The following is a 56,684-nucleotide window of genomic DNA, read 5'->3' as shown; positions in this document are numbered from 1 at the left end:
CGCGCCCTGTCCTAATTCTAAGATGCCGGAGGGGTCCCCTGCGCACCCAGATTCCGTATTTTCCCTCCCCGGAGTTCCAGAACCTTGCTTGCCCGCTCCGCATACGCCGGATTGTGAGTTACATAAAGAGTCGTTAATCTGCGCCTCTCGTGTACCTCCTCGATCAATTCCATGATCATCTTACCCGTCCGCTCGTCCAGGTTGCCCGTCGGTTCATCGGCCAAAAGCAGCCTCGGACCCGCCACCAGCGCCCGCGCCAAAACTACTCTCTGCTGCTCTCCGCCCGAGAGCTCGCCAGCCAGGTGATGGCCCCGCGCCGCCAGTCCCACCTCGCCCAACAGCCCCTGCGCCTGCTCCGCCGCACCCTTCCGCTCGCCCCTAATCAACAGCGGCATCATCACGTTTTCCAGCGCCGTGAACTCCGGCAGCAGCGTATTCATCTGCCATACGAACCCAATTGCCCGGTTCCGCAGGTTCGCCAGCCCGCCTTCATCCAGGCCTTCCGTAGCCTGCCCACCCACCAGGATGGTGCCCTCGCTGGGCGCGTCCAACAGCCCTAACAGGTGCAGCAGCGTGGACTTACCCGTCCCGCTCTCGCCCGTCAGCGCCACCCGCTCGCCCACCTCCAGCCGCAAATCCAGTCCCGCGAACACCGTCAGTTCCGCCGGACCGCTGTGGTACCGCTTGCCCAGCCCGCGCGCCTCCAAAGGCGGCGGGTTCTCACCGTGCTTTGCCATTTGTCACTTTAAATTCTATCGGATAGCCGTGCTAGGCGGCCATTTTCCGCTTGCGCAGCTCATCCAGCACCACCGCCAGGATGATCACCGCCCCGATAATCGCCTGTTGCAGGTAGGGCGAGATCCCCAGCAGGTCGCTGCCGTTCGACAACAGTCCCATGATATAGGCGCCGATCAGCGTGCCGACCACTGACCCCTCGCCACCCCTCAGCGAGCCGCCGCCAATCACCACCGCCGCAATCGCCTGCAGCTCATAGCCTTGCCCCGCCGTCGGCTGCCCTGTCATCAGCCGCGAAGTCTCGATCATGCCCGCCAGGCCCGTCAGCAGCCCGCCCGCCGCATAAATGGCCGTCACATGGAAGGCAACCGGGATCCCGGCGTAAAACGCAGCATCCGGATTCGACCCGATCGCGAATCCATACCGGCCCATCCGCGTGTGCTCCAGCAGCACGTGTACGCCGGCCGCGCACCCGAACAGCACATACAACACAAATGGAATGTGCAGGATCGCTCCCTCACCCAGGAACGCAAACTCTTTCGGCATATTCTGGATGGGCAGGCCGCCCGAGATGATCAGGCCCAACCCCCGGTAGATCCCCAGCGTGCCCAGCGTGACAATGAACGGGTTGATCTTCAGTTTGGTCACCAGCAGGCCGTTCACCGTGCCGCAGGCCAGCCCCGCCAGCACCCCCACCGCGATCCCCACCAGGATCGGCAGGCCCTGCGCCATCGTCATCGCGCCCAGCAGCCCGCACAGGGCCATAATCGAACCCACGCTGAGATCAATGCCGCCCGCGACAATGATCATCGTCATCCCCAGCGCCATGATGTTGATCACCGCGGTCTGGCGGATCACCGCTGCCAGATTCACAGCCGTCAGGAAATGCGGAGTCGCCGCCGACAGCCCGGCAAACAGCAGAATCAGCGAAATGAACGGCAACAAGCGTTGGATCATGCAACACGCTCCGGCTCGCCGCCACCCAGCGCGGCATGGCGCAGAATCTCCTCCTGGGTCGTCTGGCCGGGCAGTTCGGCTGCGATCCGGCCCTGCCGCATCACCAGGATGCGGTCCGCCACCTGCAACAGCTCCGGCAGCTCCGAGCTCACCATCAGCACCGCCGCTCCGCCGCGCGCCAGTTCGTCGATCAGCCGGAAGACCTCGATCTTGGCCCCGATGTCGATGCCGCGCGTCGGCTCGTCAAAGAGAATGATGTTCGCGCCCCGCGTCATCCAGCGCGCAATTACGACTTTCTGCTGGTTGCCGCCGCTCAGTTTGCCTGCCGGCTGGCTGGAGGCTGCGGACTTCAGATTCAACCGGGCCGACTGCCCATCCACGAGAGCCTGCGCCCGCGCCCGATTCAGGAACCCGAATGTCGATACCCGCTCCAGCGAAGCCATCAGCATGTTCTGCGCCACCGGCAACCCTACCGCTAAGCCGTACTTCTGGCGATCCTCCGGAATCAGGGCCATGCCCGCCCGCACGGCATCGCGCGGCGAGCGGATCCGCACCACCTGCCCCTGCACACTCACTGTCCCGGCATCGAGGGGATCTACGCCAAAGATCGCCCGGCACAGTTCCGTCCGGCCTGCGCCGATCAACCCAGCCAAGCCCACCACCTCACCGGCCCGCACCTGCAGCGAAACGTCGTACAGCACCCCGCGCCGCGACAGGCCCTCCACCCGCAGCATCTCCCGGCCCGCGGCCACCGGCTGCCGCTGATACACCGCCTCCAGCGGCCGCCCCACCATGTGCCGGATCAGCTCCGCCGTGGTCGTCTCCTGCATCTCGCCCGTGAACACGGTCGCCCCGTCCCGCAGCACGGTGACGCGATCGCCCAACTCCCTCAACTCATCCATGCGGTGCGTGATGTAGATGATGCTGGTGCCGCGGGCGCGCAGCCCGCGCACAATGCGGAATACTTCCTTCGACTCCGAGTTCGGCAGCGACGATGTCGGCTCATCGAAAATCAGCAGCGAGGACCCGTGCGCGATGGCCCGCAGGATCTCCACCAGTTGCCGGCCCGCCGGGCTCAACCGCTGCACCAGCCACTCGGCCTGCAGCGGAAAGTGATGCTCCTCGATCAGCCGCCGCGCATCCTCCAGCGCCTTCCGCCGGTGGATCAAGCCGAACGCCGCCGGCCGTTCCCGGCCCAGGTAGATGTTTTCGGCGACCGTCAGGTGCGGCGCCAGCAGGCACTCCTGATGAACCATCGCCACCCCGGCCCGCTGCGACTCCGCCGGACTCGCAAAGTCCACCAGCCGGCCCTGCCACTCCAGCGTCCCGGCATCCGGCCGTTGCATGCCGGCCAGAATCTTCATCAGCGTGGATTTGCCCGCGCCGTTCTCCCCCAGCAGCAGATGCACTTCGCCGCGCCGCACCTCGAGGTGCCCGTCCCTCAGGGCCACGACGCCCCCAAACCTCTTTTGCATCCCTCTGACCTGGAGAACCATCTCGGTAGTGCCGCTCACGCGAACTACACAGCTTATCAGCCATGCCCGAATTCGTTCACACGTCCCTCATCCAAACCTCCGTCGAACGGCTCTTCGCCTTTCACGAGGCGCCCGATGCCCTGCAGCGCCTCATGCCGCCCTGGCCGCCGGCCGAGGTGGTTTCGCGCGAAGGGGGACTCTCCGTCGGCGCGCGCGTCGAACTGCGAATGAAACTGGGGCCGTTCCGTCTCCGCTGGGTGGCGCGCCATGTAGAGTACGTGCGCAACCACCTCTTCGCGGACATACAGGAGCAGGGGCCGTTCCGCCGCTGGAGCCATCGCCACGAGTTTTCTCAGGAAGGTTCCGCCGCCCGCCTCACCGACCGCGTGGAATTCTCCCTGCCCGGGGGCCGCCTGGCGGATCTCATCGGAGCCGCCCTCGCCCGCCAGCAACTCCGCCGCCTCTTCACTTACCGCCACGCGGTCACGAAACAGGCGTGTGAAGAGTAAGGCTTACTCTCCAGGCTCGTCATCGAACGAATCGGCCGCGTTCTCAAACTTCGTGTAGTTGTGCAGGAACACCAGCGGCACCTTGCCTGTCGGGCCGTTACGTTGCTTGGCCAGGATCAGCTCCGCTACGCCGCGCAGGTCTTCGCGGTCTTTCTGGTAGACTTCCGGCCGGAAAATGAACGCCACCATGTCCGCGTCCTGCTCAATCGAACCCGATTCACGCAGGTCGGCCAGCTGCGGGCGGTGATCGCCGATGCGCTGTTCCGGAGCGCGGCTCAACTGCGACAGCACCAGGAACGGCACTTCCAGGTCCTTCGACATCAGCTTCATGCCGCGCGACAATGCGCCCACTTCCTGCACACGGTTTGAGTTGCGGCCCAGCGACGGAGCCGGCATCAGCTGCAGGTAGTCCACCACCACCAGGCCCAGGTCATTTGACGCCCGCAGCTTGCGCAGCTTGGCGTTGATGTCCATCAGCGTGGTGCTCGACGTATCGTCGATGAAGATCGGCGCTTCGTAAAGATCAGCCGCCGCCATGCCCAGCCGGGCGCGCTCTTCACGATCGAGATAGCCCGACCGGAACCGCTGCTGGTCCACCCGGCCCAGCGAACAGATGAGTCGGGTCAGCAGCGACTGCTTCGACATTTCCATCGAGAAGACGGCCACCGCCTTCGGATTCTTCTTGTTCGTGGCCACGTGCAGCGCCACATTCAAAGCCAGTGCCGTCTTGCCCATCGCAGGCCGCGCCGCCAGGATGATCAACTCACCCGGGCGCATCCCCCCGGTCATTTCATCGAATTTGATGAAGCCTGTGCTGACACCCTGCACCCGCCGGCCGGGGTCCAAGAACGCGTTGACGCCGCCCTCTTCGCTGTCGAACACCTGTTGAGCGCTCAGCAGCGAATCCTTCGCCCGCGCTTCGCCCAGCTTCAGCAGCCCTTCCTCGGCGTGGGAAAGGATCAGCGCCGGATCGTCCTCCGCCAGCATGCAGCGCTGGATCGTCTCCTGCGCTGAATAGATCATCTGCCGCAACAGGCTCTTGTCGCGGACAATCGCGATGTAGCTCTCAATGTGGAAGATTTCCGGCAGGCCCTCGTCCAGCGACGAAAGGTAAGTGAGGCCGTCCACCGCTTCCAGTTCGGCGTGCCGCATCAGCTCATTCGCCACCGTGACGCGGTCAATGCGCTCTTCCCGATTGTTCAAGTCCATCATTCGCTGGAAGATGCGGCGGTGTTTATCCAGCGAGAAGTCGTCCGGCGACAGGCTGGCCGCCGCCGTGATGAACGTGTTGCTGTTGATCAGGATCGAGCCCAGAACCATTCGTTCGGCGTACACATTGGACGGTAGGCCCCGCTCGAAGGACTGGTCGGTTTTCGAAGGCTGTGACATCGTGGAACTTTCCCAATGTCGCAATCCGCAGCCGCGCTTTCAACTAGTATTTCAGGCGCCCTTATGTTCCAACGGCTCAGCCTGTGGACACGCTGTGAAGATTGCGCGCGGCTTGCCGCCCGCAAATAAATTCTGACTGGAGTGTTCCCTTGCCCGGGCACGCAGGTCTAATCCGGGCAAGGGGTCTCACCTTCGGTTCCTTCGTTACTAAAAGGTACGTACCGCTCAGTGGGATCGAACGGGACCGGTGTTCCTGGAACGGCGCCGGTCCCGTTTTCGTTTCTGCCTTAGTGCAGCTCCACCTTGTTGGCTTCCAGCGTCGTGCCCAGCACCTGCTGCAGCCGCGCAACTGCCTTATTCCTCAATAGGAACGAGCCCACCAGCCGGCGCCTCGTATCCAGCAGTTCGTTCTGCCTGGTCAGCACCAGGAAGTTCGTACTCTCACCTGTCTGGAACAGCCGGATCTCGCTATCCATCTTCTCCGCTGCGGCCTTTTCCGCGGCGCGCGCCGCTTCCATCCGCTGTCGGGCCGTCTCCAGCGCCTGCAGCGAATTGCGAACCTGGGCCGTAATGCCCTGTTCCAGCTGCATCCGCGTCAGCTTCAGCCGCTTCTCCGTGATCGCCGTCTGCTCGAACTGCGCCTCCGCCGTCCGATTGCGGGGCGACCATTCGATCGTTAGCCCGGCCTGTACCGACTGGTAATTGCCGCTGAACAGATTCGACAACCCCTGGCCATAGCCGCCCACAAACGACGGTGGCACCGACCCGCCCACATTGATGGCAGGCAAGGCCGGCAATCCCGCAATGGTCGAAAGATCGTTCACCCGCCCAAAGAGGGGTCCGAATGCCGCCGCGAATCCACCACTCGACGTCGCCGGCACCGTACCCGCTAAACCCGAATTGATGTAATTCGCGTTCAGGTTCACCTGCGGCTTCGTACCACTGCGAGCCAGATCCTTCTGGACGTCGTTCTGCTGCGTACGCAGTTCCAGCGACCGCAACTCCGTCCGCTTCTCCAGCGCAATGGTCATGGCCTGCTTGAGATCGTCAATAGGCATCTCCAGCGTCGTGCGCTCCGACGGCATCAACCGCTCGTTCCACAACGGATCGTTGCGGTCCGGCGTGACGATCGTCTTGAGATCGTTCTCCGTCGCCGTCACCATGCCGATCGCCGTGACGTAGTTGTCGATGCGCCGTTGCAGTTCCGCCTCCGACGCCGCCAGTTCCACCGGAGCCAGCGTGCCCGCCGAAATCTGCCGCTGATTGCGCTCATGCTGGTCGCGCGCCAACCTGACGCCATCGGCCGCCACCACGGCATCTTCTATCGAAGCCGCCAGATCCCAGTACGCCGCCTGCGTCCGCGCGATCACGTCGATCACCCGCGTCTCAAAGTCCGTCTCCGACTGCAGCTTCTGCTTCGTCCGGATCTTCAGCACCGCCCGGTCGTTGTCCAGGTCCCGGTACCGCCACAGCGGCATCGAGAATCCGGCCGTCAGCCGCGACGTGAAGTTCGGATTCAGCGAAACGAACGGGTTGTTCGTGCTCTGCCGCTGGTTGTCGAAATCCACATGGAACGACAGGCCCTGCCACGGAGTCTTCTGCTTCACCGACAGGTTATTGGTCAGGTAGTGTTCACTCACCTTGCCGTTCGCCGCGGCCAGGCTGCTGGCGGCCGGCGAGTTATTCGCCTGCAGTGACGGCGAGAATAGCACCACGGAGTCAAACGCCCCGCGAGCGCCCTTCAAACCCGAGACCGAAGTCGCTACCGTGGTGCGCTCCAGCTCGATTTCCAGGTTGTTCTTCAATGCCAGCTGCACCGCATCCTGCAAGGACAAACCATGCTGGTTGCCGCTGACGCCGACACGCTCAGCCTTCGAAACTTCCTCCAGGATCTTCGTCATCTCTGCGTTTTGCGGGAATGTCAGATCCTGCGCCTTCTGCTGCGCCACCAGCGGAGCCGCGCCCACCAGCAGCAGGACCAACAGCATCGCCGTCACCGGCTGGATCACTTCCTTGCGCCGCGAGCGGCGTTTGAAGAATTCGCCCAGGTCGTCAAACAGCGTGTACGCCACCGGCGTCACCACCAGTGTCAGGATCAGCGCCATGGCCTGGCCGCCGATCACGACGATCGCCACCGTCCGGCGCGTACCGGCGCCGGCGCCCGAACCGAACGCCAGCGGCAGCATGCCCGCAATCAGCGCCGCAGTGGTCATCAGAATCGGCCGCAACCGGTCGTCGCAACCGCGGAACACCGCTTCCAGCCTCGGTACACCCTCTCGCCGCAGCCCCTTGATGTGGTCCACCTGCAGAATCGAGTTCTTCTTCACAATGCCGAACAGCACCAGGATGCCCAGCGATGTATACACCACCGAGAAGTTCTCGCCCGCCAGGAACAGGCTCAACAGCGCGAACGGAATGGACAGCGGCAGGCTGAGCAGAATCGTAATCGGATCCACAAAGCTCTCGTAGTTCGCCGCCAGAATCATGTACATGAACACGATGGACAGCAGGAAGGCGAACAGGAAGTTCGTCACCGCCTTGCCCAATTCCTTCGACCGGCCCACCGCTCCGTGCCGGTACTCCGGCGGCAGGTTCATCTTCACCATCTCCTCACTCACCGTGTTCAGCAGGTCGCTCAACGCCAGGCCCTTGTTCAAACTGCCCTGGATCAGCACGCGCCGCTGGCGGTTCCAGCGGTCGATCGACGTCGGGCCCGTGCCCAGCTCCATCGACGCCACGTTCGAGATCGGAACATTGCCCAGCGTCGCCGACGGCACGAACAGCCGCTCCAGCGCCTGTTGCGAGTTGCGGAACGGCTTCGAGACGCGCAACAGCACGTCGTAACGGTCGTCCCCTTCGCGATACGTCGTCACCTGGTCGTCGCCGCCCACCAGCACGCGCATCGCGTTCGCCACCTGGGCCACGTTCACATTCAGGTCGGCAGCCTTGTCACGATTAATCTGCACCCGTACTTCCGGCTTGCCCGATTCGTAAGTGAGCTCCAAATCGGCCATGCCCTGAATCGTGTTCAGCTTCGTCATCAGCCGCTTGGCATACTGCTCCAGCTTGTTCAGGTCCGGACCCTGGATCGAGTACATGAAATCGCGGTCCGCGCCGCCCGAAATCAGCGACGGCAACTGCACGCCCACAATCAGGTCTTTGTACTTCTTCAGCTTCTCGCGCGTGGTGTCCATCAGCATCCGCTGGCTTTCCTTGCGCTTGCTCGTGTCCACCAGTTCGACAATGATGGATCCGCGGTCCACCTGCCGGCGCTGATCCGCGCCCACCGTCGTCAGCAGGTCCCGCACGCCCGGCAGCGTCCGGATGTCTTTCTCGATCTGCGCCATCACCTGCGTGGTGCCTTCCAGCGAACTGCCCACCGGCATGCGCACCGAAACTTCAAACTCGCTCTGGTCCTCAACCGGCAGGAAGTCGACACCCATGCGGCTCATCATCGGGCCCGTCGAAATCACCACCAGAACCGAAACGATCACAATCACCCAGCGGTGGTTCAGTGACCACGCCAGCAGCGTGTGGTACGGCACCGACATGTACTTGTGGAAGAAGCCCGCCTTCGTGTCGTGGGCTTTCTTGCCCAGCCGCAGGAAGCGCGAACACAACATCGGCGTCAGCGTAAAGCTCACCAGCAGCGAAATGCCGATGGCGAATGCCGCCGTATACCCGAAGCTCGACATGAACCGGCCGACAATGCCCGGCATCAGCGCGATGGGGATGAAGATGATGATCAGGCTCAACGTCGTGGCCATCACCGCCAGGCCAATCTCCCGCGTGCCGTGGACCGCAGCCTCCATCGCCGTCATGTTCTTCTCTTCCATGTGGCGGAAGATATTCTCCAGCACCACAATGGCGTCATCGATCACGATACCCACCACCAGCGTCAACGCCAGCATCGTGATCTGGTTCAGCGTGAAGCCCATGTAGTTCAACAGCGAAAACGTGGAAATAATCGAGGTCGGAATCGAGATGGCCGCGATCAGCGTCGAACGCCAGTTGCGGATGAACAGCATCACAATGATTCCGGCGAATACGCCGCCCAACACCAGGTGCTCCTGCACCGCTTCAAACGCGGCTTCAATGAACCCCGACTGGTCTCGGGCGTAAGTGATCTTGAAGTCCGGTGGCAGCGACTTCTTCAACTGCTCGATGCGCGTCTTCACCGCCGCAATCACGTCCAACGAGTTCGTGCCCGACTGCTTGCGTACCGCCAGCACCACCGCGCTCTCGCCATTCAGCCGCGCCAACGACCGCGGCTCTTCAAACCCATCCACCACCTGCGCGATATCGGCGACCCGAATCGGCGCGCCGTTGAGATTGCCCACGACGATCCGCTCAAAATCCACCGGCCGCTCCACGCGGCCCATCGTGCGCAGCGAAAGCTCCCGGTTTCCTTCGTCGATGCGTCCACCCGGGATTTCAATATTCTGCGCCGCCAGCGCCGCCCGCACCTGCTCGATGTTCAGGTTGTACGAGTACAGCTTCTCGCCGTCCACCACCACCTGGATCTGCCGCTTGCGCTCGCCCACGAAACGCACCTGGCCCACGCCGCTGATCGATTCGATGTTCTTCTTCAGCCCATCGTCCGCCAGCTTCGTGATCTCCCGCAGGTCGCGGTTGGCCGATACCACTACGTTCAATACCGGTGCCGCGTCCGTCGCGATCTTCTCCACCACCGGAGGCTTCGCGTCCTTCGGCAACTGGCCCAGCACCGTGTTGATCTTGTCGCGCACTTCCTGCGCCGCGATCTCCGGATCCTTCTCCAGCAGGAACGCGATCGAAATGATCGATACACCTTCCGCGGACGTCGAGTTCAATTCGTCGATGCCGCTGATGGTGTTCACCACCTCTTCCATCGGCTTCGTGACCTGGGTTTCCACCTCTTCCGGCGAAGCGCCGGCCAGCGTCGTCGTGATGTTGACGAACGGAAACTCCACCTTGGGGAAATAGTCCACGCCCAACTGCCGGTAGCTGGCCATGCCCACCACCATCAATGCCAGAATCAGCATGGTGGCAAACACCGGGCGCTTGATGCAGATCTCTGCTAGTCTTTGCATGCTCGTGCGCCTCCGGCTAGTTCTGTCCGGTTACCCGTACCGGGGCGCCGTTCGTCAACATCGGCACATTCGAAACGGCCACCGTCGCACCCGCCGCGATCGTGCCTTCCGGCATCTCCACCATTCCGTTCGTGCCCAGGATCTGCGGAATCTTGTGCTCCACCGCCTTGCCGTTCTCCACCGCGAAGAACTTGTTCAGCCCCGCCACGGTGTAGACCGCTTCCTTCGGCACCGCCACCACCGGAAATGCCTTGTTCGTCACCAGCCGCACCTGCACGAACGAGCCCGGCTTCAGCCGCGCATCGCCGTTCAGCAGCCGCGCCTCCGCCGTCAACGTCCTCGAACGGTTGTCCAGCGCCGGATTCAGCTCCCGCACCACCGCCTTGAACGTCGCGTTCGGCACCGCCTCCGTCGTGAACTCCAGCGTCGTCCCGACACGGATCTCCGAGACCGCCGACTCCGGGATCTCCGCCCGCAGCCGCAGCGGCGTCGCCTTCACCACCGTGTAAATCGCCACATTTTCCTTGATGTACTGCCCCGGCGACACATGCTTCATCTGCACAATGCCGTCAAACGGAGCCACCACCGTCGCGTCCCGCAGGCGCTTCTCGGCCAGCTTTACATCGGCCCGTAGCGAGCGGATCGCCGCCAACTGGGTCCGCAGCTCGTCCTGCGTCGCTTCCAAAGCAGCCCATCGGGCCCGATACGCCTTTTCCAGCTCAGTAAAACGCTCTGTGCTGATGTCGCCCGTCTTCACCAGCTTGGCCGCGTTCTCATACTTCGATTTCGCGTCTTCCATCTGCGCCTTCGCCTGCCGGGTCTGCGGCGTCGTGTCTGGAATCTCGTCCTTCGTCGGATCGATGCCCACCCGCGCCATCGCCTGCGCCAGCGAACCGCGCGCGCGCTCCACCTGCAATGCCAACTCCTGCGTGTCCAGCTCAGCTAGGATCTGGCCTTTCTTCACCGATTGGCCGAAATCATAGTTCAGCTTCGTAATCCGTCCCGGTACCTCTGAGCTCACCGTCGTCGTCTCATCCGGCTGCAGGGAACCCGTCGCCATGATGGCGCGCTCCACGGTCTGGGCCACGGCTGTGGCGGTCTTGATCGAAATCGGATCAGGTGCCGTCGTAGCTTGGGCTGCTTGCGGTTCTTTCTTGCCGCAGCCGGCGGCTAACAGGACTGAAAGGAAGAGAACGGCCAGGGAAAAGGCACGCGACATATACTACAGGTCTCCTTCCGCACGGGGGCGGATGCCATTTAAAAAAAGATCAACGAACTCACGAACGATTTCGTTCCGCGGACGATCCGGCAGCGGGCAGCGAAATACCGTCGAAACCAACCCATAGTGGGCAATCGGTCCCACAAACGCGAACGCAAGAGTCTGCGGATCAAAGCCCCGGAAGGCGCCATCCTTGATGCGCCGCTCCATGTAGGACGCAACAAAGGCCTTGAACTGCGTCGTGGCCCGCTCGTGCCACAATTCCGCCAGTTCATGACCCTCCAACCCGCTGAACAGCAGCAGCCGGATCTGCGCCGGGTCGTCCAGGTACCATCCCAGAATCATCTCGCCCAGCGACTGCAGCAGGCCCACATCGTCCTGCTCGTCATCCACCTTCCGCACACTGAGATCGAAAGTCTTCGACGCTTCCGCCACCATATGGTCCACAATCGCCGTGTATAACTCCCGCTTCGTCGCGAAATGCTGATAGAGCACCGGCTCACTTACCCCAACGGCCGATGCCAGCTCGCGCGTCGTCGTGCCCCGGAATCCGCGCTGCGCAAACAGTTCCACGGCCGTCCGCAAAATGGCGGCCCGCCGCTCGCCGCTGCGCAATCGCTGCTTCCCGGCTACTGGAGTTTCGAAATTAGCGTCCGCTAACATAGCGACTACTAAGATAGCAGGCGCTAGCTTGGTCAGGCAACGCGACAAAGATCACTTCATCAGCAGCGCAACCTTTTTCCGTATTTTCCCGTCTCCCCTATTATGGTAAGCGTATGAAAATAGATAAGTTAATACTGATTGGATTGCTTGCCTCGCTCCCCTCCGCAATCCTCCTTGCGCAGGTGCCGGATTCCGTCATCGATAGCTCGTCAAAGCTCTATGACTCCAGTGTTCTCCATCAATTCGACCTGACCATGAGTCCGGAGGATTGGGCGCTCCTCAAGCAGAACTACACCGAAGACACCAACTACAGGGCCAGCATGAGCTGGAGCGGCATCACCGTTCCTGATGTCGCTGTCCGCAGCCGCGGCGCCACCAGCCGTTCCGGTGTGAAGCCGTCGCTGAAGATCTCAATCGATAAATATGTGGATGGCGCCAGGTTTCTTCTCCAGAAATCCCTGGTGCTGCTCAACATGATCCAGGACCCGCCCATGCTGCGCGACTACCTCAGCATGCAGATGTTCCGCCGGGCCGGCGTACCCGCACCTCGCAGCGCCTATGCCCGGGTCAATGTCAACGGAGAATTCCAGGGGCTGTACCTCCTCGTCGAGGACATCGACACGCCCTTCCTGGCTCGGAATTTCTACACCAATACGGGCTGGTTGTACGAATACAATCTGAACAACATCTATCACTTCGAGGATCTCGGAGACGATCCGGCCGCCTACTCGCCCGATCCCTTCGAGCTCAAAACCAATAAGAAGACGCCCAATACCGCCGAGCTGATCAGCTTCATCAAGGCTGTCAACTCCACCACGCCCGAGACCTTCGTCGACGAGATCGCCGGCCACCTCGATATCAACCGCCTGCTGCGCCACCTCGCCGTGGAGACCTATCTCGGTGAGATCGACGGCATCGCCGGCGTCGTCGGATCCAATAACTTCTATCTTTACCAGGCCGGCGCCGGTGCTCCCTTCGAATTCATTCCCTGGGACAAAAGCGCCGCGCTCAACTACTGGGACGAAGGCATCTGGGAGCGCCTGGATGAGAACGTCATCCTGCACACCGCCCTCCAGGTGCCGGAGCTGAAACAGCGCTACCTGTTCCATCTCAGTGAAGTGAATCGCCTGGCCGGCGGCAAGGACGGCTGGCTCGACCGCCTGGCGGCCAAAGCCATTGCCCTCACCCGGACCTCCGCCGCCGCCGATCAGTTCAAACCCACCACCCAGGCGGAGTATGATGAGGCCTTGGATTGGACGCTGTACACCATCCGCAACCGCTTCACCTTCCTCCAGGAGGCGCTCGCCGCCGAGGGCCTCAAGAATGAACCGGCTGATTCGCCCGTGTCGGCCACAACCGCCCGGACCCTCACCCGATGACACACCACGGGCGCCGCCTGTTCTTCAAGGCCCTGCTGGCCGGGGTCGCCGGCGCCCGTCTCCTCCGTTCCGCCCCCGCTCCTTCCACCGCTCGACTCCAGTTCCTGCCGGGCGGCGGAGCCTCCCTCCTGTGGGTCCTCACTGAGCCCGGCTCCGGGCTCCTCTCGTGGCAGGCCGGCGATGGCGAATGGGCCCAATTCGAAATCGGCGTACGCCCCCTGCCGCCCCAGGTCACCGGGCTCGACTCCGAACTGGAACTGCTCATCGCCCGCCTGCCAGACCTGCCGCCCGAAGCTAACATCCAGTACCGTCTCGAGTGGAATGGAGCCCCCGCCGGCTCCGGCACGTTTCGCACGCCCGGCCCGCATGGCCCCACCGCCACCTTCCTCGCTCTCGGCGACTCCGGCTCGCAACTGCCCGTGCAGTTCGCCATTGCCGCCGCGATGGAGCAGGAAACCGACGCCGATTTCGTCCTCCACGTTGGAGATATGGGCTACCCCGCGGGCAGCTTCACTGACCTCCGCGAGGCCTACCTGAAACCCTATGCCGCCCAGATGGCGCGCATTCCCTTCTACTCTTGCCCCGGCAATCACGAGTACTACACCGACGTCCTGCGGCCTTACATGAAGCTCCGCCTGGGGCCGGAAGACCAGTGGAGCTACTACTCCGTCCAGCATGGCCCGGTCCACATCATTTCCGTTGATTCGAACGATCCCGTATTGCCCGACCCCGAGGTCAATCGCATGCTGCCCTGGCTCGAGCAGCAGTTGCGCGACAGCACGTCCTTCTGGCGCGTCGTGCTCTTTCACCATCCGGCCTATACCGCCGGCCTGCACCGCGACGATCCCTTTGTCGCCATTGCCCGCGAACGCCTCGCCTCCCTTTGCGAGCGCTACGCCGTGCCCCTCGTCCTCAACGGCCACGAGCACTTCTACCAGCGCACCTGCCCCGTGAAAGACGGACAGTCGGCGAAGGACGGTGCCGGCACCACCTACATCATCACCGGCGGCGGCGGAGCCCCGCTCTACCCGTTCTATGTCCACCCGCTGACGGCCTACGGCGCTTCCGCCTTCGAATACTTGAAGGTGCACATCGATGGGCTGCGCATGGTAGTCAAGGCCTACGACCAGAATCGCGTCGAACTGGATAGTGTCGAAATCGCGCCCGCCCCGGCCCTCCGCGACGTCGTGAATGCGGCCGACCAGCGGCCTGCCCTCGCCCCTGGTTCCCTCGCCGTCCTGCGCGGCTTCCATCTCCTGCCGGGCCGCCCGGTCCGCCTGCGCTGCGATGGTCAACCGCAGGACGTGATCGATTCCAGCGCGGTTACCGCTCAGTTCCAGATCCCTTACACCGCCTCCAGCGTGGTGCGCATCCAGGTGGAGACGCCCAACGGCCTGGCGGAAATGGAAGCCGCCATCGCCCCGTTGGCGCCGGCCCTCTTTCCACCCGATCCGAACCTCGTGCTCGCGCCCGGGGCCTCTTCCAGTCTTCTGGCCACCGGCCTCGGTGTGATGGCCGGCGACAGGCACGCCGCCCCGGCAGCCCTCGCCATGGCCTGCAGTCTCCTGCCTGTGATCCCCCAGCCCACGGCGCTGCCAGGCGTGTTCCGCCTGGACTACACCATGCCCGTGGATGCACCCGAAGGTAGCGTCGAAATCCGGCTCAACGCCGGTGAGGAGTGGAGCGGCCCCGTCTTTGTGACGGTGGCGATCAGTCCCGCACAATCAGCTTGAACAGCCGCTGGTGAATCTCATAGCGGGATTCGTGGACGAACTCCAGTATCTCCAGCAGCTCTTCAAAGGTCGCTTCGTCGTTCTGGCGCAGTTGCTCAGGATTCCGGAACAGCACCACCCACCCCATGTGCGAATCGTTGGGCAGCCGCAGCAGGTACTGTCGTAAACCTGACAGATCCGCGCTCACTGGCGCGGGTGCGGACGCATTTGCCGAGAATCGCTCCAGCAGCGACGCCAGGTCCGCGATCGGCGTGTCTCCATCGAGATTCAGCACCGAATATCCGGCGCGATGCAGGGCCGCGGGCAGGCCCGCCCAGAGTTGTTCCGGGACACTTGGATCCAGCCACACTACCGGCGTGCCCGGATCCTCCACCCGCAAGATTATCTGACCGAGGGATAAACTCATGGCGGAGTACTTATAGTCTTCCAGCATATGCGATAGACTTTCCCGACAGGAACATACTTTGGAGGAAATCCCATGACCCGGCGCGAAATGTTGGCGGCAACCACCGCCCTGGTGCCCGCGGCGATGGCGTCCGGCCGTACCCGCATGACCATCCAGCTCGATTGCGGCTCAATCGGCGTAAAAGCATCGCAACCCGAGGCTTTGGCCTACGCTGCCCGCTTCGGCTTTGAATCCGTCACGCCCGATTCCGGCTGGCTGGCCGCCCAGGATGAAAGCACCGTCAAACGCCTGCTGGACGACATGAAGGACAAGAAAATCGTCTGGGCCAACGCCGGCCTGCCCGTCGAGTTCCGCAAGACCGACGAGGAGTTCGCCAAGGGGCTCAAGGATCTGCCCGTCCGCAGCACCGCCCTGCGCAAGGCAGGCGTCACCCGTATCACCACCTGGCTCTCGCCCAATAGCGACACCCTCACCTACCGCGAGAACTTTGACATCCATGCGCGCCGCCTCCGCGAGTGCGCCCGCATCCTCAAGGCCGACGGCCTGCGCCTGGGCCTCGAATATGTCGGCCCGAAAACACTCTGGACCGCGCGCCGCTACGCCTTCATTCACACCATGAAGGAGATGAAGGAGCTCATCGCGGCCACCGGCGAATCCAATATTGGCTTCGTCATGGATAGCTGGCACTGGTACACCGCCGGCGACACCGTGGCCGACATCCTCTCCCTGGCGAACAAGGACGTCGTCTCCATCGACCTCAACGACGCCCCGTCCGGCGTGCCCCTCGATCAGCAGGTGGACAGCAAGCGCGAGGTCCCCTGCGCCACCGGCGTAATCGCCGTGGCCGACTTCCTGAACGCCCTGAATAAGATCGGCTGTGATGCGCCCGCCCGCTGCGAGCCGTTCAATGCCGCCCTGCGCGCCATGCCGCCAGACCAGGCACTCCAAACCACCGTCACTTCCATGAAGAAGGCCTTTGCCCTGATCACCTAGGAAACGCCTTAGCCCAAGCCCCGGGAGCGCATTGGCTTTTACCCCGCCCATGCGCTATTCTCAGCCGTTCAGGGAGTTCTTATGATTCTAGGTCCTCTGGATTGGGTGATTGCCCTTGCGTCGATCCTGATTTGCTTTATTCCGGCCCTCTTTTTCGGTAAACGATCAGGCAAGAGCACGGCGGAGTTCTTCGCCTCAGGCCGCTCCGTTCCCTGGTGGCTGGCCGGCCTGTCGATGGTCGCCACCACCTTCTCTTCCGATACCCCCAACCTCGTCGCCAACTTCGTTCGAACCCAGGGCGTCGCCGGCAACTGGCAATGGTGGGCCTTCACCCTCACGGGTGTTTCTACCGTCTTCTTCTACGCTCGCCTGTGGCGCCGCTCCGGCGTCCTGACCGATCTCGAGTTCTACGAGGTCCGCTACTCCGGCAAAGCTGCATCGGCCGTACGCGGCTTCCGCGCCGTCTACCTCGGCCTGTTCTTCAACTGCATCATCATGGCTTCGGTCAACCTGGCGGCCTGCAAGATCGCCAGCGTGCTGTTCGGCATGAGCCGCTGGCAGACGCTGCTGGCCGTCGGCCTGCTCAACGTCGTCTTCGCCGCCCACTCCGGCCTGTGGGGCGTGCTGGTCATCGACATGATTCAGTTCTTCATCAAGATGACCGCCGTCATCGCCGCGGCCTACTTCGCCGTCAAGCTGCCCCAGGTGGGCGGCATGGCCGGCCTGGTGGAGAAGCTCTCCCACAAAGTCGGGCCCGGCGGCCTGAACTATCTGAACGTGCTGCCCGACTTCACCAGTAGTTGGGACTTGGCCCTGGCGGTGTTCATCATCCCCCTTACCGTGCAATGGTGGGCGGTCTGGTACCCCGGAGCCGAACCCGGCGGCGGCAGCTACATCGCCCAGCGCATGCTGGCTTCGAAATCCGAGAAGGACGCCCTGGGCAGCTCGCTGTTCTTCAATCTTGCCCACTACGTCCTGCGCCCCTGGCCCTGGATCATCGTCGGCCTGGCCTCGATCATCATCTACCCCGAACTCTCCGACATCCAGAAGGCCTTCCCCCACGTCGACCCGTCCCTCGTCGGCCACGACATCGCTTATCCGGCCATGCTCAAGTTCCTGCCCACCGGCTTCATCGGCCTCATGGTGGGCGGCCTGGTGGCGGCCAACTCCTCCACGATCCTGACCCACCTCAACTGGGGCGCGTCTTACCTCGTCCACGACTTCTACCGCCGCTTCCTGAAGCCAGGCGAAACCGAAAAGCACTATGTGAAGGCCGGCCGCTGGGCAACGGTCCTGCTCTTCGTTGTCTCCTCGGCCATGGTGTTCGTGCTGCAGACCGCGCAGGATAACTTCAACATCATGTTGCAGGTGGGCGCCGGCACCGGCCTGCTCTACCTGTTGCGCTGGTTCTGGTGGCGCATCACGGCCTGGTGCGAGATCGTCGCCATGGTGAGCTCCTTCGCGGCCTCCATCGGGTTCCTCATCCTGCACAAGAACGGCATCGTCCTGGGCACGTACAAGGAACTGCTGCTCACCATCGGCTTCACGACCCTGTGCTGGGTGATCACGGCCCTGTTCGGACCCCAGACCGACCACGACAAGCTCATCAGCTTCTATCGCCTGGTGCACCCCATCGGGCCCGGCTGGACCGAAATCCGCCGTCTGGCCGGGGTCGATCCGGTCGAAGCCGCCGCCTATGCCCGCCAGGACAATATCCCGCTGGCTATGGTCGGTTGGGTCACCGGCGTTTCTGTGATCTGGTCCGGCCTATTCCTGGTCGGCAACTTCCTGTATGGCCGCATGGACTATGTCGCGATGCTCACCGCCACGCTGGCTGTCAGCGGCACTATCCTGGTCCTGGTCATCCGCCGGCTGTGGGAGTAAGGCGGCTCGAAGGATAGACCATACTGAAGGTTCCGGATTGGGCATACTAGGCTCAAGCCCATGCCCAATCCGAACTCCTCCCCTTCGCGCCGGACATTTCTCCAACTCGCCGCCGCTGCCATCCAGACCCCTAAATCGAACCTGCTCTACGTCGGGACCTACAACCAGGTCGATGGGCCGGAAGGCACCCGTGGCAACGGTAAGGGCATCCACCTGTTTCGGATGGATCCCACCACCGGCGCCCTCACGCCAGGCGAGGTTCTGACTTCGGTTCCGAATCCCTCCTCGCTTGCTCTCCATCCGGATGGCAAACACCTCTACTCGGCCAACGAAACAGGCACCTCGAAGGAAGAGAAGGGCTCGGGTTCGGTCAGCGCCCTGTCGGTAGACCGGGCAACCGGCCATCTCACTGTCCTGAACACGGTTAGCTCGCGCGGCGCCGGTCCGTGCCACCTCAGCGTGCACCCTTCCGGCAAGTATGTTTTTGTCGCCAACTACCACGGCGGCACGGTGGCGGTGCTGCCAGTTCAGGCCAATGGCTCGCTGGGGGCTGCCACTGATGTGAAAGAGGGACAGGGCAAGCTCGGAAATCTGCCGGCCGCCAGCGCGCCTCCAGGCAGCTTTGCCATCAGCGGTCACGAACGTACGCACGGTCACATGATCCAGTCCGACCCGTCGGGTAAGTTCATTGTCTCGACCGACCTGGGCCTCGACCGGATCTACGTCTGGACTCTCAACAACGGAAAGCTCGTGCCTGCGGCGATGCCTTACTTCCAGGCCCCATCCGGCGACGGGCCGCGCCACTTTGCCTCGCATCCTAAGGGCAAGTGGCTCTACAGCATCCAGGAAGAGGGCTCCACCCTGATCGCCTTCGACTATGACCCGGCCACGGGCAGGCTCGCGGCCAAGCAGACCATCAGTTCGCTGCCGAAAGGCTTTGCCGGGACGAACTACACATCCGAGGTAGCTGTGTCGGCGGACGGCCGTTTCCTGTATGCCGCCAACCGGGTGCACGACTCCATTGCCGTCTTCGGGATTGGAGCGAACGGCACGCTCTCCTGGGTGGGCGAAGAGTGGACGCGCGGCGACTATCCACGCAGCTTCAGCATCGATCCCAGCGGCCGGTTCCTGTACGTCTGCAACCAGCACGGCGATGCCGTCACATGCTTTAAAATCAACGCCCAAACGGGCATGCCGGCCTTCACGGGGCAGTACACGCCGGTGGGCACGCCGTCGATCATTACGTTCCTATAGAGTTTCGGCGGCAGCCAGGTCTTCAGGCCGGCCCACATCACGCCAGGCGCCTTCGATCGCGGAGATACGCACTTCGCGCCCCTCGTCGAGCATCATCGTGAAGATGGACGTGAGTTCATATTCGCCTCGTGGCGACTTCTCGAGACGGTCCAGATAGGGGAAGACCTGGGGACTCATGGAGTAGAGCCCAGCGCTATTCCACCGGGTTGTGGACGTGCCCTGGGGGGGCTTCTCCACGACCCGTGTGACCACGCCCTGCTCTTCGTAGACAGCCGCGCCCTGCCAGGGGTCATCGACGTCCTTGACACCCATCACGGCCAACGTCGCCGGATTGTCCGTCAGGGTGTTGGCGCAAAGGGTGTAAGCGGCAGGCGGGCAGAGGATGTCGGCGAAGGTCAGCAGGAACGGGTCGGCCGCGGCGAACTCGCGAGCCAGGCGGGTGGCTGAACCGGTGCCGTCCAGCGCTTCCTGGACGCGGAATTCGACGGGCAGGCGCCACTTACCGAAGTAGTCCTCGACCATCTCACGGCGGTAGCCGGTGACGACCAGGAACCGTTCTACTCCAACCGAGGCCAGCCCATCCAGGACATGTTCCAGCATGGGACGCCCGCGCACGGGCAGCATGGCCTTGGGGGTATCGACCGTGTACTCGCCCATTCGGGTGCCGCGGCCCGCGGCGAGGATCACCGCTTTTCGAATCATGTGCAGACTCCTACAGATACAATGCACCAGCGCAGGGGGTAGCGGCCAGCAGGTGTACCTCAGGTACGAATCCTGACCGTTTTGAGTAATATCGCTCGATCACCCCGGCGCGCACCTTCTCGAGTTCGGGGGTGCGGCAGAGGATGACGGCGCAGCCGCCGAAACCGGCTCCGGTGAGACGGGCGCCTAACGCTCCGGAGGCGCCGGCCGCCAGGACGAGTTCGTCCAGATCGTTGTTGCTGATGCGCAGGTCGTCGCGCAGGCTGACGTGGGAGGCGTTCAGGATACAGCCCAGGGACTGGCCGTCGCCCTCCTTCAGGGCCTCGACGGCGCGGGTGACGCGGCTGGCTTCGGTGATGACGTGCCGGAAGCAGCGCTGTTCGGGATCGCGCAGGCGGCTGGCGGCCATGGACTTGAGGTTGCCCACGGAGTGCTGGGCCAGGGCCTCGCCGAACGAATCGAAGCCAAGCTGGCGCAGGCCGCTGGAGCCGGCGGTGCGGCGGGCGTTGTACTCGGCGCGGACCTCGCCGGATTTCTCGGCGGTGGTGAGGCTATGTGCAACGAGGAACGAGAGTTCCGCGGGAATCGGGACGGGCGCCACGGACAGCGGCGCGAAGTGGATGAGCAGTGCGGCGCCCTGGCGGCAGGCCAGGACAGCGGCGTGGTCCATGCCTCCGCCGCGCGTACCGACGAAGTACTCGCCCTCGGGCAGGATCTCCATCAACTCCTCGAAGTTGGCGTCCAGGCCATTGGCGCGGAGCAGGGCCAGGGTGATGCCCGTCAGCAAGGCTGAGGAGGAGGACAGGCCCGCAGCTGGGGGGAGGTCCGAGACCACGGCGAGGTCGATGCCGTAGTTCAATTCCCACTTGTGCTGGACAGCCTGGGCGGCGGCCTTGATGTAGTTCTCCCAGTCGCCGGGGGCGGAGGGCTGGAGCCGGGCGGTCCACTCGAACTCGCGGTCGCCAAAGACGTCTGAAGCGGCGCGGATGCGGCGGTCTTCGCGGCGGCGGAAGGCGATGTGGATATGGCGGTCGATGGCGATGGGCAGCACCGGTAGCAGGTGGTAGTCGATGTGTTCGCCGATCAGGTTGACGCGGCCGGGCACAGAGAGCGAGGCGGGGGCGCCTTCGCCAAAGCGGGCCGCAAACAGGGCGGCGGAATCAGGAGTGGGCATGGTTCACCTACAGAATGGCGCGGCTTTCATACAAGCCGCAGTGTCTTCGAAAACCCAGCGCCGGTAGACGCGTTCAGCGGGCTGGTCGGCCGGATGGACGGAGAAGTACGTGATCTCCATGCCGGGGCGTAGCAGTTCCTGAACCAGGGTCGAAGCCGGACTGGTCGCCCGGCCTTGCCCACGATGGCTACTTCGAGTGTAACCGTTGCCGAAGCCGAAGCCTCCGGCCAGGCCGCCCAACGGGCATGCCGGGGGAACTGGTCCCGAATCGGAGGTTTTTCAGAGATCGGCGGCATTCGCGGAGGGCCGTCACAAGGGTAGCGTATTTTTTCTCATCTCGTCTTTTGAAGAAGATAGCAGGAAACTGAGGGGCAGTCCGGGCGCGGGTCGTTGACCAGCTGTGTATCTTCTGCCCCGGAGGTTGGTATATGGCTGAGCGGATTTACAAATTGCAGCCGGATCGTACGGTCCAGTTGCGGGGTTTTGATCATCTGGGAGCATCGGCGGCGGTGCACCATGCGACGGCGAACGGGTTCTCGGTGTCGGGCCAGTTCCGGGATGCCGCGGATTTCGCGGTGGTGGTGTTGTACGACGCGGATAACTTCTACGAGCACCACGACTTGAAGTACCTGCCGGACTTCCGGTTCGACGGGCTCAAGCTGGATTTCTACGTGACTTATTCCGGGCTGATGCCCTTGACGTCGAAGAAGTATCCGACCATCGACTGGCCATTCCTGGACGTGGAGCTGGCGAGCGGCGGGCGGACGAAGGTGCGTTTGTCGGACCACGCGAGCGTGGTGGCCACGCCCGACGAGCCGGCTCGCGCCGAGTTCAAGATTGCAGGCGAGGACCTGGACGCCTGGGACCGGGTCACCCTTTGGTATCAGAACTATGCGTTCGACTATGTGGTGCCGGGCAAGGTGCGGACCGAGTACGAGATCTATGCCGAGGGCGAGGGCCACTTCCATTCGGTGGTGATCCGGGACCGCGGCTATGGGTATGAAGAGTTGCACGGCGACAGCTCGGCCGAGGTGGCCCAGGAGCTGAGGGACCGGATCAACGGGGTGGCTCCGGGCTACGAAGCGGATCCGGAGATCAAGGCCTTCGAGGGCGAGCATCCGTGGATGATCCAACTGGAGCGGCGGCTGGACGATGGGACGAGTGTTCCGGTGAATGTGGACGGCAGCTTCGTGGAGCACCTGTATCACGTGAAGGAGTCGACTGTGTGCCGTGCGCTGCGGGACCAGATCAACGCTGCAAGTTACGATACGGCCTCGACTTACGCGCTGCAGGCGGAGTTGGACGGCACGACGCTGAAAATCCGTACCACGGAGGGCGGATACGACACGAATTTCCTGCGCATGTATACGACATCGAAGAACGGACGGCTGTCGGCCGGACCGGATCACGTGCAGTTCGGGGGCGGCACTTCGACCGCCAAGCTACACATTTCACTGGACTTCGGGGCACTGGGGTTGAAAGAGATCCGGCAGATGTGGCTGACGCTGGCTCCGCGGTTGGCGGACAGCCAGGAGTACGAGGGCTCGCCGTGGTCGGCAACCTTCGAGAACTGGACGTTGACGGGGCCTGAGGAGGTGCGGCGGCTGAGTGTGGCCGGTAGGGACAGTGTGCGCATCGGGTCGCTGGACGGAAGGTGCTCATTCGAAGGGGCTTGGCAGCCGGAGGATGGTTTCTTCCTGGACAATTCGGCGCGCGTGACGCGCGTGGCGGGGGCGTCGGTGACGGTGCGATACCACTGCCAGAAAACGCATGATTTGTGGCTGGGCACCTCGCTCTACGGGGACAGGGGTGGGGTGAGTGTAGAGGTAGACGGGGTGAAGGCGGGCGAGGTAAACGCGCTGCTGGGGGCGGAACCGGCGGTGGTGACGCGACGGCCTGCGGCACAGGGGGTGGCGCCCGGGCATCACGTGGTGCGATTGACGTCGTTGTCGAGCTCGCCGTTTTACTTCGACTACCTGCAGGCGGTGGTCGCCGGAGATGTGCCGGAGGCGGCGCTGGCGGACGCGTTCCTGACCCCGGCGCTGGACTATTCGACGGACCATGCGTACAAGCTGCCACCGGCGCGGATCCTATGGATTCTGGACAAGTTAGGGGCCGTGGGGCCGTTGAACGAGTACATCGGAATCTTCTGGTGGAACGAGCGCAAGCGGGTGGGTGGGGTGATGCCCGGGTTGTGCCTGGAGTTTGGCGGCGCCTTCACGCCGGGGGACCAGGTGTTCGTCGACATCGGCGGGCAACGGTGTGGAAAGACAGTGCTGGCGGCGGAGGTTCCGGACTCGATCGCGCGGCATTTTGCGTATCTGATTAACGCCAATTACGTGGGCGTGTGGGCGGCGGCGGACGAGGCGAAGTTGTGGATCCGGGCGCGATCGGCGGCGGCGGCGTACGAGTTTCCGGTGAAGGCGTGGGTGGAGCGGGCGGCGGAATCGACGGGTACGGTGACAGGGGTGCCGGGGCAGTTGACGGGCGGGTCGATGGGGGACTGGGTGGTGGATGTGGAGGCGGAGCATGCCGTGAACGAGGGGGCGCGGGCCTGGCATTCCGACTTCTACCGGCTGTGTGCGGCGTCGGGGCGGGCGGTGACGACGGCGGTCTCGATGGAACTGGTGAATCCACCGCCGGGCTTTGCGGCTCAGTACCTGGACGGGCGGCCGGTGCTGACCGCCATGGGGTTCGGGGGCTTGAAGTCGTCGCACTGTTCGTTTTCACCTGAGATGCAAGCTTTTCAGATCCGGGTGTTTACGGAGATTGCGGGGCTGATGTCGGCGGCGGGGGCGACGCCGGACCTCCAGATGGGCGAATTTACGTGGTGGTACTTCAGCAACCGCACCCAGGAAAATCCCTTAGGGGGGATGGCTTACTACGACGCTCAGACGAATTCGGCGGCGAAGGCGGTGCTGGGCCGTCCATTGCATCCATTTGGGGGGCCCGACGACGATCCGGAGGTGAACGGAGGAGCCGATGCGCTGTTTCTACGGAACAGGTTACGGGACTTTGCGGCGGCGATCGGACGTGCGGTGAGAACAGCCTATCCCTCGGTCAAATTAGAGATACTCTTCCCAAATGACGTCAATCATCCTAAGCCGATCGGAATCCATCAGTTAGGGGGACGGCTGAACCGTGGGGTGAACCTGCCGTCGGAATGGGGTACTAAAGTTTCATCCGGCTTCGACCGATTCAAGATTGAAGCATTGGACTGTGGTGCGTGGTCCAGAGACCTGGACTTGGCTCGAAAATGTATGCGGCTTCCGATTGAGCTTGGCTGGCCGCCGGGCGCCGTTCGAGCCATGATCCCCGTGTTCAGAGGCTCGTACCCATGGTTCCGGGAGGTTGCATATGCGAAGGACCTCAAGATGGACTGCACGAGTCTTTGGGCCTTCGACCATGTCTGCCTCTATGGGATTAATTTGTCGGCGCTGGGTGTGGGCCGAGCGTACCGATTTCGATGAGCAGGCAGGTTGGTTAGGGGATTTTAGGATCCCTGATGGGGTAGCCAACCCTGAGGCGAAGGAACATTTGCACCTAGTGGGGTATGAACCTGCAAGGTCACTGGTACTATTCGCTAGTTAGCGGAGAAAGCGGATGCGTTGTCAAAGGTGCGGGAAACCGATCAGCCCGCTGAGGCAATTGACGGACCGCGAGTTCTGTTGTGAGGGCTGCCGGAAGCGTGGGGCGAGAGCCTCTGCTTCGATGATGAGGGACCTGGAGTTCGAGGAAGATCCTTTCTGGGAGTCGAATCGTTCCGGTGCCAGCAAGCCACAGCAACAGAGCAAGTCGTCCAACACTGCCTTAGCCGGAGCTGTGTTCGGGGTTCTGGCCGCCATGTTGGGACTCCGGTTATTGTTTCCGGACAGCAATACGGGTGGGCCGAGCCCCCTGGCTACCTCCGCGCCCACTACTTTGCCGAGCTCGGGCGATGACCGCGACTTGGCGCGGCGTTCCAGTTTTTCCAATAGTTGGGCGAGCTGGCTGCAGAGCCATATGCCCGGCGAACAACCGTTGCGCGTGAAGTCGGATTTCCGCAGCCGGATTTCGGAATGGACGGGCGGGACGACCGGCTGGGCGTGGAACGGCAATGCGGTGACACCGGGCAAACTGAGGTTGTGGCGGCCCACGTTGAACAGCAAGGACTATGAGCTGCAGTTCCGGGCCTCCATCGAGCGCAAGGGGATGGGCTGGGCTTTCCGGGCGCGCGACACGGACAACTACTACGCGACGAAGATCCTGCTGTCGAGGCCGGGCGAAGTCTCCGGGGCGAGCATTGTGCGTTATGGTGTGATGAATTCCTGGACGTTCGACCGGGCGGAGCTGCCGCTGCCGATCGCGTTGCAGAAGGACCGTCGGTATAACATCACGGCGATGGTGCGGGGCAGCCGGTTCACGACGCTGATTGACGGGCATGTGGTGGATGAGTGGTCGGATTCGCGGCTGCGGTCAGGCGGCGTGGGATTCTTCTCGGATGACGGCGATTCGAGCGCGATTGAATGGGCGGATTTTCGGGAGCAGAAGGGCTGGCTGACCCGGTGGCTTTCGGCGTCGTTGTTTATTCCTCCGAGCTTGATGGCGCCGTAGGGCGGGTTGTGGATGCCCGGCTGGTGATCCACCGAGGTGGCGGCGTGCAGGTAAAGGGTCGCGCTGGGGAACTGAGTGGAGGCTTTCGGTAGCTATCCGCTCACTGACGTTTGCGGCTCCGTCAGAGTTGGGGATTGGGGCGATCCATTGGGGTTGACAGCACGATGGACGTCACGGTGGGCCCGAACAGGCTGAACTTCTGAATGAGCTGTTCCAGCTCGGCTACGTCGCGCACCGAGGCTTTCAGGACGAAGGCTTCCGCGCCGGTGACGTGGTGGCATTCCTCTAGACATGGCTCGAGCGGCACGATGCGCAGGAACTTCGGATACTCCTTGGGCGGGACGTGGACGCGCAGGAAAACCCGTAGGGGCCGGCCGATGGCGGCGCGGTTGATGCGCGCGGTGTAGCCCTGAATGATGCCCTGATCCTCCATGCGGCGGACGCGTTCCGCCACGGCGGGCGGGGTGAGCTGCACACGCCGGCCGAGCTCGGCAAAGGGCATGCGCGCATCCTCCTGCAATAGTTTCAAAAGCTGCCAGTCCCTCGCGTCCATCGATTCCATGGTGTTTCCTCCATTCGGCTTACGATCCCGTCTGTTCAAAACCGCCCTAAGTTTCTAACATACTGCCATGGACGCATTTTTCAAGGGAATTGTGCTGGGTTTCTCGATTGCGGCTCCGGTGGGCCCGATTGGACTGCTGGTGTTGCGGCGCTCGCTGGCCGGTGGGATGCGGGCTGGTTTCGTGTGCGGATTGGGGGCTGCCGCGGCGGATCTCTGCTACGGCGCGCTGGCAGTGTTTGGGGTGACGCTGCTGGCGTCGTGGCAGCGGCCGGCGGCCTTGATCGGGGGCTTGCTGCTGTGCTGGCTGGCGTGGCAGACGTTGCGCAGCGAGCCGGGCGAGCAGGCGGCGCAGGGGTCGGGGTTCTGGTCGACGTTCCTGTTGACGATTACCAATCCGATGACGATTCTGGCGTTTGCGGCGATGGTGGCGGGCGTGGGCGCTGCGGCGCCGGGCTGGTTCATTGGCGGCGTGTTCGCGGGGTCGATGGCGTGGTGGGCAATTCTGTCGACAGGGGCGTCACTGCTGCGGCAGAGAGTGACGCCGGTGGCGTTTGTGTGGATCAACCGCGCGGCCGCTTGCGTGCTGTTCGGCTTTGGGCTGAGCGCGCTTAGTAAAGCGGTACTCGTGCGCCCTGTGTGACGGTGGCGGTGAGGCGACCTACGCCGTCGATGCGGGATTCGACGACATCGCCGGCTTTGATGCGGGCGCCTTTGGGACAGCCGGTGGAGATGAGGTCGCCGGGCTCCAGCGTGAAGAAGTCGCTGTGGAAGCGAACGAGCTCGTAGGGCAGGTGCCGCATGTGGTGGACGAAGTCGCGGGAGCAGATGCCGCTGTTGTGGCCGGTGATGACTTCGAGGGCGGCGACGTCGGGGACTTCGTCGGCGGTGACGATGATGGGTCCGAAGCTGAAGAAGGTATCGATGGATTTGGAGCGGGTGAGGTAGCGGGTGTTTCGGGCGAGGACGTCGAGGGCGGTGAGGTCGAGGGTGGTGGTGTAGCCGAAGATCACGCCGGGGACGTGCTCGGCTGGTACGAAGCGGCAGCGGCGTCCGATGATGACTCCGAGTTCGCCTTCGGCGTCGACGTCATTGGAGACTTCGGCCGGGGGCAGGACGATGTCGCCGCCGGGCGGGAAGAGGCAGGAGGCGGGCTTCATGAAGCTGCCGGGCTCCTCGGGCTGGACGGCGTTGATGTCCTCCGCGTGGCTCTTGTAGTTGAGGCCGATGCACCAGATCTTGGGCGGGGTGAAGGGCAGTTGGGGTGTGATGCCGGAGAGCGGTTCGCCTTCGACGCCGCGCAGGTCGTGCAGCGGGGTGAGGTCGCCGGACTGGATGAGGCTGAGCAGATCAGCGGGCAGGGCCGCGCCGCGCTTGGCGTTGATCTCCTTGAAGAGGACGGCGGCGCCGTCGTGGAGCACGGCCGGACCGTGCTGGGTGTTCATCAGTTTCATAAGCTTCTCGCGATGTCGACCAGGTCGGAAAAGAGGCCGTAGGCGGTTTGTTCGAGGCCGGGCTTGAGGGTGAAGACACCGAGCTTGCCCATGAGGTCGGTTTCGAGGACGAGGAGGTTGGAAGTGCCGCGCATGGAGGCGAGGATGTCGTCCTTGTCGAGGACCTCGGCGCGGACGCGGAGTTTGACGGCTCCAGCGGTGCGTTTCGCGCGGGCGACGAGGGCAACGGTTTTGCCGGTGGCCTGGATTTCGGCCAGTTTTTCGGGGGTGAGTTTGCCGATGCCGCGGCGGTCGACCTGTTGGGGGGTGACGCGGGCGTCCATGATGACGTTGGCGAGGGCGGCGGCTTTGCAGGCGGAGTCCCAGCCATCGATATCGAAGACGGGATCGGCTTCGGCGATACCGAGGGCGCGGGCTTCGGCGATGCCTTCGTCGAGGGTGAGGCCGCGGCTCATGGCGGCGAGGATCACTTTGGTGGTGGAGTTGAAGACTCCAGCGAAGCCTTCGATTTTGACACCGGGCAGATTGTTGCGGACGAGGTTGTAGACGGGGGTGCCGTCCATGGTGGTGGCCTCGTAGCGGAACTCGAGCCCGGCGCGGCGGGCCTCTTCGTGGAGGGCGGCGTAAGCGAAGGCGACGGGCCCTTTATTGGCGGTGATCACATGCATGCCGCGCGCGAGGGCGGTGCGGATGTGGGTGATGGCGGGCTCGCCGGATTCGGGGTTCAGCGGGGTGAGCTCGATGGCGATTTCAGCGCGGGCCGTGGCGAGAAATTCGTCGATGGACGGGGCGGCGGGGCCGAAGGCGGGCTCAGCCGGCAGACCCTTCAGATCGTAGGCCGAACCGTGGCGGGCGGTGTGGACCGCCACGATTCGGAAAGGATAGGCGGAACGTTTCTGTTCGAGGAGGCGCGCAAAGGCGCGCCCCACATTGCCATAACCGATGATTGCGACTCTCAAAACTCTAGCTTCTCAATGAGGGCGTTGAGTTCAGTGTCGAGGGTTATGTGGCGTTTGCGCAACTCGCTCTGGCGGTCGCGGAGTTGGGCGAGGGTGGTGTCGAGCCGGGCGAGTTCGGCGGCGTAGCGATTCACCTGAGCTTCCTGGCCGGCGATGCGGCTGAGGGAGTTGATGTTCTGACGGATGCGGTCCTGGTCGCGGCTGATCTCGGCGGTCTGGGTTTCGATCTGGCGGAGCTCATTGTCGGCGGCGGCGATTTCGGCTTTTTTGGCGGCAATGGCTTCGAGTTGTTTGCGGGCGGCGGGGGTGAGCTGCTTGTTCTGGATGTATTCGGCGAGAACGTCGGGGGTGAGCGAGCTGAGCATGATGGTCTGCTGGAGTTCGCGTTCCTGGACGACGGCGAGTTTGGCGTTGCCCTTGGCGGCGAGCTTCACGTTGAAGCGGTATTTGTTGGCGCTGGTCTCGTCGGCTTTGGGGCTGAGCAGCTTCTGGGTGGAGTCGACGGGGTGCTCGATGACGAGGGTCTTCTCCTTGGCGTCGGCGTTGTCGATGGTGTAGGTGGTCGTGGTGACGATGGCGCTGTGCGTGATCAGGATGCCGCGATTGGCTTTGAACGAGCGGATGACGTCGCTGGTGGTTTCAATGTTGGTGGTGACGCGGGTGCCCTGGTCGACGGAGTAGCTGATGAGTCGCTTTTCTCCGGCCTTGAGGGTTTCCATCAGAGCCTCGCCGGAGTAGCCGCCGCCCTGGTAGACGGTGATGGGGCCGCCGTCGAGGGTCTTGCCGGTGATGTTGGTGATTTCGGCGGCGTTGCGCGGGTTGAGCTGCGAACGGTCTGAGTAGACCAGGAGTTTGCGGGCGCCGATCTTCTGCTGGAGGAAGGGCAGGAGCATGGACTCGCCCTTCTTGGCGGTGACGGGGGTGGAGAAGCGGTATTCGAAGAGTTCACCGGCCTCGCGGGCTTCGGTGTTGATGTTGAGCATGCCGGAGCCGGCGGAGAGCATCATCGCCTCGGACGCGGGGGCAGGTGCGGGGGCCATGGCCATGGCGGGGGCGAAGGCGCGATTGGACTTGGCGGCGCGGTCGGCTCTGACTCCGCCGACGGCTACGCCTTCCATGCGGGCGTCGGCGTTCTTCATCATGGCGCTTTCGTAAAGGACGGGGGCGACGGGCTGATCGTCGGGCAGGGAGACTTCGGGCCGGGTGAGGAATTTGGGTTCGTAGAGGCGGCTGATGAAGGAGACGGGGCGGCCGCTGACGACGGTGAGGTCGACGTTGGTCCAGTCTTCGCCGGAGGCGTTGTCGACGATGGCCCAGCCTTCGAGGGTGGAGTCGCCGGTGTCGGCCAGGGCGAGGCGGTAGCTGGACTTCCAGACGGCGGCGGGGATGAGGTAGCGGGCGGTGAGCTTGCCGGCCGAAGTGGTGTCGATGAAGACGGCGCGTTTGTCCTTGGAGCGGGACTGGGCGATGGCGGTGAGGGCGTCGACGAACTGCTGCTGGAGTTTGGCGTCGGTGAGTTTCAGGCCCTGGGTGGCCTCGAGATCGATGAGGCGCATTTCGCCGGAGTCGGTGAGGATGGACAGTTCCTGGCGCTGGCCCTGCTGGGGCAGGGGGGCGAGGCGGCCGCTGATGATGACTCCGGAGACGGGGTTGCCTCCGTACTTGAGCTCGATGTGAGCGCCGCGCCAGCGGTCGAGGAGCTGGACGAGTGGCATCTCCTCGCGGATCTGGATGCCCTGGCCGGCCAGTTTGCGCTGCAGCGGTTCGCTGAGTTCATAGCGGATGCGGGAGACTCCGCCTTTGGCATCGACGACGAGCGACTTGAGGACGTCGTCCATCTCAGAGGCCTGGAAGTCGAGGCGGCCCGGTTCTCCCGCTTTTACTTCCCCCGATCGCTCATAGTAGGCGACTCCATTCTTGTATAGGATGACCTTGGTCACCGGCAAATCGGCCGCCTGGATCAGGCTGGCTGAGAGCATTACGGCGAGTGCTTGTTTCATGACGCCTCTCCTTCTTAGATGGTATGTTCAGAGGGCGCACCCATGGCGAACCTCTCGCTACTCCTGGTGGACGACGAACGGCCGCTGCTGAACCTGCTCCGCAAGTATTTGGAGCGGCAGGGCTATACGGTCGACGTGTGTGAAACCGGCCAGGCTGCTATCGAGAAATGCCGCGAGACCCCCTGTCCCTTTCAAATTGTTGTGTTGGATTTGAAGCTGCCGGATATGCCGGGGGAAGCGGTGATGGGTGTGCTGTTGCGCGAATCGGACACAGTGCGCGTGTTGATTTCCAGCGGGACGCCGTTCAGCAATGAAGCGGTGCCGGCGGCGTTGCGGCCCCGGGTGGGGTCGTTGTTGAAGCCGTTTGTGCCGAAGCAGCTGCTGGAGGCGATTGCGGCATTGGCGCCGGCGGTGAAGGCGGCGGGGAACGGCGGGTAGGTGGCTTGGCTCGCACAGAGCCGCGTTTGTTGGCTGGGGACTCCGGCTGACTCCTCCGCTCGCTGACGCTCACGGCTCTGTTTTTCGCGCACCTAGTCGAGCATCAGCATCAGCTTGTCGACGAAGTTCTCTTCGTCTTCTGACCACAGGATGCGGCGGTCGATGATGAGCTCGTTTTCGATGTCCTGGGCGAGGTGGAGCATGCTGCGGATGTTGGATTGGACCGGGCGGAGCTGGTCGCTTTGGGGCTGGGGCAGGTAAAGGGCCTCGGGGCCGAAGTAGACCCTTGCGTGCTCGCCGCGGCCGCTGTCGAATTCCGGGCCGTAGACTTCCAAGGTGATGGGCGAGGGCTTCAATTCCCAATCTCCATCCCATTGGTAGAGTTCCCAGCGGGTTTCGATCTGTAAAGCACAGTCGTCGTGAAGGAAGTCCTGGGCTCGGGTGGCGAGGCTTTGCGGGTCGAGATCGCCTTCGATGTACTCTTCCCACAAGGGCGCTTCCTGGAAGTTCAGGGCGCAGACGCGGAAAACGCCTCCGGGGGCGAGGCGGGAGACTGGGAGCACGCCCATGGCCTTCTTCATGTAGAGGGGGAGGGCCAAGGTGGAATAGTTCTTCAGCCAGAGAGAGAGGTAGAGGGGATCACCCATTAATTCCATTGTAAATCCGCCTGGCGGTTTAGCGAACTTCCTCGATCTCGAGGGAAACCGATTCCCACTCGGCCAGGACCTCGTCGAGCTGCTTGCGGCGCTGGTCTAGGAGTTCCATCTGGCGGCGGGTCTCTTCGGCATTGACGAAATCCTGGAGGGCCTGTTCGAGCTGTCCGATTTCGGCTTCGAGCTCCATGGATTTTGCTTCGAGTTTGGCGGCCTTGTCTTCCAACTGCTTCACTTTCAGCGGGTTGAGGCGTTGCTTGCGCGCTTCGGCCTTGGGGATGGACGGGTCTTCGACAACGGCCGCGGCGACGGGGGCCGAGACCACGGGGGAGCCGCCGGCTTTGCGGTATTGGTAGTCCTCGTAGTTGCCGGGGAAGACTTCCACTTCGCCGTTGGCGATTTCGAAGACCTTGGTGGCGAGTTTGTCGATGAAGTAGCGGTCATGCGAGACGAAGACCACGGTGCCGGTGAAGGCCTGGAGGGACTCTAGCAGGACGTCCTTGGCGCGCAGGTCCAGGTGGTTGGTGGGTTCGTCGAGCAGCAGGAAGTTTGACGGATTGAGCAGCATGCGGGCCAGGGCGTAGCGATTGCGTTCGCCGCCGCTGAGGACGCCGATCTGCTTGAAGACATCGTCTTCGCTGAACAGGAAGCAGCCCAGCAGGCTGCGGAGCTCGGTGACAGTCTTGCCGTTGGCGACGCTCATCAGGTCGTCGAGGAGGCGTGAGTCGGTGTCGAGTTCCTTGTACTGATCCTGGGCGAAATAGTCGGGCTGGACGTTGTGGCCGATCTTGTAATCGCCGCGGGTGAGGGATTCGGTGCCGGCCAGGAGTTTGATGAGGGTGGACTTACCGGCGCCGTTGACGCCGACGAGGGCGACGCGTTCGCCGCGCTCGATGGCGAAGTTCACTTTGTCGATGATGACGCGATCGCCGTAGGCCTTGCAGACGTTGGTGAACTCGGCCACGACGCGGCCGGAGGCTTTGGGCTGGGGGAAGGAGAAGTGAATGGCCTTCTCTTCGGGCGGGATCTCGATGCGCTCGATCTTCTCGAGTTCCTTAATGCGCGACTGCACCTGCTTGGCTTTGGTGGCCTGGTAGCGGAAGCGGTTGATGAAGGACTCGAGCTGTTCAATGCGCTCCTGCTGATTGCGGTAAGCGGATTCGAGCAGGGTGAGGCGTTCGGCTTTCTGGGAGAGATAGCGCTCGTAGCCGCCGGTGTAGAAGTGGAGATTTTTGTTCCAGAGTTCGACGATCTTGGAGACGGCGACATCGAGGAAGTAGCGGTCGTGGGAGATGAGGACGAAGGCGTTGGGGTAGTTGGCGAGGTACTCTTCCAGCCAGTTGCGGGCCTCGAGGTCGAGGTGGTTGGTGGGTTCGTCGAGCAGGAGGAGGTCGGGCTGTTCGAGCAGGAGCTTGGCGAGCGCGATGCGCATCTGCCAGCCGCCGGAGAAGTATTCGGTACGCTTGGTCCACTCTTCCTTGGGGAAGCCGAGGCCGCTGAGGACGGAGCCGACCTTGGCTTCGAGGGCGTAGCCGTCGCGATTCCGGAACTGGGAGTCGAGGTGGCCGAAGCGGTCGGTGGTGATGGCGTATTCTTCGCTGAGCGGGTCGAGTTCGCTCATGGCATGGGCGAGCTGTTCCATCTCGCGTTCCATGTCGCGGATGTGGTCGAAGACGGAGAGGCACTCTTCGAAGACGGTGCGGCCGGAGAGGCTGAGGCCATCCTGGGGCAGGTAGCCGGCGGTGATGCCTTTCTGGGTAGTGACGTCGCCGGAGTCGATGGTTTCGAAACCGGCGAGGATCTTCATGACGGTGGACTTGCCTGTACCGTTGGCGCCGACGAGGCCGACGCGGTCCTGCGGAGTGATGAGCCAGTTGACCCCATCGAAGAGGAGCTTCGGACCGAAGCGTTTACTGGCATTTACGAGCGAAATCATTAATTCGGGAACTCTCTTGTCAGCGCGCGGCGTGGCGCAGGATGCGGCCTCCGCGGGCGTCGGTCAATTTTCCGTCTTCCACCATGACGACGCCGTTGACGAGGACGAAGTCGAAGCCTTCGGTGTACTGGTGGGGTTGGGTGTAGGTAGCTTTGTCCTGGACGCGTTCGGGGTCGAAGACGAGGATATCGGCGGCGGCGCCTTCGCGAAGAACGCCGCGATCCTGGAAGTTGAAGGTGCGGGCCGGGAGGGAGGTCATGCGGCGGATGGCGTCTTCCCAGGTGAGGACTCCGCGTTTGCGGACGTATTCGGCGAGGACGCGGGCGTTGGTGCCATAGGCGCGGGGGTGGGGCATGCCTTCGCCGAAGATGCGGATTCCGCCGTCGCTGGCGATGCCGGTGTTGGGGTAGCGCATGATGCGCAGCATGTCGTCATCGCCCATGGAGTGGTAGATCATCTGGGCGCCGCCGGCGGCGATCATTTCGAGGATGGTGTCGATCTGGTTGGCGACTGTGGGCTCCTGGCCGCGCAGTTTGGTGACGTCGACGATATTCTTGCCTTCGAACTCGGGGTTGGGGGTGTAGCGGGCGACGATGGCGTAGCTGTAGTCGGGGTGGCCGAGGTCCTTGATCATGCGCTCCATCTGCTCGGCGATCTCCTTGCGGGAGCCGGGGGTGGTGAGGCGTTCCCTGATCTTGGCCTGGCCGTCGGCGAGGGCCCAGGAGGGCAGGGTGATGCCGAGGTTGGTGGAGGAGTGGTCGTACGGATACTGGTCGACGACGACATCGACGCCTTTGCGACGGTAGTCCTCGACCAAGGCGAGGGACTTGTCGCTCATGCCCCAGAGGCGCGGGGTATCGATCTTGAAGTGGGAGAGCTCGACGCGCATGCCGGCTTCCTGGCCGACGCGGGCGGCTTCGTTGATGGCATCGAGGATTTTTGCCCCTTCGTCGCGCATGTGGGAAGCGTAGACGCCCTGGTAGCTGGCGGCGGCGCGGGCGAGGTCGACGACTTCGTCGCTGTTGGAGTAAGTGCCGGGGATGTAGATGAGCCCGGTGGAGAAGCCGACGGCGCCTTCCTGCATGGCCTCGTGGATGAGGGCCTTCATTCTGGCGATCTCGTCGGGCGTAGCGGGGCGGTTCTCGGTGCCCATCACCTGGCGGCGGACGGTGTTGTGTCCGATGAGGGAGGCGAGGTTCAGGCCGAGGCCTTTGGCTTCGAGGGACTGGAACCACTCGGCCATATTGACGACGGAGCCGCCGCAGTTGCCGGTGACGATGGTGGTGACGCCGTCCAGCAGGTAGTTGTCGCCGCGCGGGACCTTTTCGACGGCGCCCTCGACATGCGTATGGACGTCGATGAAGCCGGGGCTGACGAGGCGGTTGCGGGCGTCGATGACGCGGGTGGCGGTGGCGCCGGGCAGGGCTCCGATGGCGGCGATGCGGCCGTCCTTGATGGCGATATCGGAGCGGAACCAGGGGTTGCCGGCGCCGTCGAGCAGGCGGCCGTTGCGGATAATTGTGTCGAACTGCTGGGCGTGCGTCAGCGCTGCGCTGAGCAGGAGGAGCGCGGGCAGTCTCCAGGATGGGTTCATGGATCGAATCTCAGGCGGCCAGCGGACCGCAGAAGAAGTCGAGCGAACGGGCTATGAAGGCACGGAGTTCGCTGCGCTTCACGACTGCGTCAAGGAAGCCGTGCTGAAGGACGAATTCGGCGCGCTGGAAGCCCTGGGGCAGCTTCTGGCGAATGGTTTGCTCGATGACGCGCGGACCGGCAAAGCCGATCAGGGCGCCGGGTTCGGCGATGTTGAGGTCGCCGAGCATGGCGAAGCTGGCGGTGACGCCACCGGTGGTGGGATCGGTCAGCAGGCTGATGTAAGGAACCTTGGCCTCGTCGAGCTTCATGAGCGCGGCGCTGATCTTGGCGAGCTGCATGAGGCTGATGGCGCCTTCCTGCATGCGAGCTCCGCCGGAGGCCGAGACGATCATGCAGGGCGATTTGTCGGCGATGGAGCGCTCGACCATGCGGGTGATCTTCTCACCAACCACCGAGCCCATCGAGCCGCCGATGAATTTCAATTCCATGGCGCAGACGTGCACCTGGCGGCCCTGGATTTTACCGGTGGCCGAGATGACGGCGTCCTTCATGCCGGTGCTTTTCTGCATGCCGGCGAGACGGTCTTTGTAGGGCTTGGAATCGACGAATTCCAGCGGGTCGGAGGACGTCATGCCGGCATCGTGTTCCTGCCACACGCCGTTGTCCATGAGGTAGTTGAGGCGTGTCCGGGCATCGATGCGGAAATGATGGCCGCATTTCGAGCAGCACTGCAGGGTCTCTTCGAGGTCTTTGCGCCAGATGATCTGGCGGCAGCTATCGCACTTGATCCACAACCCTTCGGTGCGGATATGGCGCTCTTCCTCGCTTTTGACGGCGGTGACTTTCTTCTGGAGTTTGAACCAGTCCATGGGTGGGCGGAGTCCGCCTTAAACCACCGTAACAAGTCGGGGCGGGTGTACTCAACTGCGATTCTCGGCGATACTGTCCCCTTGAAGCTGTATTTGTATTTCATCGGCAAGCCCCGGGACGTGCACTCGAACGGTATGGCGCAGGAGTTCGTGAAGCGGGCGTCGCGGTATATGGCTTGTGAAATGAGAGAGATCCAGCCGGGGCGGTTCGATCTTTTCGGGCGTCACACGACGGCCCGGAAGGTGTTTCTGGACCCGGCGGGCAAGCCGATGGACTCCCATGCATTTTCCATGCTGGTGGGGAAAGCGGAGCTGGAGGCGCGGGACGTGGTATTTCTGATAGGCGGGCACGACGGGTTGCCGCCGGAGTGGAAACCCAAGGCGGACCTGCTGCTGTCACTATCGCAGATGACGATGCCGCACGAACTGGCCCGGGCCGTTCTGGCCGAACAGATTTACAGGGCGCTGACCATGTTGCGGGGTCATCCGTATCCACGCTGAAGTTGCTCGAAGTTAGCGTTTAAGTAAAATAAAAACACAAGAGTTCTCCTTCATGCTGAAACAGACCATTTTTCGTGAGTACGACATTCGCGGCATCGCCGATGTGGAGATGCTGAGTCCGGATGTGATCGGCCTGGGCCGCGCCCTGGGGACTTTTCTGCTCCGCAATGGAGCGACCAGGATCAATGTCGGCCGGGATGTCCGCCTGAGCGGCCAGCGGTTGAAGGACGCGTTGGTGGAGGGACTGCTGAGCACGGGTTGCCAGGTGACGGACTTGGGCCAGGTGCCGACGCCGGTTCTTTACTATTCGGTGCATTATCTTGGCTCGGAGGCCGGGGTGATGATCACGGGCTCGCATAACCCTTCTGAATACAATGGGTTCAAGACGATGCTGGGGAAGGGCACGATCTATGGCGCCCAGATCCAGGAGGTCTACCGGATTCTGAAGGACGAGGATTTCATCATCGGGCAGGGCACGCTGGGCATGGCCGACGTGATCACTCCGTATGTGGAGGAGATTCCGCGGCAGTTCCAGTTCTCGCGGCGGGTGAAGGTGGTGTTCGACGCGGGCAACGGCGTGGCCGGGCCCACGATGCACCGGTTGCTGGAGAAGCTGGACGTCGAGGCGACCGAGATGTTCTTCGAGCCGGACGGGGCGTTTCCGAACCATCACCCGGATCCGACAGTGGAACACAATCTGGAGATGTTGAAGGCGGAAGTGGCGCGGCAGGGCGCTGAGTTGGGCATTGCCTTCGACGGGGATTCCGATCGCATTGGGGCCGTCGACGAGAAGGGCAACGTCATTTGGGGCGACATGCTGATGCTGATCTACGGGCGCGAGATCCTGACGCGGAAGCCGGGGGCGACGTTCATCGGCGAAGTGAAGTGCTCGCAGGTGATGTACGACGAGCTGAACCGGCTGGGCGCGAACGCGATCATGTACAAGACCGGCCACTCGCTGATCAAAGCCAAAATGAAGGAAGAGCATGCGGAACTGGCGGGCGAGATGTCGGGCCACATGTTCTTTGCGGACCGCTAATACGGGTACGACGATGCGTTGTACGCGGCCTGCCGGTTGATCGAGATTGTGGCGGATTCCGGCAAGCCGCTGTCGGCGCAGACGGACGGGCTGCCGAAGATGGTGTTTACTCCGGAGCTGCGGGTGGATTGCGCGGACGAGCTGAAGTTCAAAGTTGTCGATCGGGTAAAGGCGCATTTCCAGGCGATCCTGCCGACGGTGGACGTGGACGGGGTAAGAATCCTGTTCGACGAAGGCTGGGGGCTGGTGCGCGGGTCGAATACGCAGCCGATTCTGGTGTTGCGGTTTGAGGCGACCACGCAAGAGAAGCTGAATGAGTACCGGAAGACGGTGGAGGCTGTTGTGGAAGAGGCCAAGCGGGCCGTCGGGGCGTAGGCGCCAGAGGCGGCCTCCGCATTCACCGCTTATTCACTCCACAGTCGTTAAGTCGAGATAACGGGTCTCTACCATGGCCAATTGGCGGCGGCGCCAACCGCGCCAGCCTCACTTTGGAAATGGAGAACCCTGTGAACCTGAAACGAGCCCTGCCGGGCGTCCTGATGGTGCTGGCGTGCGCGCCTGCGTTCGCGCAAAGCAGCGCTCCCAGTGTGCGAATTCTGTTGCCGGAACATGCGCGGCTGCTGGAGAAGCAGCGGGTGGATATTGTGCTGGAAGTGCGGAACGCGGCCGCGGTGAGCGGTTTGAAGGTGCTGGCCGGGGGCGTGGATTGGACGTCGAAGTTCCAGGCTCCGGTGAAGGCGGCGCTGGATTGCGATACCTCGAGTGACTGGGTGGTGCGGGCGGACCTGCAGTCGTTCCCGACGCCGGGCCAGGTAAAGCTGGAGGTGTCGATTGCGGCGGATGGGACCACCGTGACGGACACCCGCACCGTGGAAGTGCGGGAGTTCAAGCTGCCGGACGGGCAGGCTCGGAACATCATCTTGTTTATCGGCGACGCAATGGGCACGGCGTATCGGGACGCGGCGCGGCTGGTGTCGCGGGCGATCGTCGACGGGAACGGAAAGAACTCGTTCCGCGACGGCTTCTTCGACGATCTGTTGCAGATGGACAAGATGCCGGTGAGCGGCATGTCGATGACCTATGGGACGGACTCGATTGTGCCGGATTCGGCCAATACGGGGACGGCGTGGGCTACGGGGAACAAGAGCTTCCTGAACGCGGTGAATTCGCTGGGCGACGGCACCGACTGCGCGTGGCGTACTACGGGTTTGACCAACGTGGCGACGCTGCCGTATATGACGGACAATCCGCGGGTGGAGAACCTGTGGCAGTATCTGAAGCGCCGCTACAGCTACCGGGCCGGGATTGTCTCGACGGCGGCGATCACCGATGCTACCCCGGCGGTGGAAGGTTCGTATGTGGCGTACCGGCAGATGCGGTTGGAGATTGCACGGCAGTACCGCGAGAATCCGATGCTGAGCGGGCGTCCGGCGTTCGATGTGATCCTGGGCGGCGGCGCGGATCCTTTCACGGCGGCGGGCCGGACGGACAAGCGCGACCTGATTGGCGAGTTCCAGGCGCTGGGGTACAACTACGTGACGACGGCGTCGCAACTGAAGAATGTCTACGGTCCTTCGGTGCTGGGATTGTTCAAGGGCTCGGCCAGTCCGGCTCCGGCGAGCAACGGGATTGCGACGGCTTCGGATGTGAACATGGATGTCGCTTACGACAAGCTGCGCTTGACGCGGCCGGCGTCGGAGCCTACGGCCAACCTGGGCGCGTATCCCGACCAGCCGATGCTGGATGTGATGACGCAGAAGGCGATCGATGTTCTGGCCGGGAGCTTCACGCAGGCTCCGTTCATTCTGATGGTGGAAGCGGCGTCGATCGATAAGCAGTCGCACCCGAACCAGGCGGCAGGCGTGTTCTGGGACACGATCGAGTTCGATAAATCGATTGGCGTGGCGCGGGCGTGGGCGGCGAAGCGGTCGTTGAAGGATACGCTGATTGTGGTGACGGCCGATCACGACCAGTCGATGCACATCATCGGCGTCAGCAATACGCCGGATTCGGAGTACTTCGACCGGACGAAGAGCGAGAAGATCTCGTATACGACCTCGCGCGGCGATCAGAATTTCACGGTGTGGGGCGATTCGTACTCGAATGCTCGCGCCGGGCTGCCGTTCATCAACACCAGCACGACGGCGTCGAACAATGGAGGCGCGGCGGCAATGCCGGGCAGCTTCGCTTCGACTGACAGCGCGAGCGATCCAGCGTCAAGCACCTATTCGGCCTACTCCGGTTTGACGGCTTACAAGCTGGATGCGGCCACGGGTTATCCGGTGAATTCGGGCGCCGGGCTGCGGCGTCTGGCGGTGGGTTTCCGGACGGGCGACCATACGGGTTCCAGCGTGCCGGTGACGGCGGAAGGTCCGGGTGCGTTCCTGTTCACGGGGTATATGGACCAGACGGATATCTTCTTCAAGATTGCCGACGCGATTGCCGGCGATACGACGGAAGCGGACAAGCTGCTGGACCTGCTGGTGAACGGCAAGTATCCCAAGACGGTCGGGAAGTGAGCACGGGGCGACGATGAACAGACTGATTGTACTGCTGGGGGCGCTGCTGACCGCGGCGCCCCCAGCGCTGTTATCAGGGGCTGATGCGCCGACGCGATTGCCGGCTCTGGCGGATCCCCAGGTGAAGGCAGACGGGGTGGTGTGGTTGACGTTGGACGAGTCGATGGAGGAGGTGGTGCGGGCCCTGGGGCGGCCGGCGCTGGTGGCGGAGTCCGGCGGCGGGTTGGTGTCGTGGCAGTTCCAACTGGGCGAGATCGACCACCACGATTTCTCGCATGTGCTGGTGTTCCGGGCGGCGGACCGGAAGCTGCTGAGCGTGACACGGAACTACGAGCCGGAGCGAAACGTGGACGCGCTGTTCCCTGGCGATGCGACGCGCGGGTATGTGGTGCCGGGTGCGGCAGGTTACCGGATGCGGGTGCGGAGGCTGCCGGGCGGGCGTCTGCTGATGGCGCTGGGGTTGGGGCAGGCTGGTGCGCCGGTAGGGCAGCTTGTCCTGATGCGGGAATCGGAAGTTGGGCGGTTCTACCCCTGGCTGGCGCGAGAGCTGGCGGCCGAGCGTTAACGGGGTGGTGCGTCGACGCGGCCGGCTACGGGCCGGACCACGGTGGTGGGGCCGCAGATTCCTACGCCCACTTTCTGCAGAGCCGAGAGGAAGTTGAACAGCACGGCGTAGAGGACCTTCTCATTTAATGGCTGGCGGCCGGGGAGACGGAAATGAGAGGGAAGTTCCTTGAAGACCTGGACGGAAAGTGCGCGGGAGTGGGGCCGTCCCCCGGCATCGCGTTTGTTGGCGACGACGAAGGGGGTTTGGAGGACGCCGCCGGTACGGCCATCCACATAGAACTGGCAACGGGAGAACCAGCCGGTGTTGGTGGGATCGGAAGCATCGAACAGCAGCAGCGGGCCGTCGCGATCGAGTGCGCTGAGCTCGAGCAGCGAGCTGCGGGGGGTGTCGGTGACCTCGCAGACGAAGCCGGTTTCCTCGGCTCCCTGGCGAAGCAGGTCCGCGTCGAGTTCCAAGACGACAACCTGGTGCGTTCCTGCCTGAAGCAATTGCATTCCCTATCATTCTAACCTGAGGAGATGCCCCGCTACGCCAAGTCTCGAGTGCTGGTTCTGTTCGATATCGATGGGACGCTGTTGAGCCGGTCTGGACCTCATCACCGGCAAGTGCTGGAGGAGGCGATCTGGCAGGTGGCCGGGGTGCGGAGTACGACGGACGGGATTCCGGTACAGGGGATGCTGGACGGCGACATCCTGCAATGCATGTTGCGGCAGGCGGGCGCGGCGGAGGCGGCTCCGGAGCTGATGCTGGCGATTATGAAGAAAGCGCAGGCCCTTTATGTGCGGCGTTGTCCGGACCTGCGGGAGAAGGTTTGCCCCGGGGCTCCGCAATTGCTGGAGCGGCTGGCGGCGGAAGGGGTGGTGGTGGGGCTGGTGACGGGGAACCTGTCGAGGATCGGGTGGCGGAAGATGACGCAGGCGGGATTGCGGCCGCATATCCGGTATGGGGCGTTTGCGGAGCAGGGGGCGACCCGGGCCGAACTGGCGGGCTTGGCGCTGGCGGAAGCGCGGCGGCGCGAGTGGCTGGAGGCGCCAACGGTGGCAACGCTGATTGGGGATCATCCGAACGACATTCTGGCGGCGCGGGCGAACGGGTTGCGCAGCGTGGCGGTGGGAACGGGTGTCGTACCATAGGATGAGCTCGCGCAGCACCGTCCGGACATTCTTGTTCCCGATTTGCGCGCGCTGAAACTGGAGCAACTGATTTGCGCGGATTAGTGATGGTGCTTGTGGCCGCGGCCTGCCTGGGCGGTTGCCGGCGGAATGCGGGCGATCAGCCCAAGGTGCTGTTGGACGCGATTCTCATGGACGGATCGGGGCGGCCGCCGGTGTCGGGATCGGTGGTGGTGGTGCACAATGGCGTGGTCACGGCGTTGGGTGAGAAGTCGCAGACGCAGATCCCGTCTGATGGCGTGCTGTTCCACGTGCAGGGGAAGTTCATATTTCCAGCGGATCCGAGCGCGCCGCTGCGTGTAGGCGGTCCAGCTAACCTGTTGATTGTGAACGTGAATCCGGCCAGCGATCCGGAGTATGCGAAGAAGACGAGCGGCCGGATGACGAACGGCCACTGGGATCAATACCCGCAATAAGCGGCGGCTAGGGGAGCACCCGGAAGGGTTGCTGGACCTCTTGCGGGCGGTTGCCACGGGCATTCATCTGGCCGATTTTGGCGGAGGCGCGGAATATGGCGCCGACCGGAATGATGCCACCGAGCTTAAAGTCGGCTACGGCGCCGAGTACCATGGAGGCGATGCAGCCGCAGGCGGAGCAGTCCGGATTGCCGCCGAACTGGCAGGGCGTGATCTCGGTTTTGAGATCGGCCGAGACGGTTTGGGTGGTCTGGGCGAAGACGCAGTCGGACGGGCTGGAGGGCGGAGTGGCGAACTGTTTGATCAGCCGTTCCGGCATGTCGAGCTTGGGGTAGTGCTTCCTCAGTTGTAGTAGATCAGTGATGACCTGGGCGCGTTCGGCCTTGGTGAGCATCTCGGGCAGGTCGTCGCCGATCTGGGGTGTAAAGAGGCTGAACCAGATCTTGCGGATCTCGTCGCGCGGAGCCCAGAAGTCCAGGAACTCCTTGAGGTAACCGGGGCGCTTCATCATCTGGCCGGTGACGGTGCAGTGGACGGTGATGCGCTGGCCCTGGATGTTCTTGAGAATACGGTCGTATGTGGCCGGGGTGCGGCGGACGTCGTGTTCTTCGCGCAGGCCGTCGATGGAGACGACGACATTGAGGCGCGGCAGGTCGACCCAGCCGGCTGGCAGCGTACGGAAGGCGCTGGTGACGATCTGGACGTGGATGCCACGATCGAGCAGCATGGGGACCATTTGCTCGAGTTCGCGGTAACGAACGAGCGGATCTCCACCCACAATTGACAGATGTAACGGTTTTAAGCGGTCCACGACGCCCATAACGCCGTCGACCAAGGCCTGGCCTTTACGGTCAGCGAGTTCCCGAAGGGTAACTCCGCCGCCGAGGTGAGACTCGTCATAGGCGTAACAACCGGGACAGCGCAGGGGGCACTCACGGGTAATCTCGATGGACAGGGTGGGGCGATTTCCCTTTAGAATCATGCCCCAGGCTTGCACTACGTGTTTCGTCTGCACCCGGCTTCACTCCTTCAACACTTTTGTCCAGGAAAGCAATCGGACAGACTCACTCGGCCTCGGACGGAGAATAAAAGGCCAATAGAATGGCCAGTGATTTGTTCATGATTGGTCACGCGAACTGCGGGTTTATACCAGCTTATTCTGATTGGATGCGTTGCGTGACGGTTTTGTTTCAGAGCTTTGGCAGGAGAGCGATGACACCTTGGGAGGGACTGGCGATGACATGGGCCGCAATGAGCTTGCCGAGGCCTTCGACCTTCCTTTTCCCGGCTTCCACGGCGGCGGAAACGGCCGCGACGTCGCCCTTGATGATGACGGTGATATAGCCGCCGCCCAGTTTCTCGCGGGCCAGTACCTCGACGGAAGCGGTCTTGAGAGCGGTGTCGATGGCTTCGAAGACTGCCGTAAAGCCCTGGGTCTCAATCAATCCGACGGCGAAACCTGCCTGTTGATCCACGACTTTCTCCTTATCTTTCACATTATCCGGCACTTGGACGGTGGCCTGCGAGAATAGCGGGTTGAAGTCCGGCAGGGCTTCATAGGCTGCCGGGGCTCCTTCGTGCGGCGCCGCAATGACGTCCGCCACGATCTGCACCATCATCTTTTCAGCGATTTGGCGGGCGGCGGCGGCGGCCGACTGGACATCGCCGAGCGGGCCGATGACTTTCAGGCAGACGCCGGGCTGATCGTTCAGTTCCGCCTGCAGGATGCGGACCGAGCCGGTCTTTTCCATGGCGTCCAGGATGAGCATGGCCGGCGACCAGCCGCCCACCTCAATGAATGCTACGGCTTCCGGCAGATCAGACCCCGTTCTTCGAGCTGCCCGACGATTTCGAGCGCGATCTGGGTGATGCGATCCTTCTCGATGTTGCCAGTGCGCGGGGCGCAGCCGCCGGCGGGCGGTTCGACGATGCCGGAATCGGCCAGCATGCAGCGCAGGGTACGGGCGAGGGCGGCTTTGTTTTCATCCTGCTTCGGGGTGGAGGGCTGCCGGCCCTGGCCGAAGTCGAAGCCACGGAGGGCGGCGCCGGCGCGGAAGCCGTCGGGGAACTCGAACGGGTAGAGCATGAGGTCGAACAGTTCGAGGATGGTGGTCTGAAGCTTCAGGGCGTCGTTCCACTGGCCGGAGGTGGTGAGGTCGTAGAGTTTCCGCATGAGCTCCGGCGCGACGTTGCTGGTGGCGTTGGTGCCGCCGTCGGCGCCGATCATGAGCATGGGGGCGAGGACAACATCCCAGCCGGTGAGGAAGGTGAAGTCGGGGCGGTTGGGACGGACCGCGGCGATCATGCGGAGCATGAAGGCGACGTCGCCGGTGGAGTCCTTGATGCCGATAATGCGTTCGAACTCGGACAGCCGCTGGATGGTGGGCACATCGATGGGGCTGGCGAACATGGGGATGTTGTAGAGCGTGACATCGATGGGCGAGTTTTTGGCGATTTCGGCGAAGTGGGCGTAGAGGGACTCGGGCCCGAGTTTGTAGTAGAACGGCGAGACGATGGCCACCGCGCGGGCGCCGTACCCGGCGTAAGTCTCGCAGGCCTTTAGCGTTTCGCGGATGTTGGCTTCGGCGGCGCCGGCGAGAACCGGGACTCGTCCCTTGGCGACTTCGCAGGTGATGCGGGCGATGCGCTGGCGCTCTTCCGCGGTGAAGCGGGTGAACTCTCCGGTGGAGCCGTTGGGATAGAGACCATGGACGCCCTTGTCGATGAGCCACGACAGGAAGCGCCGCATCTCGGCTTCGTTGATTTGCCCCTTCTCATCCACCGGGACGAGAGTCGGGGTGAACACGCCTTTCAGTTTCACTTCCATCCACGATATCAAGTTCCGAAGCAGGACAAGCTGCTACTGTTGGGGCGGCTTTTCCTTGAGCTTGTCTTCGGGGATGGGCTCCGCGCTGGTGTCGAAGGTAATGGACGATTCGGCGCCGAACTTGCGGTAGTTGCGGAACTGGACTTCGTTCTTCACCAGGATTTTGCCCTCGCGCATCTGCATTTCGGAGCGCAGGGGCAGGAGGAACTGATTGTTGGAGATGGAGGTGAAGTCGTAGTCGAGCATGGTGGTGGCGACCTGGATGGGGAACGAGGCCGGCATGTTCTCGGCTTCCAGGGTGACGCGCAGCACGATGGGGGTGGTCTTGTCGACGTAGATGAGGCCCTTGTAGCCGGGTACGATTTCCATCTGGCGCTGCCAGGAGACGTGCCACTTCGAGCGCGATTGATTGACGCGGTAGGAGTAGACGTGGACGAGGTTGCCGCGCAGCTTGGCCCAGCGTTCCCAGTGGAATTCGGCCTCGGTGGAGGGCTCGAAGATTTCGCGCAGCATGCTGCCGAATTCGCCGCTGGAGGTGGCGCCGCCCAGTTTGTCGCGATCCATCTCGGTGAGGTTGCCGTTGACGGAGATGAGCTTGTAGTTTTCCTTCTGTTCGAAGTAGCTGAGGCGCTCGATCACGCGGTCGACCATGTGGAACATCTCGAGGCCGGAGGGGTCGACATAGCGCTGGGTGACCTGGGTGCAGATGAAGTCGGGCAGGCGCTTGGTGTAATTGAGCGCGACCTCGCGTGCCTCCTCGATCACCTTCGCCTGTTCTTCCGAGCTGGGTGGGGGCATGGGCGGAGGCGGGGGCGCTTTGGCTACCACGGGGTCGCGAGCCGGCTTTGAGAGGTTCGCGGTGGACGTGACCAGGGTCTGCAGGGCTTCGGAAGTACGGGCGCCGATGCCTTCGCCCTGCATTTCTTCGAGATCCCGGGCGGTGAACTGTTCAGTGAGCTTTACGTTCTTCAGATAGTCAGCTACCTGTTTGTCCGGGTGTTTCAGCTGAATGGACGAGCGAAGGAACGACTTCAACTGGCCCACGGTCAGCCGCATGCCCTGACCGAACGACAGGGTGGCCGCCAGACACAACACAAGTAGAGAGCGCAGGCTCATGCCACTAGAATAGACGCCTCTTGCGGCCCGCGGGTTGTGTTCCATTTGCGGGACCCAGCGCTTTTTCGATAGCCGCAGTGGCGATGGGGGCCATGATGCGGTAGCCGCCCGGGTTCGGGTGGAGGCCGTCATCCGCCAGATTCGAGGCCATTTGGCCATCGGCGGCGGCCATGGCGGGGTAGTAGTCGAGGTAGGTATAGCCGCGTTTCTCGCACAGCGCCTGCAGCCACTTGTTCATTTCCAGGATGGCGGCCGGCGGGCGGAGTTTGGTGCGCTCCCACATGGGGTTGACGTTCTTGTGGTGATCGGAGACGGGCAGGATGCTGGCCAGGACCACCTTGATCTTGTGGAGGTCGGCGAGGTCGCAGATCATGGTCAGGTTGTTCTGGATGACGGACGGATTGACGCCGCGGCCGATGTCATTGGTGCCGGCCAGGATCACGACGGCCGCGGGTTTCAGCAGGACCACGTCGGCCTGGAAGCGGGCCAGCATCTGGCTGGTGATCTGGCCGTTGATGCCGCGATTGACATAGTCCTTGCCGGAGAAGTACTCGTTCAGCCGCCACATGTCGGTGATGGAGTCGCCGAGGAAGACGACGCGGGGATTCCTGGGGTCGGGGGCAGGCAGGGAGGTGTTGGCGTCGCGGTAGCGGGCGGTTTCGTCGCGATCGGGCGAGCGGAGTTCGGCCTGCAGGCCGGCAATCTGCTGCTGGAAGTACAGCTCGATTTTGCCCAGGTTGTCGCGCAGTTCGGCCAGTTGCAGGCGGCCGATCTCGGGGAAGGGCACTGGTTTAGGAACGGTATCCGAGATGAGGACGAAGGCGTGCAGGTTGGTCATGAACCGGTAGTGGAGCTGCGGGTTCCGGATCCCGAGGAACTTCAGGCTCTCCATGGCCTGGCGCATATTTTCGGCCAGGGGGACGCCGGCTCGGCCGAGTTCGGGACTGGCGATGCCGCTGGCTTCAATCAACTGCAGGCTGCGTTCATACAGGGCGAGCACCTGCTGGTCGTCGGGCACCGCGGAGGCCGCGTTTTGCGGCTGGGCGGAAAGTGGCAGAACCGCTGCCAGGAATGTACACATGGCAATCCTCAGCATGAATAATTCTCCCTCTTCTCCGGGCTACTGGGCCTTTTCGAGCTGCAGGGTGAGTGTGCCCACGTAGAACGGAAGCTGGATTCTAATCTGCACCGGGAGCCGTTTTTCGTCATCGCTGATCCAGATGAACAGGCGGCCCTTCCGGCCGTACAAAACTCCATTGAACAGAAACGCCTCATATCGGGTGGACGGGAACTGGCCCAGCGGGGTTTTGATGGTCTCTTTCTGCTGGGCCTCGACGCGCGCCATGACGACCTTTTTGCCGTCGCTGATGGGCAGTTCCAGGACGGAACCGGGGGCTGGGTGCTGTTGGCGCAGTTTGTGGAGACCGCCGGTGACATCGTGGACACAGGCGGGTATGTCGATCTCTTTCGTGAGGGCGACGGTATTGGTGTTCAGGTCCTTTTCCAGAAACGAGGAGCGTTTTTTGGTCCGGTCGAAGCTAGCTTTGACTTCGCGATTGCGGCGGCCTTCGTGGACATCCCAGGTGATGGACGTGGCGCACAGGCCGGGGTCGAACATGGCTCGGTAGGTGTCGTTGACGGTGAACAGGGTGGCCACGAGGCCGACGCTCTTCATGAGCATGTCCAGTTGCCGGTCGCCTTCAGCCCACTTCAGCTGGACTTCTCCGGCGCGCACGAAGCGCCATTCGACTCCGTAGGTGAGGGTTTCGGGCTGATTGGGCGTGGCCGTCTGCGCAAGGCAGTGCCCCGCCAGCAAGAGAACCAGAACTACAATCGCGCCGCCTGGCGGATTCCACAAGCGCATGTCCACTCCAGTCTTGCAGATGGACTCCGAAAGCCGCAAACGCGGAGCAATGCGGCGGCGCCGGGCGCCAAAGCCGCCAAGAACTAAAGTTACCAGCCCGTGGAGCCGATGGTAGGGCCATGAGCCGACTTGCGCCTGAGGTGCATCCGTGAAGACGACCTGGTGCCTGACGCTGGCCGTCTTCGCCGCGCTGGTTTTCGCGCCGCTTTCCGTTGCCAAGGAAAAGACGCCCGCGCAGCGGCGTGCTGCCTCCAAACCGCCCACGATCCAGCAGGGCATGAAAGAGCGCAAGCGCCAGATGAAGCGGGACAAGCGGAGCATGCGGCAGTTGGAGGCCTTCCGGAGCCGTCCCAAGGTCCGGTTGTAGGCGCTTCTATTTCAACGGATCACGCGGTTTGTAGCCGAGTTCGCGCGTGAGCACTTCCACCAGCCGTTCCAGCACTTTGACCCGGGCCCAGTGTTTGTCGTTACCTTCGACGACGGTCCAGGGGGCGGTGCGGGTGCTGGTCCTCAGCAGCATCTCCTCGACGGCTTCTTCGTAGTCGCTCCACTTGGCGCGGTTGCGCCAGTCCTCGTCGGTGAGTTTCCACGCTTTGTAGCCGATCCGCTGGCGTTCCTCAAAGCGTTTCAACTGCTCTTCCTGCGAGATCTGGACCCAGAACTTGGCGAGGATGCAGCCGGAGTCGCGGAGCTGCCGTTCAAAGGAGTTGATCTCCTTGTAGGCGCGTTTCCATTCGGCCTCGGTGCAGAAGCCTTCGACGCGTTCGACCAGGACGCGGCCGTACCAGGAGCGGTCGAAGATGGCGATCTGGCCCTTTTCCGGCAGGCGGCGCCAGAATCGGTAGAGGTAGTGGCGAGTCTTGTCTTCCCCTTGCGGAGCGCTGATGGGATAGACGGCATAGCCGCGCGGGTCGAGCTTTTCGGTGATGCGTTTGATGGCGCCACCCTTGCCGGCGGCATCCCAGCCTTCGAAGGCGAGGACGACGGGGCGTTTCTGCTGGTAGACCTGCCAACCAAGCTCCCTGAGCTGGATCTGGCCCCGGGTGAGCCGTTTGGCGTAGTCGGCGCGATCGAGTTTCTGCTTGAGGTCGAGGGTTTCCAGCATCAGGCTTCTCCGTTGCCCTCGTTTTCCAGGGTGTCCATGATGCGGCGCAGTTCGGCATCGTGCCGGATTTCCGCGCTGGCCTCCTCGACGGGCGGGACGTCGGGGCCGAGCGCCTTTTCGAGGGCGGCGATGATGGTGAGAAAGACCTTGCGGCGGGCGTACCAGCGGGAGGTGCCCTCCACGATGGTCCAGGGGGCGAACTCGCTTTCGGTGAGCTCCAGCATCTCCTCGGCCGCTTCGAGGTATTGGTCGTAGAGTTTCTGGCGTGCCCAATCCTGCGAGGTGACACGCCAGGATTCCAGCGGATCGGCCTCGATATTCTCGAAGCGCCGTTTCTGTTCCTTTTTGCTGATGTGGAACCAGAACTTGAGGATGACCGTGCCGTCGTCGGCCAGCATCCGCTCGAATTCGATGATGTCTTTGTAGGCCTTGCGCCAGGTCTTTTCGGGCACCAGTTTTTCGACGCGCTCATCCAGGACGCGGTGGTACCAGGAGTGGTCGAAGATGGTCATCTCCCCGCGATTGGGGGCCTTGAGCCAGAAGCGCCAGAGCCAGGGATGGTTCTGTTCGTAGGTGCGGGGCGGCTGGATGGAATAGAGTTTGAAGCCGCGCGGATCCAGGCGCTGGGTGAGGGTGGAGATGGAACTGCCTTTGCCGGAGGCATCCCAGCCCTCGAAGATGACCATGGAGGGGATGCGGTGGTCCCAGCAGGCTTTCTCCAGCGTGTAGAGCCGCCGCTGGAGGGCCGGCATCTCTTGTTTGTATTCGGCGCGCGCCAGTTTCCGTTTCAGGTTTACGTTTTCTAGCATCGGCTTTTGAGGAGGATCGCCTGCGCGCTGTGCGGTTTCTCGGTGTCCTTGCGGGGCATCTTCTCGTAAGTACCGTCCGGCTTCATGCGGCGCGCCTTCACGTTATCGGCCAGATAGACTGACAGGATTCTATCGCGGATCTGCCGCACGAGCGAGGCTTTCTGGATGGGGAACAGGGTTTCCACGCGCCGGTTGATATTGCGCGGCATGATGTCGGCGGAGCCGATGTAGATCTCTTCGTCGCCGTCGTTGCGGAAGTAGAGGATGCGGCTGTGCTCCAGGAAGCGGCCGACGACGCTGATGACGCGGATGTTGTCGCTGACGCCGGGCACGCCGGGCCGCAGGCAGCAGATGCCGCGGCAGAGGAGATCGACCTGGACCCCGGCCTGCGATGCCTTGTAGAGCAGCCGGATGACGCGGGGATCCACCAGGGCATTCATCTTCATGATGATGCGGGCGTCTTTGCCGGCCTTGGCGTGGGCGATCTCGCGCTGGATGAGGCCTTCCAGCCGCTGGCGGAGATTGATGGGGGCGACCAGTAGTTTGCGGTAGTCCGATTTGGCGGAATAGCCGGTGAGGTAGTTGAACAGGTCGGTGCTGTCGGCGCCGAAGTCCTCGTCACAGGTAAACAGGCCGAGATCGGTATAGAGATGCGCGGTGACTGCGTTGTAGTTGCCGGTGGACAGGTGGACGTAGCGGCGCATGAGATTGGCTTCGCGGCGGACCACCATGGCGACCTTGCAGTGGACTTTCATGCCGACCAGGCCGTAGACGACGTGGACGCCCTCTTTTTCCAGCGCCCTCGCCCATTCAATATTCGACTCCTCGTCGAAGCGGGCTTTGAGTTCCACCAGCACGGCCACCTGTTTGCCGTTCTCGTTGGCTTCGAGCAGGGCCTCGACGACCGGCGCGTTGCGGCCCACGCGGTAGAGGGTCATTTTGATGGCCAGCACCTGCGGATCGCGCGCGGCAGCTCGAAGGAAGTCCACCACGGGCTGGAAGCTGTCGAAGGGCTGGTGCAGCAGGATGTCGCCGCGGCGGACCATGCTGAAGATATCTTCGTCTTCGGCGCTCTGCTTCAATGTGGCGGGCGTGAAGGGAGCGTCTTTCAGCTCCGGCCGGTCGAGCGAGGCCAGGTGGCGCAGGCGGACGAGGGAGAGCGGGCCCTCGGTCTTGTAGACGTCGGTATCGTCGATTTCGAGGTTGGTTTTGAGGATTTCGAGCAGGCGCTCCGGCATCTGCTTAGGTACCTGGAGGCGCACGATGGCGCCGAAGCGGCGCTGGCGGACACCCTCCTCGATGGTTTCCAGCAGGTCTTCCGCTTCCAGTTCCTGGATGGCCATTTCGGCATCGCGGGTGACGTGGAAGGGATGGGACTCGACGATCTCCATGCCCGGAAAGAGCGCGCCCAGGTTGGCCTGGATGACCTGCTCGATCCAGGCGAAGGACACGCCTTTGCCGTTGCGCTTGTGGGCCGTACGCTGCAGCGGCACCAGCTGGGGCAGGGTATCGGGCACCTTGACGCGGGCGAAGTGTTCGACGCCGTTGGGATCGCGGATCAGCACGGACAGGTTCAGGCTGAGGTTCGAGATGTGCGGAAAGGGGCGCCCGGGATCGAAGGCGAGCGGAGTGAGGACCGGATAGATCGTGTCGTCGAAGTAGCGCCGGGCGTGCTCCTTCTGGTGCTCGCTGAGCTCCTTGTATTCGAGCACATGGATGCCGTGGGTGCGCAGCTCGTCAAAGAGCAGTTTCCGGCAAGCCTGGGCCTCGGCAAACAGAGACTGGCAATAGGTCCGGATTGCCTCCAACTGGCGTGCCGGGGACATGCCGTCCGGGCCAGCGTCGAGGATGCCGGATTCGATCTGGTTAGCGACGCCCGCGACGCGCACCATAAAGAACTCGTCCAGGTTGGAGCCCAGGATGGAGAGGAACTTGACCCGCTCGAGCAGGGGATTGCTGGGATCCCGCGCCTCTTCCAGCACCCTGGATTGGAACGCCAGCAGGCTGAGTTCCCGGTTCAGGTAGAGCGAGGGCGCGTTGAGGTCGACAGGCGCCGGCTCCGATTTCTCTTTCCTGGGGCTGCTTTTCGAAGTCGCGGCCGGAACTGTTTTTACGATTTTCCTTTTGTTGCCCGGCATATGCGCTTCTAACAGGGTAGCCGACACCCGCTTCCGGCGCTGGGACGAGTTTCCCGCTCGACAAGATTGTGCGCTCCGTTCTCTAATCAATCAAGGTGCCTGCATCGCCACCGGCCCTGGAGCGGCTCGGCTGACAGGCATTAGGATCTTGATGAAAGACGCAGGGAAACTCCCCGCCTTCAAATTCTGGAACACTCTCCGCGTGCTGCTGGTCGCGGTGGCCGTGGTGGCCTGCGGTGCGGTCGCGCTGCTGATCTGGCATCTGGGCATGTACCGGACGCTCAGCCAGCAGGCATTCCGCGTGGGCGCGGACAACGCTCCACCGTACAGCGTATTGAGCCCGGGCCAGCCGCCCACCGGGCTGGCGGTGGAGGTGCTGCGAGAAGCAGCGCGGCGTAAGGGGATCCAACTGACCTTCGTGGAGACGCAGGTGGGTGTGGACGAGGCGTTTCGCCGCAATCTCGTGGACCTGTGGCCGGCAGCCACCGATACGCCGGAGCGCCGCAAGTGGCTGCATGTCTCCGATCCCTGGCTGATGAACCGGCTCTGCATCGTCTCGCGGAGCGGCAGCCCCGTTCACGCCATCAGCGATTTGAAGGATAAGCGGGTAGGGGCGGTCTATCTGCGAATTGTGCGTGAGATTGGCGGGACTCCGCCTCCACCCGGCATGGTCGCGCGCCAGATTGCCGGGCGGGCCGAAGGGTTGCTAGCGCTCTGCCGCGGCGAGGTGGATGCGAGCATCATCGAGCAACGATTCCTGGAGCAGAAACTACTCATCCGCCCTCCTGACTGCGAGGGCGTCTCCCTGGTGGTGATGAATGTGCCCAGCGCCGACCGAATGTTGTCCGTGCTGGCGAATGAGCAAAGCGCCGCGGCGGCGATCCTGTTGCGCAAGGGGATCACGGAGATGAGCCGCGACGGTTCGTTCACGCACATCCTGGATTTCTGGTCCTCGTTCATGGGGAACGAGATGCGGATCGTTTCGGAGTTGGAGTCGAAGGCCCGCCAGTCGCGCATCTCGTTCTACGGGACGGTGCTGCTGGCGATCATGGGGGTGGTGTTGGTGGTGCAGAACGGCCGGCTGCGGCATGCCAACCGCCTGGCCGGGGTCGCCACCCGGGCGAAGAGTGAATTCCTGGCGTCCATCAGCCACGAGATCCGCACGCCGATGAACGGGATTCTCGGGATGTCGCACATCCTGCTGGAGACGCCGCTGCCGCGCGAGCAGCGCGAGCAGGTTCAGATTATCGAGAGCTCCGGCCAGTCGCTGCTGCGCCTGATCAACGATGTGCTGGACTTCTCGAAGATCGAGGCCGGTAAGCTCAAGATCGAACAGGAGGCCTTCAATCTGCGCCAGTTGGTGCAGCAGGTGGCCGCGCTGGTGCTGCCGAGCGCGGAAGCCAAGGGGCTGAAGGTTCACGTCAGGCTGGCGGGTGAGCTGCCGGTGATGCTGGAAGGGGATCCTGGCCGCATTCGGCAGGTGCTGCTCAACCTGGTGGGGAACGCCGTGAAGTTCACGGAGCACGGTGAGGTGAGGGTGGAAGTGGAGGCCGGCGAGGCTGCCGGCGAGCTGGTGCCTGTGCGGATTGCGGTGTGCGATACCGGGATCGGAGTAGCGGCTGAGAATCTGCCGCATCTGTTCGAGAAGTTCTACCAGGCGGATTCCTCGGCCTCGAGGCGCTTTGGCGGCACGGGGCTGGGGTTGTCGATCAGCCACCAGTTGATCCAGTTGATGGGCGGCACGATTCAGGTGGAGAGCCAACCGGGCGCCGGTTCCACCTTCCGGGTGGAGTTGAAGCTGAGGCGCATCTCCGGCGTGTGGCAGGACGAACTGGCGCAGGATCCAGTGTTTTCGGCAGAGCCTGCTGCCGCGACTGTGCATGGCTTAAAGGTCCTGCTGGTGGAAGATAACAAGGTGAATCAGCGTGTGGCCACGCGCTTTCTGCAGCGGCTGGGCTGTGAAGTGGAACTCGCCGAGAACGGTTTGATCGCCCTGGACTGCGTGCGTGTGCTGGCGGGCGAGGCGCGCTTCGATCTCATCCTGATGGACTGCTTCATGCCGGTGATGGACGGCTTCGTGGCTACGCGCAGCATCCGGGCGGTGGAGAGCGCTTGCGGCCGGCGGACACCGGTGGTCGCCATGACCGCGTCGCTGCTGGAGGAAGACCGCCAGCGCTGCCGCGAGGCGGGGATGGACGACTACATTCCGAAGCCTGTGGATCCGGCTGAACTGCAGCGGGTTGTGGCGCGCTTTGCCCATGGGAAAGCGGCGGGCCATCCGGGGCGCGCCTGAATTCACCTATCGACTGAACCCCGGGCCGGATCTTCTAATATCAGAGAGTGCCTCAGCCGGACCCTCAACTGCGCGAGCTGACCGTCAAGTCGGTTTTCCTCGGACTTTTCCTGGCCTTTGTATTCGGCGCCGCCAACGCCTATCTCGGCATGAAGGCCGGACAGACCGTGGCCGCCACCATCCCAGCGGCGGTGATCGCCATGGCATTGTTCCGGATCCCCGCGTTTCGAGGCGGCCTGCTGGAGCAAAACATTGCGCGTACGGCGGCCAGTGTTGGTGAGGCCCTGGTTGCGGGCGCCATCTTCACGCTGCCCGCCTTCCTGCTGGTGGAGATCGACGGGCAGAAGCTGTGGGCCGACCTGCGGGGGCACTATTGGCAGGGTGTTGTGATCCTGCTGGCCGGAGGGCTGGCCGGCATCTTCTTCATCATTCTGCTGCGGCGCGCACTGTGCGTGGATGCCGGCTTGCCGTTTCCCGAGAGCGTGGCCAGCTATGAGATTGTGAAGGCCGGGCAGGAGTCCGGCGATGCTCCGCGGCTGGTGTTTGGCGGCATGGCGTTCGGCGGGCTGATTCAGATTCTCAAGAGCGACAAAGGGCTGCAACTCTTCCGGGAGTATACGGAAGGCTTCATCGCATTCCCGCGCAGCGTGGTGCGGCACTTCGACTTTTCCAAGACTCCGATTGGTTCGGTGACGCACCAGGGCGGCATCCCCTGGTCGACGCCCGCCCTGTCGCCGGCGCTGATTGGTATTGGGTACATCATCGGGCCGGAACTGGCTTCGATCAACGTGGCGGGCGGATTCCTGGCCTGGTGGGTATTGATCCCGCTGCTGTTGTTCTTCGATCCGGACCTGGCGACGCGCATCGGCGGAGCCGGCCATGACGTGGCCGCTTACACGCTCTGGTACAACATCGTGCGTCCGATTGCGGTCGGCATGATGCTGGTGGGCGCGGCGAACACGATGTTCTCGATGCGGAAGTCCATTGCGGAGTCTCTGCTGGGCGCGTTCCGGGCATCTGCGAAGTCGACCCATGCCGGGGGTGAAGTGCCGCGCACGGAGCGCGATATTCCCACGAAATGGGTGCTGCTCTGCATCCTGGCCCTGTTGGTGCCGGTTACCGCGATCTATTACGGGTTCACTGGTGGGCTCGGCACCGCGGTGGGGACCGCGCTGGTGATGGGCGCCGCAGGTTTCCTGCTGTCGGCCGTCGGCGGCTACCTGGTGGGCCTGGTGGGTAGCTCGAATCAGCCGCTGAGCGGGCTGACACTTTCCGCGCTGATCCTCTCGGCATTGCTGATGCAGGCCATGGGCGTAAAAGGGGCGGCGGGTGTGGCCGCCGTGCTGGGCGTGGCGGCGGTGGTCGCCGTGGCTGTCTCGGTGTCGGGCTCGCTCATTCAGGACCTGAAGGCGGGGCACCTGCTGGGCGGTACTCCGTGGAAGATGCAGGTGGTCGAGATCCTGGCGGTGATCCTGCTCTCCGTCTTCCTGATGGGGCCGATCATTGCGCTGCACGAAGCGAATCTCTCCACCGGCGGAATTGGTGGACGCGCGTTGCCGGCGCCGCAGGCCGGACTGATGGCACAGCTTGCCAAAGGGATCGTCAGCGGCGACATGGCCTGGGGCCTGCTCGCTATCGGCGCGGCTTTCGGTGTAGCCCTGCTGTTGTGCGGTGCCCGGGCCATGATGCTGATCGCGGTGGGCATGTATCTGCCGT

At 63.1% G+C, this 56,684-nt stretch carries 48 protein-coding genes (1 of these 48 cut by a window edge); 20 read left to right on the top strand and 28 right to left on the bottom strand.

Annotated elements, in window-relative coordinates:
• Positions 1-17 precede the first annotated feature (17 nt).
• The 3 genes from ACR9Y2_RS37960 to ACR9Y2_RS37950 are packed head-to-tail and all read right to left on the bottom strand — an operon-like array spanning position 18 to position 3,167.
• Positions 18-737 (bottom strand): ABC transporter ATP-binding protein, encoded by a 720-nt coding sequence (locus ACR9Y2_RS37960; protein ID WP_435047128.1) that lies wholly within the window; start codon positions 735-737, stop codon positions 18-20.
• A 31-nt stretch (positions 738-768) separates the two neighbouring features.
• Positions 769-1,692, bottom strand: a complete 924-nt coding sequence (locus tag ACR9Y2_RS37955) for an ABC transporter permease (protein ID WP_435047127.1) — start codon at positions 1,690-1,692, stop codon at positions 769-771.
• A complete protein-coding gene (locus ACR9Y2_RS37950; RefSeq protein WP_435047126.1) occupies positions 1,689-3,167 on the bottom strand; it encodes a sugar ABC transporter ATP-binding protein in 1,479 nt (492 codons plus the stop codon). The genes ACR9Y2_RS37955 and ACR9Y2_RS37950 overlap by 4 nt, the downstream gene beginning before the upstream one ends.
• A gap of 62 nt (positions 3,168-3,229) precedes the next feature.
• Between ACR9Y2_RS37950 and ACR9Y2_RS37945 the strand changes: the two genes are divergently transcribed.
• Entirely contained in the window at positions 3,230-3,676 is a 447-nt protein-coding gene (locus ACR9Y2_RS37945; protein ID WP_435047125.1) for an SRPBCC family protein, read from the top strand.
• A 3-nt stretch (positions 3,677-3,679) separates the two neighbouring features.
• Here the strand turns inward: ACR9Y2_RS37945 and dnaB are convergent, their stop codons facing one another.
• The 4 genes from dnaB to ACR9Y2_RS37925 form a co-directional block, all read right to left on the bottom strand.
• Entirely contained in the window at positions 3,680-5,065 is a 1,386-nt protein-coding gene (gene dnaB / locus ACR9Y2_RS37940; protein ID WP_435047124.1) for a replicative DNA helicase, read from the bottom strand.
• A 287-nt stretch (positions 5,066-5,352) separates the two neighbouring features.
• A complete protein-coding gene (locus ACR9Y2_RS37935; protein WP_435047123.1) occupies positions 5,353-10,137 on the bottom strand; it encodes an efflux RND transporter permease subunit in 4,785 nt (1,594 codons plus the stop codon).
• Between the two features lie 16 nt (positions 10,138-10,153).
• The gene (locus ACR9Y2_RS37930; RefSeq protein WP_435047122.1) at positions 10,154-11,356 is read right to left on the bottom strand and encodes an efflux RND transporter periplasmic adaptor subunit; all 1,203 of its coding nucleotides are present in this window, start codon (positions 11,354-11,356) and stop codon (positions 10,154-10,156) included.
• A 3-nt stretch (positions 11,357-11,359) separates the two neighbouring features.
• Positions 11,360-12,019: a TetR/AcrR family transcriptional regulator gene (locus ACR9Y2_RS37925; RefSeq protein WP_435047121.1), complete on the bottom strand. Its 660-nt coding sequence runs from the start codon at positions 12,017-12,019 to the stop codon at positions 11,360-11,362.
• A gap of 113 nt (positions 12,020-12,132) precedes the next feature.
• Between ACR9Y2_RS37925 and ACR9Y2_RS37920 the strand changes: the two genes are divergently transcribed.
• Together ACR9Y2_RS37920 and ACR9Y2_RS37915 are read left to right on the top strand one after the other, a co-directional pair.
• Positions 12,133-13,398 carry a CotH kinase family protein gene (locus tag ACR9Y2_RS37920; protein ID WP_435047120.1) on the top strand — a complete coding sequence of 422 codons (1,266 nt, stop codon included), beginning with the start codon at positions 12,133-12,135 and terminating at the stop codon, positions 13,396-13,398.
• The gene (locus ACR9Y2_RS37915; protein WP_435047119.1) at positions 13,395-15,131 is read left to right on the top strand and encodes a metallophosphoesterase; all 1,737 of its coding nucleotides are present in this window, start codon (positions 13,395-13,397) and stop codon (positions 15,129-15,131) included. Before ACR9Y2_RS37920 ends, ACR9Y2_RS37915 begins: the two co-directional genes overlap by 4 nt.
• Here the strand turns inward: ACR9Y2_RS37915 and ACR9Y2_RS37910 are convergent.
• Positions 15,109-15,564 carry a hypothetical protein gene (locus ACR9Y2_RS37910; RefSeq protein WP_435047118.1) on the bottom strand — a complete coding sequence of 152 codons (456 nt, stop codon included), beginning with the start codon at positions 15,562-15,564 and terminating at the stop codon, positions 15,109-15,111. The two genes, ACR9Y2_RS37915 and ACR9Y2_RS37910, sit on opposite strands and share 23 nt — an antisense overlap.
• 45 nt (positions 15,565-15,609) lie before the next feature.
• Here ACR9Y2_RS37910 and ACR9Y2_RS37905 point away from each other — a divergent pair, with 45 nt between their 5' ends.
• From ACR9Y2_RS37905 to ACR9Y2_RS37895, 3 genes are all read left to right on the top strand, one after another.
• Entirely contained in the window at positions 15,610-16,530 is a 921-nt protein-coding gene (locus tag ACR9Y2_RS37905; protein ID WP_435047117.1) for a sugar phosphate isomerase/epimerase family protein, read from the top strand.
• 81 nt (positions 16,531-16,611) lie between these two features.
• Positions 16,612-18,414, top strand: a complete 1,803-nt coding sequence (locus tag ACR9Y2_RS37900) for a sodium:solute symporter family protein (protein ID WP_435047116.1) — start codon at positions 16,612-16,614, stop codon at positions 18,412-18,414.
• Between the two features lie 60 nt (positions 18,415-18,474).
• Complete coding sequence (locus ACR9Y2_RS37895; RefSeq protein ID WP_435047115.1) at positions 18,475-19,668, top strand: lactonase family protein; 1,194 nt, start codon at positions 18,475-18,477, stop codon at positions 19,666-19,668.
• Here ACR9Y2_RS37895 and ACR9Y2_RS37890 read toward each other — a convergent pair.
• Together ACR9Y2_RS37890 and ACR9Y2_RS37885 are read right to left on the bottom strand one after the other, a co-directional pair.
• Positions 19,663-20,370: a nucleotidyltransferase family protein gene (locus tag ACR9Y2_RS37890; protein ID WP_435047114.1), complete on the bottom strand. Its 708-nt coding sequence runs from the start codon at positions 20,368-20,370 to the stop codon at positions 19,663-19,665. The genes ACR9Y2_RS37895 and ACR9Y2_RS37890 overlap by 6 nt on opposite strands.
• A 10-nt stretch (positions 20,371-20,380) precedes the next feature.
• On the bottom strand, positions 20,381-21,544 hold the full coding sequence (locus ACR9Y2_RS37885) for a galactokinase (RefSeq protein WP_435047113.1): 1,164 nt from the start codon (positions 21,542-21,544) through the stop codon (positions 20,381-20,383).
• Positions 21,545-21,972: 428 nt separating this feature from the next.
• Between ACR9Y2_RS37885 and ACR9Y2_RS37880 the strand changes: the two genes are divergently transcribed.
• Positions 21,973-25,014, top strand: a complete 3,042-nt coding sequence (locus ACR9Y2_RS37880; protein ID WP_435047112.1) for a non-contractile tail sheath protein — start codon at positions 21,973-21,975, stop codon at positions 25,012-25,014.
• Positions 25,015-25,255: 241 nt separating this feature from the next.
• Positions 25,256-26,137 (top strand): hypothetical protein, encoded by an 882-nt coding sequence (locus tag ACR9Y2_RS37875; protein WP_435047111.1) that lies wholly within the window; start codon positions 25,256-25,258, stop codon positions 26,135-26,137.
• 121 nt (positions 26,138-26,258) lie between these two features.
• On the opposite strand, the gene ACR9Y2_RS37870 is transcribed toward ACR9Y2_RS37875, so the two are convergent.
• Positions 26,259-26,699, bottom strand: a complete 441-nt coding sequence (locus ACR9Y2_RS37870) for an Lrp/AsnC family transcriptional regulator (RefSeq protein WP_435047110.1) — start codon at positions 26,697-26,699, stop codon at positions 26,259-26,261.
• A gap of 67 nt (positions 26,700-26,766) precedes the next feature.
• Between ACR9Y2_RS37870 and ACR9Y2_RS37865 the strand changes: the two genes are divergently transcribed.
• Positions 26,767-27,339, top strand: a complete 573-nt coding sequence (locus ACR9Y2_RS37865) for a LysE family translocator (protein ID WP_435047109.1) — start codon at positions 26,767-26,769, stop codon at positions 27,337-27,339.
• On the opposite strand, the gene ACR9Y2_RS37860 is transcribed toward ACR9Y2_RS37865, so the two are convergent.
• The 3 genes from ACR9Y2_RS37860 to ACR9Y2_RS37850 are packed head-to-tail and all read right to left on the bottom strand — an operon-like array spanning position 27,308 to position 31,109.
• On the bottom strand, positions 27,308-28,150 hold the full coding sequence (locus ACR9Y2_RS37860; RefSeq protein WP_435047108.1) for a fumarylacetoacetate hydrolase family protein: 843 nt from the start codon (positions 28,148-28,150) through the stop codon (positions 27,308-27,310). The genes ACR9Y2_RS37865 and ACR9Y2_RS37860 overlap by 32 nt on opposite strands.
• Positions 28,147-29,109 (bottom strand): homoserine dehydrogenase, encoded by a 963-nt coding sequence (locus tag ACR9Y2_RS37855; RefSeq protein WP_435047107.1) that lies wholly within the window; start codon positions 29,107-29,109, stop codon positions 28,147-28,149. The genes ACR9Y2_RS37860 and ACR9Y2_RS37855 overlap by 4 nt, the downstream gene beginning before the upstream one ends.
• Positions 29,106-31,109, bottom strand: a complete 2,004-nt coding sequence (locus ACR9Y2_RS37850; protein WP_435047106.1) for a DUF4139 domain-containing protein — start codon at positions 31,107-31,109, stop codon at positions 29,106-29,108. The genes ACR9Y2_RS37855 and ACR9Y2_RS37850 overlap by 4 nt, the downstream gene beginning before the upstream one ends.
• A gap of 42 nt (positions 31,110-31,151) precedes the next feature.
• Here ACR9Y2_RS37850 and ACR9Y2_RS37845 point away from each other — a divergent pair, with 42 nt between their 5' ends.
• Positions 31,152-31,547, top strand: a complete 396-nt coding sequence (locus tag ACR9Y2_RS37845) for a response regulator (protein WP_435047105.1) — start codon at positions 31,152-31,154, stop codon at positions 31,545-31,547.
• A 92-nt stretch (positions 31,548-31,639) separates the two neighbouring features.
• Here the strand turns inward: ACR9Y2_RS37845 and ACR9Y2_RS37840 are convergent, their stop codons facing one another.
• The 4 genes from ACR9Y2_RS37840 to accD are packed head-to-tail and all read right to left on the bottom strand — an operon-like array spanning position 31,640 to position 36,601.
• Complete coding sequence (locus ACR9Y2_RS37840; RefSeq protein ID WP_435047104.1) at positions 31,640-32,203, bottom strand: hypothetical protein; 564 nt, start codon at positions 32,201-32,203, stop codon at positions 31,640-31,642.
• 19 nt (positions 32,204-32,222) lie between these two features.
• Positions 32,223-34,136: an ABC-F family ATP-binding cassette domain-containing protein gene (locus tag ACR9Y2_RS37835; protein ID WP_435047103.1), complete on the bottom strand. Its 1,914-nt coding sequence runs from the start codon at positions 34,134-34,136 to the stop codon at positions 32,223-32,225.
• A gap of 19 nt (positions 34,137-34,155) precedes the next feature.
• Positions 34,156-35,730 carry an N-acyl-D-amino-acid deacylase family protein gene (locus ACR9Y2_RS37830; RefSeq protein WP_435047102.1) on the bottom strand — a complete coding sequence of 525 codons (1,575 nt, stop codon included), beginning with the start codon at positions 35,728-35,730 and terminating at the stop codon, positions 34,156-34,158.
• Positions 35,731-35,740: 10 nt separating this feature from the next.
• Positions 35,741-36,601: an acetyl-CoA carboxylase, carboxyltransferase subunit beta gene (gene accD, locus ACR9Y2_RS37825; RefSeq protein ID WP_435047101.1), complete on the bottom strand. Its 861-nt coding sequence runs from the start codon at positions 36,599-36,601 to the stop codon at positions 35,741-35,743.
• Between the two features lie 81 nt (positions 36,602-36,682).
• Here accD and ACR9Y2_RS37820 point away from each other — a divergent pair, with 81 nt between their 5' ends.
• From ACR9Y2_RS37820 to ACR9Y2_RS37800, 5 genes are all read left to right on the top strand, one after another.
• Positions 36,683-37,102 carry a 23S rRNA (pseudouridine(1915)-N(3))-methyltransferase RlmH gene (locus ACR9Y2_RS37820; protein WP_435047100.1) on the top strand — a complete coding sequence of 140 codons (420 nt, stop codon included), beginning with the start codon at positions 36,683-36,685 and terminating at the stop codon, positions 37,100-37,102.
• A gap of 52 nt (positions 37,103-37,154) precedes the next feature.
• Entirely contained in the window at positions 37,155-38,141 is a 987-nt protein-coding gene (locus ACR9Y2_RS37815) for a phosphomannomutase/phosphoglucomutase (protein WP_435047099.1), read from the top strand.
• 18 nt (positions 38,142-38,159) lie between these two features.
• Positions 38,160-38,516 (top strand): hypothetical protein, encoded by a 357-nt coding sequence (locus ACR9Y2_RS37810; protein ID WP_435047098.1) that lies wholly within the window; start codon positions 38,160-38,162, stop codon positions 38,514-38,516.
• A 131-nt stretch (positions 38,517-38,647) separates the two neighbouring features.
• Positions 38,648-40,660 (top strand): alkaline phosphatase, encoded by a 2,013-nt coding sequence (locus ACR9Y2_RS37805; protein ID WP_435047097.1) that lies wholly within the window; start codon positions 38,648-38,650, stop codon positions 40,658-40,660.
• Between the two features lie 13 nt (positions 40,661-40,673).
• Positions 40,674-41,225: a hypothetical protein gene (locus ACR9Y2_RS37800; RefSeq protein ID WP_435047096.1), complete on the top strand. Its 552-nt coding sequence runs from the start codon at positions 40,674-40,676 to the stop codon at positions 41,223-41,225.
• Here the strand turns inward: ACR9Y2_RS37800 and ACR9Y2_RS37795 are convergent.
• Positions 41,222-41,722 (bottom strand): hypothetical protein, encoded by a 501-nt coding sequence (locus ACR9Y2_RS37795; RefSeq protein ID WP_435047095.1) that lies wholly within the window; start codon positions 41,720-41,722, stop codon positions 41,222-41,224. The genes ACR9Y2_RS37800 and ACR9Y2_RS37795 overlap by 4 nt on opposite strands.
• Before the next feature lie 24 nt (positions 41,723-41,746).
• Here ACR9Y2_RS37795 and ACR9Y2_RS37790 point away from each other — a divergent pair, with 24 nt between their 5' ends.
• Positions 41,747-42,361, top strand: a complete 615-nt coding sequence (locus ACR9Y2_RS37790; protein ID WP_435047094.1) for an HAD family hydrolase — start codon at positions 41,747-41,749, stop codon at positions 42,359-42,361.
• A 71-nt stretch (positions 42,362-42,432) separates the two neighbouring features.
• The gene (locus tag ACR9Y2_RS37785; RefSeq protein ID WP_435047093.1) at positions 42,433-42,816 is read left to right on the top strand and encodes a hypothetical protein; all 384 of its coding nucleotides are present in this window, start codon (positions 42,433-42,435) and stop codon (positions 42,814-42,816) included.
• A 7-nt stretch (positions 42,817-42,823) separates the two neighbouring features.
• Here ACR9Y2_RS37785 and ACR9Y2_RS37780 read toward each other — a convergent pair whose 3' ends face one another.
• The 6 genes from ACR9Y2_RS37780 to ACR9Y2_RS37755 form a co-directional block, all read right to left on the bottom strand.
• Entirely contained in the window at positions 42,824-43,831 is a 1,008-nt protein-coding gene (locus ACR9Y2_RS37780) for a radical SAM protein (RefSeq protein WP_435047092.1), read from the bottom strand.
• A gap of 175 nt (positions 43,832-44,006) precedes the next feature.
• Positions 44,007-44,606, bottom strand: a complete 600-nt coding sequence (locus ACR9Y2_RS37775; protein ID WP_435047091.1) for a BMC domain-containing protein — start codon at positions 44,604-44,606, stop codon at positions 44,007-44,009.
• Between the two features lie 11 nt (positions 44,607-44,617).
• A complete protein-coding gene (locus ACR9Y2_RS37770; protein WP_435047090.1) occupies positions 44,618-45,643 on the bottom strand; it encodes a dihydrodipicolinate synthase family protein in 1,026 nt (341 codons plus the stop codon).
• Positions 45,644-45,676: 33 nt separating this feature from the next.
• Entirely contained in the window at positions 45,677-46,759 is a 1,083-nt protein-coding gene (locus tag ACR9Y2_RS37765) for a hypothetical protein (protein ID WP_435047089.1), read from the bottom strand.
• 4 nt (positions 46,760-46,763) lie between these two features.
• Complete coding sequence (locus tag ACR9Y2_RS37760) at positions 46,764-47,855, bottom strand: GDSL-type esterase/lipase family protein (protein ID WP_435047088.1); 1,092 nt, start codon at positions 47,853-47,855, stop codon at positions 46,764-46,766.
• A gap of 24 nt (positions 47,856-47,879) precedes the next feature.
• Complete coding sequence (locus tag ACR9Y2_RS37755) at positions 47,880-48,623, bottom strand: DUF3108 domain-containing protein (protein ID WP_435047087.1); 744 nt, start codon at positions 48,621-48,623, stop codon at positions 47,880-47,882.
• Between the two features lie 148 nt (positions 48,624-48,771).
• Between ACR9Y2_RS37755 and ACR9Y2_RS37750 the strand changes: the two genes are divergently transcribed.
• On the top strand, positions 48,772-48,990 hold the full coding sequence (locus tag ACR9Y2_RS37750; protein ID WP_435047086.1) for a hypothetical protein: 219 nt from the start codon (positions 48,772-48,774) through the stop codon (positions 48,988-48,990).
• A 6-nt stretch (positions 48,991-48,996) separates the two neighbouring features.
• On the opposite strand, the gene ACR9Y2_RS37745 is transcribed toward ACR9Y2_RS37750, so the two are convergent.
• From ACR9Y2_RS37745 to ppk1, 3 genes are read right to left on the bottom strand one after another with little or no spacing between them, the layout of a single operon-like run.
• The gene (locus ACR9Y2_RS37745; RefSeq protein WP_435047085.1) at positions 48,997-49,728 is read right to left on the bottom strand and encodes a hypothetical protein; all 732 of its coding nucleotides are present in this window, start codon (positions 49,726-49,728) and stop codon (positions 48,997-48,999) included.
• On the bottom strand, positions 49,728-50,537 hold the full coding sequence (locus ACR9Y2_RS37740; RefSeq protein ID WP_435047084.1) for a polyphosphate kinase 2 family protein: 810 nt from the start codon (positions 50,535-50,537) through the stop codon (positions 49,728-49,730). The genes ACR9Y2_RS37745 and ACR9Y2_RS37740 overlap by 1 nt, the downstream gene beginning before the upstream one ends.
• On the bottom strand, positions 50,531-52,675 hold the full coding sequence (gene ppk1 / locus ACR9Y2_RS37735; RefSeq protein WP_435047083.1) for a polyphosphate kinase 1: 2,145 nt from the start codon (positions 52,673-52,675) through the stop codon (positions 50,531-50,533). The genes ACR9Y2_RS37740 and ppk1 overlap by 7 nt, the downstream gene beginning before the upstream one ends.
• A 151-nt stretch (positions 52,676-52,826) precedes the next feature.
• Here ppk1 and ACR9Y2_RS37730 point away from each other — a divergent pair, with 151 nt between their 5' ends.
• Both ACR9Y2_RS37730 and ACR9Y2_RS37725 read left to right on the top strand, forming a co-directional pair.
• Entirely contained in the window at positions 52,827-54,968 is a 2,142-nt protein-coding gene (locus ACR9Y2_RS37730) for an ATP-binding protein (protein ID WP_435047082.1), read from the top strand.
• A gap of 47 nt (positions 54,969-55,015) precedes the next feature.
• Positions 55,016-56,684, top strand: partial view of an OPT family oligopeptide transporter gene (locus ACR9Y2_RS37725; RefSeq protein WP_435047081.1) — the 5' portion only. 323 nt of this gene lie beyond the right edge of the window; only the first 1,669 of its 1,992 coding nucleotides appear in the window; the start codon lies at positions 55,016-55,018; its stop codon lies off the right edge, out of view.

The sequence above is a fragment of the Paludibaculum fermentans genome (genome assembly GCF_051172195.1).
Classification (GTDB): Bacteria; Acidobacteriota; Terriglobia; order Bryobacterales; family Bryobacteraceae; genus Paludibaculum; species Paludibaculum fermentans_A.
This window is presented reverse-complemented; position numbering and strand designations above follow the sequence as displayed.

Coding starts and splice junctions, on each gene's coding strand:
- ACR9Y2_RS37760 (WP_435047088.1), bottom strand. CDS start 47,855: ATGCTGAGGATTGCCATGTGTACATTCCTGGCAGCGGTTCTGCCACTT.
- ACR9Y2_RS37800 (WP_435047096.1), top strand. CDS start 40,674: ATGAACAGACTGATTGTACTGCTGGGGGCGCTGCTGACCGCGGCGCCC.
- ACR9Y2_RS37790 (WP_435047094.1), top strand. CDS start 41,747: ATGCCCCGCTACGCCAAGTCTCGAGTGCTGGTTCTGTTCGATATCGAT.
- ACR9Y2_RS37830 (WP_435047102.1), bottom strand. CDS start 35,730: ATGAACCCATCCTGGAGACTGCCCGCGCTCCTCCTGCTCAGCGCAGCG.
- ACR9Y2_RS37835 (WP_435047103.1), bottom strand. CDS start 34,136: ATGATTTCGCTCGTAAATGCCAGTAAACGCTTCGGTCCGAAGCTCCTC.
- ACR9Y2_RS37755 (WP_435047087.1), bottom strand. CDS start 48,623: ATGCGCTTGTGGAATCCGCCAGGCGGCGCGATTGTAGTTCTGGTTCTC.
- ACR9Y2_RS37730 (WP_435047082.1), top strand. CDS start 52,827: ATGAAAGACGCAGGGAAACTCCCCGCCTTCAAATTCTGGAACACTCTC.
- ACR9Y2_RS37915 (WP_435047119.1), top strand. CDS start 13,395: ATGACACACCACGGGCGCCGCCTGTTCTTCAAGGCCCTGCTGGCCGGG.
- ACR9Y2_RS37905 (WP_435047117.1), top strand. CDS start 15,610: ATGACCCGGCGCGAAATGTTGGCGGCAACCACCGCCCTGGTGCCCGCG.
- ACR9Y2_RS37770 (WP_435047090.1), bottom strand. CDS start 45,643: ATGGAAGTGAAACTGAAAGGCGTGTTCACCCCGACTCTCGTCCCGGTG.
- ACR9Y2_RS37910 (WP_435047118.1), bottom strand. CDS start 15,564: ATGCTGGAAGACTATAAGTACTCCGCCATGAGTTTATCCCTCGGTCAG.
- ACR9Y2_RS37860 (WP_435047108.1), bottom strand. CDS start 28,150: ATGAAACTGATGAACACCCAGCACGGTCCGGCCGTGCTCCACGACGGC.
- ACR9Y2_RS37880 (WP_435047112.1), top strand. CDS start 21,973: ATGGCTGAGCGGATTTACAAATTGCAGCCGGATCGTACGGTCCAGTTG.
- ACR9Y2_RS37930 (WP_435047122.1), bottom strand. CDS start 11,356: ATGTCGCGTGCCTTTTCCCTGGCCGTTCTCTTCCTTTCAGTCCTGTTA.
- ACR9Y2_RS37925 (WP_435047121.1), bottom strand. CDS start 12,019: ATGTTAGCGGACGCTAATTTCGAAACTCCAGTAGCCGGGAAGCAGCGA.
- ACR9Y2_RS37870 (WP_435047110.1), bottom strand. CDS start 26,699: ATGGAATCGATGGACGCGAGGGACTGGCAGCTTTTGAAACTATTGCAG.
- ACR9Y2_RS37745 (WP_435047085.1), bottom strand. CDS start 49,728: ATGCTGGAAACCCTCGACCTCAAGCAGAAACTCGATCGCGCCGACTAC.
- ACR9Y2_RS37765 (WP_435047089.1), bottom strand. CDS start 46,759: ATGAGCCTGCGCTCTCTACTTGTGTTGTGTCTGGCGGCCACCCTGTCG.
- ppk1 (WP_435047083.1), bottom strand. CDS start 52,675: ATGCCGGGCAACAAAAGGAAAATCGTAAAAACAGTTCCGGCCGCGACT.
- ACR9Y2_RS37945 (WP_435047125.1), top strand. CDS start 3,230: ATGCCCGAATTCGTTCACACGTCCCTCATCCAAACCTCCGTCGAACGG.
- ACR9Y2_RS37955 (WP_435047127.1), bottom strand. CDS start 1,692: ATGATCCAACGCTTGTTGCCGTTCATTTCGCTGATTCTGCTGTTTGCC.
- ACR9Y2_RS37840 (WP_435047104.1), bottom strand. CDS start 32,203: ATGGAATTAATGGGTGATCCCCTCTACCTCTCTCTCTGGCTGAAGAAC.
- ACR9Y2_RS37815 (WP_435047099.1), top strand. CDS start 37,155: ATGCTGAAACAGACCATTTTTCGTGAGTACGACATTCGCGGCATCGCC.
- ACR9Y2_RS37895 (WP_435047115.1), top strand. CDS start 18,475: ATGCCCAATCCGAACTCCTCCCCTTCGCGCCGGACATTTCTCCAACTC.
- ACR9Y2_RS37900 (WP_435047116.1), top strand. CDS start 16,612: ATGATTCTAGGTCCTCTGGATTGGGTGATTGCCCTTGCGTCGATCCTG.
- ACR9Y2_RS37935 (WP_435047123.1), bottom strand. CDS start 10,137: ATGCAAAGACTAGCAGAGATCTGCATCAAGCGCCCGGTGTTTGCCACC.
- ACR9Y2_RS37845 (WP_435047105.1), top strand. CDS start 31,152: ATGGCGAACCTCTCGCTACTCCTGGTGGACGACGAACGGCCGCTGCTG.
- ACR9Y2_RS37960 (WP_435047128.1), bottom strand. CDS start 737: ATGGCAAAGCACGGTGAGAACCCGCCGCCTTTGGAGGCGCGCGGGCTG.
- ACR9Y2_RS37850 (WP_435047106.1), bottom strand. CDS start 31,109: ATGAAACAAGCACTCGCCGTAATGCTCTCAGCCAGCCTGATCCAGGCG.
- dnaB (WP_435047124.1), bottom strand. CDS start 5,065: ATGTCACAGCCTTCGAAAACCGACCAGTCCTTCGAGCGGGGCCTACCG.
- ACR9Y2_RS37950 (WP_435047126.1), bottom strand. CDS start 3,167: ATGCAAAAGAGGTTTGGGGGCGTCGTGGCCCTGAGGGACGGGCACCTC.
- ACR9Y2_RS37885 (WP_435047113.1), bottom strand. CDS start 21,544: ATGCCCACTCCTGATTCCGCCGCCCTGTTTGCGGCCCGCTTTGGCGAA.
- ACR9Y2_RS37740 (WP_435047084.1), bottom strand. CDS start 50,537: ATGCTAGAAAACGTAAACCTGAAACGGAAACTGGCGCGCGCCGAATAC.
- ACR9Y2_RS37875 (WP_435047111.1), top strand. CDS start 25,256: ATGATGAGGGACCTGGAGTTCGAGGAAGATCCTTTCTGGGAGTCGAAT.
- accD (WP_435047101.1), bottom strand. CDS start 36,601: ATGGACTGGTTCAAACTCCAGAAGAAAGTCACCGCCGTCAAAAGCGAG.
- ACR9Y2_RS37890 (WP_435047114.1), bottom strand. CDS start 20,370: ATGATTCGAAAAGCGGTGATCCTCGCCGCGGGCCGCGGCACCCGAATG.
- ACR9Y2_RS37795 (WP_435047095.1), bottom strand. CDS start 41,722: ATGCAATTGCTTCAGGCAGGAACGCACCAGGTTGTCGTCTTGGAACTC.
- ACR9Y2_RS37865 (WP_435047109.1), top strand. CDS start 26,767: ATGGACGCATTTTTCAAGGGAATTGTGCTGGGTTTCTCGATTGCGGCT.
- ACR9Y2_RS37920 (WP_435047120.1), top strand. CDS start 12,133: ATGAAAATAGATAAGTTAATACTGATTGGATTGCTTGCCTCGCTCCCC.